Annotated in this window: 44 protein-coding genes and 1 riboswitch (2 of these 45 cut by a window edge); of the genes, 23 read left to right on the top strand and 21 right to left on the bottom strand. The window is 66.4% G+C overall.

What is annotated here, in order from left to right; all coding sequences use genetic code 11:
* From HZY97_RS16000 to HZY97_RS15990, 3 genes are all read right to left on the bottom strand, one after another.
* Positions 1–538: the 5' portion of a nucleotidyltransferase domain-containing protein gene (locus tag HZY97_RS16000; protein ID WP_180145851.1), read on the bottom strand. Its footprint begins 260 nt before the window's first position; 538 of the gene's 798 nt are visible here — the first part of the coding sequence; the start codon lies at positions 536–538; its stop codon lies off the left edge, out of view.
* Positions 539–587: 49 nt separating this feature from the next.
* Positions 588–1,814 carry an RtcB family protein gene (locus tag HZY97_RS15995; RefSeq protein ID WP_180145848.1) on the bottom strand — a complete coding sequence of 409 codons (1,227 nt, stop codon included), beginning with the start codon at positions 1,812–1,814 and terminating at the stop codon, positions 588–590.
* A 670-nt stretch (positions 1,815–2,484) separates the two neighbouring features.
* Positions 2,485–4,032: a VWA domain-containing protein gene (locus tag HZY97_RS15990; RefSeq protein ID WP_180145845.1), complete on the bottom strand. Its 1,548-nt coding sequence runs from the start codon at positions 4,030–4,032 to the stop codon at positions 2,485–2,487.
* Between the two features lie 392 nt (positions 4,033–4,424).
* Between HZY97_RS15990 and rtcR the strand changes: the two genes are divergently transcribed.
* The gene (gene rtcR, locus HZY97_RS15985) at positions 4,425–6,020 is read left to right on the top strand and encodes an RNA repair transcriptional activator RtcR (protein ID WP_180145843.1); all 1,596 of its coding nucleotides are present in this window, start codon (positions 4,425–4,427) and stop codon (positions 6,018–6,020) included.
* A 23-nt stretch (positions 6,021–6,043) separates the two neighbouring features.
* Here rtcR and HZY97_RS15980 read toward each other — a convergent pair whose 3' ends face one another.
* Positions 6,044–7,066: a LacI family DNA-binding transcriptional regulator gene (locus HZY97_RS15980; protein WP_180145840.1), complete on the bottom strand. Its 1,023-nt coding sequence runs from the start codon at positions 7,064–7,066 to the stop codon at positions 6,044–6,046.
* Positions 7,067–7,263: 197 nt separating this feature from the next.
* Here HZY97_RS15980 and HZY97_RS15975 point away from each other — a divergent pair, with 197 nt between their 5' ends.
* The 12 genes from HZY97_RS15975 to HZY97_RS15920 all read left to right on the top strand — a co-directional run bounded on the left by HZY97_RS15975 (position 7,264) and on the right by HZY97_RS15920 (position 28,628).
* A complete protein-coding gene (locus HZY97_RS15975) occupies positions 7,264–10,110 on the top strand; it encodes a TonB-dependent receptor (RefSeq protein ID WP_180145837.1) in 2,847 nt (948 codons plus the stop codon).
* Positions 10,111–10,167: 57 nt separating this feature from the next.
* A complete protein-coding gene (locus tag HZY97_RS15970; RefSeq protein WP_180145834.1) occupies positions 10,168–11,658 on the top strand; it encodes a tryptophan halogenase family protein in 1,491 nt (496 codons plus the stop codon).
* Entirely contained in the window at positions 11,655–13,427 is a 1,773-nt protein-coding gene (locus HZY97_RS15965) for an alpha-amylase family glycosyl hydrolase (RefSeq protein WP_180145831.1), read from the top strand. The genes HZY97_RS15970 and HZY97_RS15965 overlap by 4 nt, the downstream gene beginning before the upstream one ends.
* Positions 13,424–15,043, top strand: coding sequence for an alpha-glucosidase (locus tag HZY97_RS15960; RefSeq protein ID WP_180145828.1), 1,620 nt, complete (start codon positions 13,424–13,426; stop codon positions 15,041–15,043). Before HZY97_RS15965 ends, HZY97_RS15960 begins: the two co-directional genes overlap by 4 nt.
* Before the next feature lie 9 nt (positions 15,044–15,052).
* Positions 15,053–17,137: a glycoside hydrolase family 97 protein gene (locus HZY97_RS15955; protein ID WP_180145825.1), complete on the top strand. Its 2,085-nt coding sequence runs from the start codon at positions 15,053–15,055 to the stop codon at positions 17,135–17,137.
* Complete coding sequence (locus tag HZY97_RS15950) at positions 17,134–18,597, top strand: MFS transporter (protein ID WP_180145822.1); 1,464 nt, start codon at positions 17,134–17,136, stop codon at positions 18,595–18,597. The genes HZY97_RS15955 and HZY97_RS15950 overlap by 4 nt, the downstream gene beginning before the upstream one ends.
* A 55-nt stretch (positions 18,598–18,652) precedes the next feature.
* Positions 18,653–19,453: a phosphatase PAP2 family protein gene (locus HZY97_RS15945; protein ID WP_180145819.1), complete on the top strand. Its 801-nt coding sequence runs from the start codon at positions 18,653–18,655 to the stop codon at positions 19,451–19,453.
* Positions 19,454–19,601: 148 nt separating this feature from the next.
* Positions 19,602–20,078 (top strand): RNA polymerase sigma factor, encoded by a 477-nt coding sequence (locus HZY97_RS15940; RefSeq protein ID WP_180145816.1) that lies wholly within the window; start codon positions 19,602–19,604, stop codon positions 20,076–20,078.
* Positions 20,075–21,034, top strand: a complete 960-nt coding sequence (locus tag HZY97_RS15935) for a FecR family protein (protein WP_180145813.1) — start codon at positions 20,075–20,077, stop codon at positions 21,032–21,034. Before HZY97_RS15940 ends, HZY97_RS15935 begins: the two co-directional genes overlap by 4 nt.
* A gap of 111 nt (positions 21,035–21,145) precedes the next feature.
* Complete coding sequence (locus HZY97_RS15930) at positions 21,146–24,565, top strand: TonB-dependent receptor (RefSeq protein WP_180145810.1); 3,420 nt, start codon at positions 21,146–21,148, stop codon at positions 24,563–24,565.
* 71 nt (positions 24,566–24,636) lie between these two features.
* Positions 24,637–27,354, top strand: a complete 2,718-nt coding sequence (locus HZY97_RS15925) for a pitrilysin family protein (protein WP_180145807.1) — start codon at positions 24,637–24,639, stop codon at positions 27,352–27,354.
* A gap of 57 nt (positions 27,355–27,411) precedes the next feature.
* Positions 27,412–27,517: riboswitch (SAM-I-IV-variant riboswitch) on the top strand.
* Positions 27,518–27,572: 55 nt separating this feature from the next.
* A complete protein-coding gene (locus HZY97_RS15920) occupies positions 27,573–28,628 on the top strand; it encodes a low specificity L-threonine aldolase (protein ID WP_180145805.1) in 1,056 nt (351 codons plus the stop codon).
* A 38-nt stretch (positions 28,629–28,666) separates the two neighbouring features.
* On the opposite strand, the gene HZY97_RS15915 is transcribed toward HZY97_RS15920, so the two are convergent.
* The 3 genes from HZY97_RS15915 to HZY97_RS15905 form a co-directional block, all read right to left on the bottom strand.
* Entirely contained in the window at positions 28,667–29,542 is an 876-nt protein-coding gene (locus HZY97_RS15915; protein ID WP_180145802.1) for an OmpA family protein, read from the bottom strand.
* Between the two features lie 188 nt (positions 29,543–29,730).
* Positions 29,731–30,510 carry a hypothetical protein gene (locus HZY97_RS15910; RefSeq protein ID WP_180145799.1) on the bottom strand — a complete coding sequence of 260 codons (780 nt, stop codon included), beginning with the start codon at positions 30,508–30,510 and terminating at the stop codon, positions 29,731–29,733.
* A gap of 14 nt (positions 30,511–30,524) precedes the next feature.
* Positions 30,525–31,217 carry a DUF3313 family protein gene (locus HZY97_RS15905; RefSeq protein ID WP_180145796.1) on the bottom strand — a complete coding sequence of 231 codons (693 nt, stop codon included), beginning with the start codon at positions 31,215–31,217 and terminating at the stop codon, positions 30,525–30,527.
* 233 nt (positions 31,218–31,450) lie between these two features.
* On the opposite strand from HZY97_RS15905, the gene HZY97_RS15900 reads away from it, so the two are divergent.
* A complete protein-coding gene (locus HZY97_RS15900) occupies positions 31,451–32,425 on the top strand; it encodes a transporter (protein ID WP_180145793.1) in 975 nt (324 codons plus the stop codon).
* A gap of 227 nt (positions 32,426–32,652) precedes the next feature.
* Here the strand turns inward: HZY97_RS15900 and HZY97_RS15895 are convergent, their stop codons facing one another.
* Positions 32,653–33,555 (bottom strand): formylglycine-generating enzyme family protein, encoded by a 903-nt coding sequence (locus HZY97_RS15895; protein ID WP_180146006.1) that lies wholly within the window; start codon positions 33,553–33,555, stop codon positions 32,653–32,655.
* Between the two features lie 50 nt (positions 33,556–33,605).
* On the bottom strand, positions 33,606–34,247 hold the full coding sequence (locus HZY97_RS15890; RefSeq protein ID WP_180145790.1) for a YidH family protein: 642 nt from the start codon (positions 34,245–34,247) through the stop codon (positions 33,606–33,608).
* Positions 34,248–34,458: 211 nt separating this feature from the next.
* On the opposite strand from HZY97_RS15890, the gene HZY97_RS15885 reads away from it, so the two are divergent.
* From HZY97_RS15885 to HZY97_RS21015, 6 genes are all read left to right on the top strand, one after another.
* Complete coding sequence (locus tag HZY97_RS15885) at positions 34,459–35,289, top strand: transporter (protein ID WP_180145788.1); 831 nt, start codon at positions 34,459–34,461, stop codon at positions 35,287–35,289.
* A gap of 109 nt (positions 35,290–35,398) precedes the next feature.
* Positions 35,399–36,937, top strand: a complete 1,539-nt coding sequence (locus tag HZY97_RS15880) for an arylsulfatase (protein ID WP_180145785.1) — start codon at positions 35,399–35,401, stop codon at positions 36,935–36,937.
* A gap of 64 nt (positions 36,938–37,001) precedes the next feature.
* The gene (locus HZY97_RS15875; protein WP_180145782.1) at positions 37,002–37,367 is read left to right on the top strand and encodes a UrcA family protein; all 366 of its coding nucleotides are present in this window, start codon (positions 37,002–37,004) and stop codon (positions 37,365–37,367) included.
* An 11-nt stretch (positions 37,368–37,378) separates the two neighbouring features.
* Positions 37,379–38,173 carry a phosphatase PAP2 family protein gene (locus tag HZY97_RS15870; protein WP_180145780.1) on the top strand — a complete coding sequence of 265 codons (795 nt, stop codon included), beginning with the start codon at positions 37,379–37,381 and terminating at the stop codon, positions 38,171–38,173.
* A gap of 111 nt (positions 38,174–38,284) precedes the next feature.
* On the top strand, positions 38,285–39,076 hold the full coding sequence (locus tag HZY97_RS15865) for a DUF2092 domain-containing protein (protein WP_180145777.1): 792 nt from the start codon (positions 38,285–38,287) through the stop codon (positions 39,074–39,076).
* A 478-nt stretch (positions 39,077–39,554) separates the two neighbouring features.
* Positions 39,555–39,776: a hypothetical protein gene (locus HZY97_RS21015; protein WP_257215102.1), complete on the top strand. Its 222-nt coding sequence runs from the start codon at positions 39,555–39,557 to the stop codon at positions 39,774–39,776.
* A gap of 61 nt (positions 39,777–39,837) precedes the next feature.
* On the opposite strand, the gene HZY97_RS15855 is transcribed toward HZY97_RS21015, so the two are convergent.
* The 5 genes from HZY97_RS15855 to HZY97_RS15835 all read right to left on the bottom strand — a co-directional run bounded on the left by HZY97_RS15855 (position 39,838) and on the right by HZY97_RS15835 (position 43,671).
* Positions 39,838–40,293: an EF-hand domain-containing protein gene (locus HZY97_RS15855; RefSeq protein WP_180145771.1), complete on the bottom strand. Its 456-nt coding sequence runs from the start codon at positions 40,291–40,293 to the stop codon at positions 39,838–39,840.
* A gap of 335 nt (positions 40,294–40,628) precedes the next feature.
* Positions 40,629–41,798, bottom strand: a complete 1,170-nt coding sequence (locus HZY97_RS15850) for a BamA/TamA family outer membrane protein (protein WP_180145768.1) — start codon at positions 41,796–41,798, stop codon at positions 40,629–40,631.
* A gap of 110 nt (positions 41,799–41,908) precedes the next feature.
* The gene (locus HZY97_RS15845) at positions 41,909–42,418 is read right to left on the bottom strand and encodes a Rap1a/Tai family immunity protein (RefSeq protein WP_180145765.1); all 510 of its coding nucleotides are present in this window, start codon (positions 42,416–42,418) and stop codon (positions 41,909–41,911) included.
* Entirely contained in the window at positions 42,408–43,127 is a 720-nt protein-coding gene (gene aqpZ, locus HZY97_RS15840; protein ID WP_218943117.1) for an aquaporin Z, read from the bottom strand. The genes HZY97_RS15845 and aqpZ overlap by 11 nt, the downstream gene beginning before the upstream one ends.
* A 178-nt stretch (positions 43,128–43,305) precedes the next feature.
* A complete protein-coding gene (locus HZY97_RS15835; RefSeq protein WP_180145762.1) occupies positions 43,306–43,671 on the bottom strand; it encodes a DUF1622 domain-containing protein in 366 nt (121 codons plus the stop codon).
* 263 nt (positions 43,672–43,934) lie between these two features.
* Between HZY97_RS15835 and HZY97_RS15830 the strand changes: the two genes are divergently transcribed.
* Complete coding sequence (locus tag HZY97_RS15830) at positions 43,935–45,137, top strand: sensor histidine kinase (RefSeq protein WP_180145759.1); 1,203 nt, start codon at positions 43,935–43,937, stop codon at positions 45,135–45,137.
* Positions 45,138–45,176: 39 nt separating this feature from the next.
* On the opposite strand, the gene HZY97_RS15825 is transcribed toward HZY97_RS15830, so the two are convergent.
* Positions 45,177–45,821 carry a response regulator transcription factor gene (locus HZY97_RS15825; protein ID WP_180145756.1) on the bottom strand — a complete coding sequence of 215 codons (645 nt, stop codon included), beginning with the start codon at positions 45,819–45,821 and terminating at the stop codon, positions 45,177–45,179.
* A 255-nt stretch (positions 45,822–46,076) separates the two neighbouring features.
* Between HZY97_RS15825 and HZY97_RS15820 the strand changes: the two genes are divergently transcribed.
* Positions 46,077–46,631 (top strand): DUF4136 domain-containing protein, encoded by a 555-nt coding sequence (locus HZY97_RS15820; RefSeq protein ID WP_257215101.1) that lies wholly within the window; start codon positions 46,077–46,079, stop codon positions 46,629–46,631.
* A 404-nt stretch (positions 46,632–47,035) separates the two neighbouring features.
* Here HZY97_RS15820 and HZY97_RS15815 read toward each other — a convergent pair whose 3' ends face one another.
* From HZY97_RS15815 to HZY97_RS15790, 6 genes are all read right to left on the bottom strand, one after another.
* The gene (locus HZY97_RS15815) at positions 47,036–47,896 is read right to left on the bottom strand and encodes a hypothetical protein (protein WP_180145753.1); all 861 of its coding nucleotides are present in this window, start codon (positions 47,894–47,896) and stop codon (positions 47,036–47,038) included.
* A 106-nt stretch (positions 47,897–48,002) separates the two neighbouring features.
* Positions 48,003–49,130: a BamA/TamA family outer membrane protein gene (locus HZY97_RS15810; protein WP_180145750.1), complete on the bottom strand. Its 1,128-nt coding sequence runs from the start codon at positions 49,128–49,130 to the stop codon at positions 48,003–48,005.
* A gap of 104 nt (positions 49,131–49,234) precedes the next feature.
* A complete protein-coding gene (locus tag HZY97_RS15805) occupies positions 49,235–51,850 on the bottom strand; it encodes a TonB-dependent receptor (protein ID WP_180145747.1) in 2,616 nt (871 codons plus the stop codon).
* Between the two features lie 7 nt (positions 51,851–51,857).
* Entirely contained in the window at positions 51,858–52,595 is a 738-nt protein-coding gene (locus tag HZY97_RS15800; RefSeq protein WP_180145745.1) for a calcium-binding protein, read from the bottom strand.
* Positions 52,596–52,724: 129 nt separating this feature from the next.
* Positions 52,725–53,849 (bottom strand): hypothetical protein, encoded by a 1,125-nt coding sequence (locus HZY97_RS15795; RefSeq protein ID WP_180145742.1) that lies wholly within the window; start codon positions 53,847–53,849, stop codon positions 52,725–52,727.
* A gap of 157 nt (positions 53,850–54,006) precedes the next feature.
* Positions 54,007–55,581, bottom strand: a complete 1,575-nt coding sequence (locus HZY97_RS15790) for an arylsulfatase (protein WP_373684399.1) — start codon at positions 55,579–55,581, stop codon at positions 54,007–54,009.
* Positions 55,582–55,965: 384 nt separating this feature from the next.
* Between HZY97_RS15790 and HZY97_RS15785 the strand changes: the two genes are divergently transcribed.
* A protein-coding gene (locus tag HZY97_RS15785) for a TonB-dependent receptor (RefSeq protein ID WP_180145739.1) crosses the window boundary here: on the top strand, positions 55,966–57,671 show its 5' portion. Its footprint extends 1,099 nt past the window's final position; only the first 1,706 of its 2,805 coding nucleotides appear in the window; the start codon lies at positions 55,966–55,968; its stop codon lies beyond the right edge, outside the window.

Raw genomic sequence — 57,671 nt, 5'->3', positions numbered from 1 at the left:
GCAGGCGCAGGGCCCTCACCGCCAGCGCCGGGCGAAGCGCGTAGAAGTACTTCTTCACCGGCACGTCACCCGGCCGATCAAGCCAGCGGTTCGATGCCGCCCGGCCGAGATTGGCATAGTGCAGCGCCAGCGCCCGCGGATCGAGCAGGTCGTCCGCCAGCGCCGCCAGCTTGCCGATGAACGGATCGTCGGCGCGGTAGCGGATCGGCGACAGCATCCACTCGCTGACCACGGCATTCGACCTCAGCAGCAGCCCGAGCGTCTTGCGCACGTCCCAGCCGTTCAGGTCGATCTCGTCGACGATCGGATGCTCAATCACGTCACGGCCCGGCGCGAGCGACAGATACCAGTCGCGCGGCCGCACATAGACGAAGCGCACGTCGTAATCGCTGTCGGGCGAGGGGAAGCCCCAGGCCCGCGAGCCGGACTCGATTGCCATCAGCAGGCGAACGCCTTGCGTCGCCTCGACGGCATCGAGCCGCGTCTCGATCTCGCGCCGCACGGCGGGATCGATGGGGTCGTGAACTTGGGCAGTCATGGGAAATTCCAAAGAGTTTTGGCGGTGCGCGCCAAGGGCTCGACGAGAGCTATCCCTTGACGCACACCACCTGCTTCAGCGTGTGCACGATCTCGACCAGGTCCGCCTGCGCGGCCATCACGGCCTCGATCGGCTTGTACGCCTTCGGCGTTTCGTCGATCACACCTTCGTCCTTGCGGCACGCCACACCCGCGGTGTCGCGGATATGCTCGTCGAGCGTCACCAGCTTCTTCGCTGCGGTCCGGCTCATCACCCGGCCCGCGCCGTGACTGCAGCTGTCGAACGATTCCGGGTTTCCGAGACCCCGGACGATGAACGACTTTGCGCCCATCGATCCCGGGATGATCCCCATCACCCCCTTGGCTGCGCGCACGGCGCCCTTGCGGGTGACGAGGACATTCTCGCCGAAATGATTCTCGCGCTGGACGTAGTTGTGGTGGCAGTTGACTGCCTCCAGCTCCGCGTCGAACGGCTTGGCGATCTGCCCGCGCAGCGCACGGATGACATTGGTCATCATCATCCGCCGGTTGAGCGCGGCAAAGTCCTGGGCCCAGCCGACCGCCTCGACATAGTCGTCGAAATGGTCGGTCCCTTCCGGGAAATAGGCCAGGTCCTCATCGGGCAGGTTGATGTGCCATTTGCGCATGTCCTTCTTCGCCAGTTCGATGAAGAAGGTCCCGATCGCGTTGCCGACGCCGCGCGACCCCGAGTGAAGCATCACCCACACCCGCTGCTCTTCGTCGAGACACAGCTCGATGAAGTGATTGCCGGTGCCCAGCGTGCCGAGATGCACGAGGTTGTTCGTGTTCTTCAGCTTCGGATGCTTGTCGCAAATCCGCTCGAAGCGCAGCGCAAGCGTCGCCCAGGCCTCGACGATCGCCGCGGGCGGATCGCCCCACGACCCCGTGTCGCGCTTGGAACGCCCGACCGAGCGGCCGTGCGGCACCGCCTGCTCGATCGCGGAGCGGATGCCCTCCAGATTGTCGGGCAGGTCGCTCGCCACCAGCGAGGTGCGCGCGGCCATCATGCCGCAGCCGATGTCGACGCCCACCGCCGCCGGAATCACCGCGCCCCTGGTCGGGATCACGGAACCCACGGTGGCGCCGATGCCGACATGGACGTCGGGCATCGCGGCGACGTGCTTGAACACGAACGGCATCTGCGCCGCGCGCGCGAGCTGCGCCCGGGCGCCGTCTTCGACCGGAACGCCGCGGGTCCACATCTTGATCGGCACGCCGCCTTCGACGTGCTGGAAATCATACAATGCCTCGGTCATCTCGACCTCCTTCAGCTATCCTGACGCTGGCGACGAGTTTTGGCGAGACATCCCGAATTGCTCGGGGCGGAGTCGAACCGCTCGGCCTTTCGGCCTTTACCGTGTAGTCTCGCCGGCATTCGCCAGCATGAAATTCGGGTGCCGGCGACGACGGGTTGGCGAGACATTTCCCTGAGCTATCCGGTTGCCCGGAGGCGGAGTTGAACCGCCGACCTCCCGCCGTAAAAGGGCGGGTGCTCTGTCCAGTAGTCCCACCGGCATTCGCCAGCTTCGTAATTGGGTCCCGGCGACAAGCTTTGCGAAGGACAGCCCCCGAAGGGACATCATTGGCAAAGGATGTAGTCCTGCGCGGCATTCGCCGGGATCGATTTGGCCATGGCGACCAGGGTTTTGACGGACAACTCCCGCTCTCCCGCTGAGCTACGGTCCCCGAAGGGCCCGGCGGGATTCGAACCCGCGACCTGGCGATTAGAAGTCGATGTAGTCCGTCAGGCATTCGCCATGTTGTAGGTCGGGTCGTGGCGACGAGTTCGGTGAGACGCGGTCCTTAAGCTACACTCCCGAGGCGGGATTCGAACCCGCATCTCCCGGGGGATTAGCCCCGGGCGCTTTACTCGTCGGACCTTCATTTTGGGATGTAGTCCCACCAGCATTCGCCACGGCCCTTTTCCTATACCTCCACTTGCTTGATCCGCTCGACCCAGTCGCGCGTCTCGCCGGCGGCGAAGCGTGCGATCGTGTCGAACACGGCGTCGGAGAAGCCCCCGACATTGAGGATGTCCGCCCGGCTTTTGGCCTGCGTCGTCCCGTAGGGCTGGATGTCGATGCAGACGAGCTTCGCCCCGGGGTTCCGGCGCTTCAGCTGCTCCCACTCGCGCATCGTCGCCGTCGCGCCATGCCGTGTGGCATCCACCCAGGACTCATTGTCCGAGACGATGACCACGAGATCGACCTTGGCCCATCCCGCATTGAGCATCGCGAGCGGTGCCGAGACATTCGTCCCGCCTCCGCCCACCGCGGCCAGCTTCGCCGCATTGACGGCGACCCGGGCCCCGGCATCGAGCGTGAGCGGCACGACCGAATGCTCGAACGGCAGCACGCGGGCATCGCGGTTGGTCCGCAGCATCGCCGCCGCGACCAGGGCCGCGACATCGATGCAGCGCACCGCCGACGAAGCACCCTTGCGGTAGCCCGTCACCGGCGATCGCATCGACCCCGACACGTCGGGGCAGACCACGACCCGGCCCGGCACCTGCGGCACGCGGGCGAGCGACTGGTCGAGCGCATCCTCCAGCGCCGCCTGTACCTTGAGCGGCACCCCGTCGCCGGCCTGGCCCAGCGCCACCATCAACTGGTAGGGCAGGGGACGGACCTTCGCGAGGGCCTCAGGGTCGGCGAGCCGTGCGGCGACCGCTTCGGCGCACCCCTTCACGTTGAACGCGCCGTTGCGCGCCAGAGTGTTGAGGTTCATCCGCAGCGCCTGCCACCCGATCCGCCCGGCGAGCACTGCCCAGTCCTCCGCAGTGAGCGGAGAGGCCGTGAGCCACTCGAAGGGCACGGGCGGCAGCGGAAGCGACCGATCGGCCTTCCACGCCTCGAACGCAGCGATCTCGGCGGGCAGCGCGGCAACGTCGTAGGGACGCCCGATCAGCCAGCCATAGAAAGCCTTGCGCGCCGCGTCGGCGGGCTTGGGGTGAACCATGCGGACCACGTCCGCCAGGCTCGGATCCTTGCCCGTCGCCGCCGCCATCAGCTGCGGCATCGACGCCTGCTCGAGCCAACGCTGGACCAGCCGCTTCGGCCGCGAGCCAAGCGAGGTGCGCCCGACCTGCCCCGAGCGCATGATCTGCACGAAGTTGCGCAGCATCCGCGCATTGTCGATCACGCGGTTGAACACCGGGATCGCCAGATCGGGATCGGCGACCGTCAGGTACGCCGCCAGCAATGCCGGCATGTCCTTCATCGTCCCCGACGACCGCGCATAGATCGCAGCCTGCGCCACGAAATACGGGTCGACCGCCCTGGCCGCTTCGAGCACATCGGCGAGCTGCGTGTCCGCAGCGCCGTAGAAAGTGTCGGCCAGCGTGCCGGTGGCCGCAAGCTGCGCGAGCTTCGCCTCCGGCTCATAGGCATAGACCGGCGCCGCCTCGCGGTTCACGGTGTCGGCTGCCGGAAGCAACCGCGCGATCGCCGAAGCGAAAAGTCCCTTGTTGGCCATTGTCCAACTCCTTGTGAGGGTGGCACCGATGGCTGGAGTCGAACCAGCTGGCATTGGCTTTGGAGGCCAGGCCGCGCCCACGCGCTCACCGATATGCACCGCATTGCGAAGGGCGCCGGATTGCGCCCGTTTGAATTTTCCGGGGGCGGCCAGCCCATTCCGACCGCCCCGCGTTTCCGCCTGCCGGATTGGAGTGTTCGACCGCTCCGTTCCGACACCAGGGGTATCGCAGGAGGCGTGCCAGTTTCGGGGAGGCGCGAGGAGAAATCTAATAAGTTACTGATATTGCTATGGTAATCATCACGAATGCCCGACGCTTCCGACGTCGATTGTTTCGCCGGGCTGTTTGATTTCATATCGTATTCGATAGGAACTTATCCTATGGGATAAGCATGAAGCCCGTCACCGTAATCGGATTCCTCGGCTCCACGCTGGATGCCAGCAAGTTTGGCCCATCGCGCTGGAACAAGTGGCGCCCCTCGGTTGCGCTGACCATGCACGAGGATCTGCGCGTCGATCGCTTCCTGCTGCTTCACGGCTCGCTGCATCGCCGGCTGGCCGAATATGTCGCGGAGGATATCCAATCGGTCTCACCGGAGACCAAGGTCGAGCCGCGCCTGCTCGATTTCGGCGATCCGTGGGATTTCGAGCAGGTCTATGGCAAGCTGCTCGACTTCGCGCGCGGCGAGGCCTTTGATCCGGAGGCCGAGGATTATCTGATCCACATCACCACCGGCACCCACGTCGCGCAGATCTGCCTCTTCCTGCTCACCGAGGCGCGTTATTTGCCCGGCCGGTTGCTCCAGACCCAGCCCGAGCGCGGCGCGCCCAGCAATCCGGCGGGCAAGTGGAACATGATCGACCTCGATCTGTCGCGCTACGACAGCATCGCCACGCGCTTCGCCGTCGCCAGCGCGGAGAGCACGTCGTTCCTCAAGTCGGGCATCGACACGCGCAACGCCGCCTTCAACCGGATGATCGACGAGATCGAGCGGGTGTCGCTGCGCTCAAAGGCGCCGGTGCTGCTGATGGGGCCCACCGGGGCGGGCAAGAGCCTGCTCGCGCGGCGTATCTATGAGCTCAAGCGGCTGAAGCACCAGGTTGCCGGGCCGTTCGTGGAGGTGAACTGTGCGACGCTGAAGGGCGATGGTGCGATGTCCGCGCTGTTCGGGCACCGCAAGGGCGCCTTTACCGGCGCGGTCGCCGATCGGCCAGGGCTACTGCGCGCTGCCGACAAGGGGATGCTGTTCCTCGACGAGATCGGCGAGCTCGGCCTCGACGAACAGGCGATGATCCTGCGCGCGATCGAGGACAAGCGCTTCCTGCCGGTCGGGTCGGACAAGGAAGCAGCGTCCGAGTTCCAGCTGATCGCCGGCACCAATCGCGACCTGGGCGAGGCGGTGGCGGCGGGCGGCTTCCGCGACGATCTCTATGCCCGGCTCAATTTGTGGACCTTCGAACTGCCCGGCCTGGCCGAGCGCCGCGAGGATATCGAGCCCAATCTCGACTATGAGCTCGACCGCTTCGCCGAGCGTGAGGGCGACCGGGCGAGCTTCAACAAGGAAGCCCGCCAGCGCTACCTCGCCTTTGCCACGGGCCCCGATGCGCGCTGGCCGGGCAATTTCCGCGATCTCGCTGCCAGCATCACCCGGATGGCAACATTGAGTCCCAAGGGCCGCATCGACCTCGACTGCGTCGAGGCCGAGATCGCCCGGCTGAAACGGCTCTGGTCCGGGCAGAGCGATGACGGGGCGGGGATATTGGCGGAAGTGCTGGCGCCCGAGGTGCTGACCGAGATCGACCCGTTCGACCGGGTGCAGCTCGCCGAAACCGTCCGGGTGTGCCGTTCGAGCCGCTCGCTCTCCGAAGCCGGCCGGACGCTGTTCTCGGCATCGCTCGCCCGGCGCAGCAGCGCCAATGACGCGGACCGCCTGCGCAAATATCTTGCGCGCTTCGGGCTCGATTGGGCGGCGGTCTCCCGGGCCTGATCCTGGCGACGTTCGGTGTCCGCTCAGCTCGTCTTGCGGACGACCAGCCGGGGCGGCAGCAGGCGGATATCGGAGCTGTGGTTGCTGATCTCACCGATCAGCGTGTCGACCAGCGCCTCGCCCGCCGCGTTATAGTCCTGCGCGATCGTCGAGAGCGGCGGGTTGTTCAGGCTGGCGGCGGGAATGTCGTCGAAGCCGATCACCGAAATGTCCTCGGGCACGCGCTTGCCCGCCTCCTGCAACGCCCGGAGCGCGCCCATCGCGATCAGGTCCGATGCGGCGAAGATCGCGTCGAAGGGCACGCGGTTGAGCAGCAGCTCGTTCGCCGCGGCAAAGCCCGATTCCTCGATCGACAGCGCGCCGATCTGCAGCCGCGGATCGGGCTCGATCCCGGCTTCGAGCTGGGTGTCGCAGAAGCCGTGATAGCGGTCGCGGAACTCGGGATAATGGCTTGTCGCTTCGCCGATGAACGCCAGCCGTCGGCGGCCCTGGGCGAGGAGATGCTCCGCCGCGAGCCGCCCGCCGAGCATGTTGTCGCAGCCGATCGTGGTGCCGAGGCCATCGAGCTCGACCGAGCCCCAGCGCACGAAATGCGTGCCCTGGCGAACCAGGTCCTTGAGGCGGGCGCGGTAGAGCTCATAGTCGCCATAGCCGAGCAGGATCAGCCCATCGGCCTTGCGCGCGTCCTCATAATCCTTGTGCCAGTTGGACGAGAGCTGCTGGAACGAGGTGAGCAGGTCATAGCCGCGCTTGGCGCAGGTGCGCAGGATCGATCCGAGCATCGCCAGGAAGAAGGGGTTGATCGCGGTGCCGTCGGGCAGCGGATCCTCGAAGAACAGCAGGGCAAGCGTGCTGCTCTGGCCGCGGCGGAGCGACGAGGCGTTCTTGTCGACCTTGTAGCCGAGTTGCGCCGCGATCGCCTCGATCCGCTTGCGCGTGCCTTCGTTCACCGTGGGATCGCCGCGCAGCGCACGGCTCACCGTCGGCTGCGAGACGCCCGCCAGTGCCGCGATGTCGAACGATGTCGGCTTGTCCGGCGAGGCCATGCCGCTTCCGTCTCCCGTGCCGCGCAAGTTGCCGCGCTCCCCGTCAAGTAGCGTGCCCGACCCGGAATCGGAAGTCGCGGCCGAATAACGCTGAATACGTATGCGTTTGCCTTCACTTGCCGGCCGCACAGGCCGAATGGGGGGAGGTTAGAAAAACCGTCGCCATCAAAGGCGGCGAGGATATTGGGGAGGAAGACATGGCTTTGTCCAAGCACACCGCGATTCTGCGCACCCGTTCGGCGCTTTCGAAGGGCGCGAGCGCCCAGGCGATTGGCGCCGCACTGCTGCTGTTCGGCGCAACGCCGGCTTTCGCACAGGACACCACGCCCGCGCCGGCACCCGCCGACCAGACCGCCGACAATGGCGATGATGCCGCGCTGGTCGTCACCGGCATCCGCGCCTCGCTGACCTCGTCGGCGAACATCAAGCGCAACAATGTCACGATCGTCGACTCGGTCTCGTCGGAAGACATCGGCAAGCTGCCCGACGTCTCGATCGCCGACTCGCTCGCCCGCATCCCGGGCGTCACCGCGCAGCGTCTCGAGGGCCGAGACCAGCGCCTGTCGATCCGCGGCCTGGGCCCGGACTTCTCGACCACGCTGCTGAACGGCCGCGAGCAGGTCACCGTTGGCGACAATCGCGGCGTCGAATATGACCAGTATCCGTCGGAATTCTTCAAGAACGTCAACGTCTACAAGTCGGCCGACGCTTCGCTGATCGCGGCGGGCATTGCCGGCACTGTCGACCTGCGCATGCTGCGTCCGCTCGACCAGAAGAAGAACACCTTCATCGTCTCGGCCCGCGGCCAGATGAACGAGACCGACAAGCTCAATCCGGACGGCACGCGCTACGGCTACAAGGCCTCTGCCACCTATGTCGGCAAGTTCGCCAATGACACGCTGGGCATCGCGCTCGGCGTCTCGGCGCAGAGCACGCCCACCCAGATCGAGCGCTATGCAGCCTGGGGCTTCCCGAACGAGCCGCTCGCCGGCGGTAACTTGTTCCTCGGCGGCGCCAAGCCCTATGTCCAGTCGAACCTGCTGAAGCGCTATGGCGGCGTTGCTACGGTGGAATGGGCGCCGAGCGACAATTTCCACTCGACGCTCGACGTGCTCTATTCGAACTTCAAGGAAACCCAGCGGCTGCGCGGCATCGAGTTCGGCATCGCGCCGACCTGGGGCTCGAACGGCAACATCGCGCCGGGCTACAAGGTCGAGAACGGCCTGGTCACCGATGCGACGATCAGCAACCTCGTCAACGTCCAGCGCAACGACCTCAACGAGCGCAAGGCCGAGAACATCTCGATCGGCTGGAACAACGACTGGAAGCTCAGCGACACGATCCACTTCAACGTGGATGCCAGCTGGAGCCGCGCCACCCGCACCGACTTCCTGCTCGAGACCTATTCGGGCACCGGCTATAATTCGAGCGGCGTGAAGGACACGGTCCACATCACGCAGAACGACAACGGCACCTACAATATCGTGCCGACGCTCGATTATTCGAACACCAGCATCATCCGCCTGACCGACCCGCGCGGCTGGGGCTATAACGGCACCACTGCCGTGGTGCAGGCCGGCTTCCTCAACCGCCCCGACTTCACCGACGACCTCAAGTCGCTGCGCGCCAGCTTCAAGGGCGAGATCGGCGGCAGCGTGCTGAGCGGCTGGGAAGTCGGCGGCAACTATAGCCGCCGCGAAAAGCAGAGCCGCTACACCAGCTACTTCCTCTGCCCCAAGGGCGCCGGCACCAACTGCACCGTCGCCAGCGGCACGCCGACCAGCGTCGCAGTGCCAGCCGATGCGATCTTCAGCGAGAGCGTGAGCCTCGACTATCTGGGCGTGCCCAAGATGCTGACGCTCGACCCGATGAAGGTCTATGCGCTGCTCAACTCGGTCTATGACAATCGTCCGGACTCGCTGGTGCGCGACAACACCGTCACCGAGGACGTGCTGACCGGCTATGCCAAGCTGACCGTCGATGGCGATGTGGGCGGCAAGGCGCTTAAGGGCTCGCTCGGCGTGCAGGTCGTGCACACCAAGCAGAGCGGCGACGGCCAGATCGCCAGCCTGCTCAATGGCGCGGTGACGATCTCGCCGGTGGCGAACGAAACCAGCTACACCAACTTCCTGCCCTCGGCCTCGTTCAGCCTCGAGCTGCAGCCCAGCTTCTACATCAAGCTCGGTGCCGCGCAGACAATGGTGCGCCCGCGTCTCGACCAGGAGCGCGTGACCCAGGCGGTGTCGATCGACATCTCGAAGATCGGCATGGGCAGCCTGCCGCAGAACAGCCCGTTCAGCTCGAACGGTGGCAACGCCAATCTGCGCCCGTACAAGTCGACCAACATCGACATCTCGTTCGAGAAGTATCTCGGCAACAGCGGCGGCTATCTGGCGCTGACCGGCTTCTTCAAGCACCTGACCGACTTCGTCGACCCGAACAATTCGGTGCTCTACGACTTCTCGGCGCTGCTCCCGGCGCTGACGCCGGCGCAGCAGGCGGTCGTGCGGTCGCAGAATGCGCAGATCGGCCTGGTCAGCGCGCCGGCCAACACCGGGCGTGGCGACATCCTGGGTGTGGAAGCCACTGCCTCGCTGCCCTTCAGCGTGTTCAGCAGCGCGCTTGACGGGTTCGGCGTCTTCGCCAGCGGCACCTATGTCGACAGCAAGATCCGCTACGCCGCCAGCGCGACGCCGATCACGCTGCCGGGCCAGTCCAAGTGGGTCGCCACGGGCACGGCCTATTTCGAGAAGAACGGCTTCCAGGCGCGTGCGACCTATCGCTGGCGTGACAGCTTCCTGGCGGAGCTGGCCGGTCTTTCGGCGAACCCGGAATATCGCCTGGGCCGCTCGGAAGGCGTGCTCGACGCGCAGATCGGCTATGAGTTCAAGAGCGGGCCGCTGGCCGGTCTCTCGATCCTGGCGCAGGGCAAGAACCTGACCGATCAGCCCTTCATCACCACCGAGGCGACCGACAGCCGCCTCGTCCGCGAATATCAGCGTTACGGCCGCGACTATTATCTCGGCATCTCGTACAAGTTCTGATCCCCCCGGCTGTGGCCCGGCTTCCCTGCCGGGCCACCTGTTTTTCGAGGCGCTGACGTGAAGAGTGAGCAGCCGATCCGGATCGTGATCGCGGGCGGCGGCACCGCGGGCTGGATGGCCGCGGCGGCGTTCGCGCGGTTCCTTGGTCCCCGCTTCCAGATCACCCTGGTCGAGTCCGAGGAGATCGGCACGGTCGGGGTGGGCGAGGCGACGATTCCGCAGATCCGGCTGTTCAATGCCGGGCTGGGGATCGACGAGAACCAGTTCATGGCCGCCACCCAGGCGAGCTTCAAGCTGGCCATCGAGTTCGTCGGCTGGACCAAAGGCGGGCGCTACATGCACGCGTTCGGCGATGTCGGCCGCGAGAACGGCCTGCTCGCCTTCCAGCATAGCTGGCTGCGTGGAATGGCCGAGGGCGTCGCCAAGCCGCTCGCCGCCTATTCGCTCAACAATGCCGCAGCGCTGGCCAACCGGATGCAGCGCGGGCCAGCGCGAACGGCGCGGGTGTTGCCCGAAATGCCCTATGCCTTCCATTTCGACGCCGGGCTCTATGCCCGCTTCCTGCGCGGGCTTGCCGAGAGCGGCGGCGTGCAGCGGGTGGAAGGACGCATCGTCTCGGTCGAGCGGGACGGGGAGAGCGGCGATGTCACCGCGCTCAGGCTCGACGGCGAGCGCGAAGTTGCCGGCGATCTGTTCCTCGACTGCACCGGGTTCCGCGCGCTGCTGATCGGCGAGACGCTCGGCGCCGGCTATGAGGGCTGGAGCGACCTGCTCCCCTGCGACCGCGCCATGGCCGTGCCCTCCGAGCGCGCGCAGGACTTCACCCCTTATACCCGCGCCACCGCGCACGGCGCCGGCTGGCAATGGCGCATCCCGCTCCAGCATCGCACCGGCAACGGTTTGGTCTATGCGAGCGCGCATCTCTCCGACGACGAAGCGGCGGCGCGGCTGCTCGCCGGGCTTGACGAGAAGCCGCTCGGCGATCCCCGGCCGCTGCGCTTCACCGCGGGCAAGCGGGCGAGCTTCTGGAAGCACAATGTCATCGCGCTCGGGCTGGCCAGCGGCTTTCTCGAGCCGCTGGAATCGACCAGCATCCATATGATCCAGTCGGCGATCGAGCGGATCCTCAGGCTGCTGCCGGGGCGCAAGGTCAGCCAGGTCCAGCGCGACGAATATGATCGCCAGGCGCATTTCGAATATGATCGCGTTCGCGATTTCCTCGTGCTCCATTATTGGGCCAATGATCGCGACGAGCCCTTCTGGGTCGAGCGCCGCGCCTCGGCCTTGCCCGAGAGCCTCCAGCACAAGATCGCGCTGTGGCGTGCCTCCGGCCAGATCGTGCGCGAAGGGGCGGACCTGTTCGGCGAAGTCGCCTGGCTGCAGGTGCTGGCAGGGCAGGGGATTTCGGCCGAAGGCTATCATCCGGTCGCCGACCTGCCGAGCCGTGCCGAGATCGCCGAATATCTCGAGTTGATCGAACTGCTGGGCGCCCGCGAAGTCGGCCAGATGCCTGATCATGCTGCGTATGTGGCGCAGCATTGCGCATGAAGCTGGCGGTCGCCCTCCTTGCCACGATCGCCGCGATGCCCGCCGCCGCGCAGGATTATCGCGCGCGGCTGCCGCAGGACGAAGTGATCTATTTCGTCCTGCCGGACCGGTTCGCGAACGGCGACCCCGCGAATAACCGCGGCGGCCTGGCCGGCGATCGCAGCAAGACCGGCTTCGATCCCAGCGACGCACGCTATTATCACGGCGGCGACCTCAAGGGGCTGCGCGACAAGCTGCCCTACCTCCAGTCGCTCGGCATCACCGCGATCTGGGTCGCGCCGATCTTCGTCAACAAGCCCGTCCAGGGTGGGCCTGGCCAGCAGAGCGCGGGCTATCACGGCTATTGGATCACCGACTTCACCCATGTCGATCCGCATCTCGGCACCGATGCCGAGTTCAAGGCGCTGGTCGATGCCGCGCATGCTCGGGGCATGAAGCTCTATATGGACATCGTCGTGAACCACACGGCGGACGTGATCCAGTATCGCGAGTGCGGCGCGTGCGCCTATCGCAGCCGCGCGGACTATCCGTACCAACGCCGTGGCGGGGTGAACGGCGCACAGATCAATCCGGGCTTCGACGGCGATGCGACCGGGGACTTCAGCAAGCTGACCGATCCGAGCTACGCCTATACGCCGTTCGTCCCTGCCGCGGAGAAGGCGGCCAAGCACCCGGCCTGGCTCAACGACCCGATCTATTACCATAACCGGGGTGACTCGACCTTCGCCGGCGAGAGCTCGACGATGGGCGATTTCATCGGGCTCGACGATCTGATGACCGAGCATCCGCGCGTGCTCGCGGGCATGATCGACATCTTCGGCGGCTGGATCGACCGGTTCGGCGTCGACGGGTTCCGCATCGATACCGCGCGGCATGTGAACCCCGAATTCTGGCAGGCCTTCGTCCCCGCGATGCTCGAGCGCGCGCACGCCAAGGGAATCCCGAACTTCCACATCTTCGGCGAGGTCGCCGATCCCGCCGCCCAGGCCGCCCACACGATCACCGCCCGGCTGCCCTCGGTGCTCGATTTCGCGTTCCGCCAAGCGCTGCTCGACAGCGTCGCGGGGACCAAGGGCACTGATGTGTTCGAGAAGCTGTTCGACGGCGATGTGCTCTACGCGCATGGCTTCGATACTGCGATCCAGCTGCCGACCTTCAGCGGCAACCACGACAATGGCCGTTTCGCCTGGTTCGTGCGCAAGGCGTTTCCAGAGGCGAGCGAGGCCGAAGTCCTCGAGCGCGTCCTCCTCTCCAACGCGCTGCTGCTCACGCTGCGCGGCGTGCCGACCATCTATGCCGGCGACGAGCAGGGCTTTGCCGGCGGCGCGAACGATGTCGATGCGCGTGAGGACCAGTTCGGCAGCAAGGTGCCGGACTATGTAGCCCGCAAGCTGGTCGGTACCACTGCCAGCATCGCCACCCCGCGCTTCGACGAGACCAACCCGATCTTCCGCGAGATCACCAGCCTTGCCCGGTTGCGCACCGCCACCCCTGCGCTGACCCGCGGCCGCCAGTTGTTGCGCGCGCGCGAGGACAAGCCGGGACTCCTGGCCCTGTCGCGCTTCGATCCCGTCACCGGCGGCGAAGTGCTGCTCGCCTTCAATACCTCGACCACCGCGATCACCCGACAGGTGCAGGTCGAGACGCGCTCCACGCATTTCCATCCGCTCGCCGGAAGCTGCGCCCCCCAGGCGAGTGCCCCCGGTTCCCTAACCATCAGCCTGCCACCGCTCGGATATGCGGTGTGCGCGGCGGAGACCCGACCGTGAACCAGCCTGCCGCAAAAGCGGAACTCCAGAACGACCAGCCCTGGTGGCGGGGTGCCACGATCTACCAGATCTACCCGCGCAGCTTCTTCGATTCGAACGGCGACGGCATCGGCGACCTGCCGGGCATCACCGCGCGGCTCGACCATGTCGCCAGCCTCGGCGTCGATGCGATCTGGCTCTCGCCCTTCTTCAAGTCGCCCATGGCCGATTTCGGCTATGACGTGGCCGACTATCGCGACGTCGATCCGATCTTCGGTACGCTCGCCGATTTCGACGCGCTGATCGCCCGCGCGCATGCGCTGGGGCTGCGCGTGCTGATCGATCAGGTCTGGGCGCATACCTCCGACGAGCACGCCTGGTTCGTCGAGAGCCGGGCAAGCCGCGATAATCCCAAGGCCGACTGGTATGTCTGGCACGACGCCAAGCCGGAGGGTTCGCCGCCGACCAACTGGCAGTCGGTCTTTGGCGGCCCGGCCTGGACCTGGGACGCGCGGCGCGGCCAGTATTACATGCACAATTTCCTGAAGGAGCAGCCCCAGCTCAACTGCCACCATCCCGAGGTGCAGGAGGAGCTGCTCGCGATCACGCGCTTCTGGCTCGATCGCGGAGTCGACGGCTTCCGCATCGATGCGATCAACTTCTCGATGCACGACCCCGAATTCCGCGACAATCCGCCGGCGCCCGATTCCAACACGCCGCGGACGCGCCCGTTCGACTTCCAGCTCCATATCTACAACCAGAGCCACGCCGACATCCCACCGTTCCTCGAGCGGCTGCGCGGTGTGTTCGACGAATATCCCGATCGCTTCACCGTCGCCGAAGTCGGCGGGGCCGATGCCGACCGCGAGATGAAGCTGTTCACTGCCGGCAGCAACCGGCTGAACACGGCGTACGGCTTCGACTTCCTCTACGCTGCCAGCCTGACCGCAGCGGCGGTGCGCGAGGCGCTGGAGAACTGGTCGAGCGACGGCAGCTGGCCGAGCTGGGCGTTCGAGAATCACGACGCGCCGCGCGCCGTCTCGCGCTGGGCCGCGCCCGCGCAGGCCGATGCGTTCGCGCGGATGAAGATGCTGCTGCTCGCGGCGCTGCGCGGGAATATCTTCCTCTATTACGGCGAGGAGCTCGGGCTCGACCAGGTCGAGATCGCGTTCGAAGACCTCCAGGACCCCGAGGCGATCGCCAACTGGCCACGGACTCTGTCGCGCGACGGCGCCCGCACTCCGATGCCCTGGCAGGCGAATGCGCCGCAGCTCGGCTTCACCAGCGGCAAGCCCTGGCTGCCGGTCGGCCCCAACCACGCCCGGCTCGCAATCGACGTGCAGGATGCCGATCCGGGTTCGCTGCTCGCCTGGACCCGCAAAGTGCTAGCGCTGCGCAACAGCTCGCCAGCGCTGCGCACCGGTGACATCACCTTCCTCGATGCGCCGGGCGAGCTGATCGCCTTCGAGCGCGAAGGGGAGGGCGAGCGCTTGCTCTGCGTGTTCAACCTGGGCGATGCCGCGCAGCATTGGATGCCTGAGGAGGCTTCGCACTGGCGCCCGCTGCTCGCCACTTGCAGCACCGACGACTGGACCTTTGCCCCCCATGCCGGGTTGATCGCCCGCACCGAAAACTGAGGAATCGCCATGAAGCTCGCCCCCCTCGCGCTGGCCTTCGCTGCCTTCACCTTCACGGCGCCCGCGCTGGCTCAGGACGATCTGTCGCAGAAGACCGACGGCAATGTCGTCGCCCGCGCCGCCTCGCCCGACGGCAAGCTCACCGTGACGATCAGCCTCGATAATGAAGGCCGCGCCAGCTATGCCGTCCAGCGCGCCGGCAAGCCGATGCTGACCGACAGCCGGCTCGGCTTCCTGTTCACCGATGCGCCCAAGCTCGACCGCAACATGAGCCTGGTGGAGATCAAGCGCGACAAGTCGGACACCAGCTGGACCCAGCCCTTCGGCGAGTGGACGACGATCCGCGACAACCACAATGAGATGACGGTTCGTCTTCGGGAAAAGGCCGATCTCAAGCGCGAGATGGACGTCACTTTCCGCATCTTCGACGACGGTATCGGCTTCCGCTACACGCTGCCGGCCCAGGCCAACCTCAAGCACGCCAACATCGCCGACGAGCTGACCGAATTCGCATTCGCCGAGCCGGGCACCGCCTGGTGGAAGCCGGCCTATCTGTGGAACCGCGAGGAATATCTCTACAACAAGACCGCGCTCGACGCGGTCGGCACCGCGCAGACGGTGATGACGATCAAGCTCGCCAGCGGCACGCATGTCGCGGTGCACGAGGCGGCTTTGGTCGACTATGCCGCGATGAACCTGCAGCGCGCCGAGGGGAACACCTTCAAGGCCTCGCTCACCCCCGGCGCGGGCGCGCCCAAGGTGTCGCGCGATGCAGGCTTCTCCACGCCGTGGCGGACGCTCGCCATCGCCGATGACGCGGCCGGCCTCTACGCCGCCAGCCGGATGACGCTCAACCTCAACGAGCCGAACAAGCTTGGCGACGTCTCGTGGATCAAGCCGGGCAAGTTCGTCGGTGTGTGGTGGAACATGATCAAGGGCGAATGGACCTGGTCGCGCGGCCCCAAGCACGGCGCCACCACTGCGCATGTGAAGGAATATATCGACTTCGCCGCGGCCAACCATATCCCCGGCGTGCTCGTCGAGGGCTGGAATGTCGGCTGGGACGGCAACTGGTTCGGCAATGGAAACGAGATGAACTTCGACCAGCCGACCGAGGATTTCGACGCCGCCGAGCTGGCGCGCTATTCCAAGGCCAAGGGCGTCTATCTGATCGGTCATAACGAAACCGGCGGTTCGGCGAGTCACTATGACAGCCAGCTCGACCGCGCGTTCAAATATGCCCAGGACCACGGCATCCCGGTGGTGAAGACCGGCTATGTGACGGACGCCGGCCAGATCGAGCGCGTCGATCCCGACGGCTCGCAGCACCGCGAATGGCATGAGAGCCAGTGGATGGTGAACCACCATCTCCGCGTCGTGGAGACCGCTGCGAAATATCATGTCTCGATCGACAGCCACGAGCCGGTCAAGGACACAGGCCTGCGCCGCACCTTTCCGAACTGGGTGGCACGCGAGGGCGGCCGCGGCATGGAATATAACGCCTGGGAAGGCGGCAAGAACCCGCCCGAGCATGAGGCGAATATGGTCTTCACGCAGCTGCTCGGCGGGCCGATGGACTTCACTCCCGGCGTGCTCAGCCTGAGCGGCTCGAACGGCTCGGCGATCAAGTCGACCATCGCGAAGCAGCTCGCGCTCTATGTGGTGCTCTATTCGCCGGTCGTGATGGCTGCAGACACGCCCGAGAACTACGCGAAATATCCGCGCGAGATGAAGTTCATCCGCGACGTCCCGACCGACTGGAGCGACACCCGCGTGCTGAACGGTGAGGTCGGCGACTACGCCACGATCGCCCGCAAGGCCAAGGGCAGCGACGACTGGTATCTCGGTGCGGTCGGCGACGAGGAGCCGCGCAGCTCGACCGTGACGCTCGACTTCCTCGATGCCGGCAAGACTTACACCGCCGAGATCTATCGCGACGGCCCGGGCGCCGACTACCGAACCGATGCGCGTCACTCGATCACGATCGAAACCGTGACGGTGAAAAAGGGCGACACGCTCACCATCGCGCTGGCGCCGGGCGGCGGCGAGGCGATCCGCTTCGTCGCGCCTGCCAAGAAGGCACGCCGCCGGTGAGCAAGGCAGGGGGGCGGCCGCGCCAGGGTTTCGCCGGGCTGTGGAATATCAGCTTCGGCTTCCTAGGCATCCAGATCGGCTTCGCGCTGCAGAACGCGAATATGAGCCGCGTCTTCCAGTCGCTGGGCGAGAGCATCGAGAATCTCCCGCTGCTGTGGATCGCCGCTCCGCTGACCGGCCTGCTCGTCCAGCCGGTGATCGGCCATTATTCGGATCGGACCTGGGGCCGGTTCGGCCGCCGCCGCCCCTATTTCCTCGCCGGCGCGGTGCTGGCGGCGCTGGCGCTGTTCGGCATGCCCAATGCCCCGGTGCTGCTCGCCGCGGCGTTGCTGCTCTGGGTGCTCGACGCCTCGCTCAACATCTCGATGGAGCCGTTCCGCGCGTTCGTCGGCGACATGCTCGACAAGGACCAGCACACCGCCGGCTATGCGATCCAGACCGCGTTCATCGGCGCGGGCGCGGTGATCGGATCGGCGACGCCCTGGCTGCTCGACCATTTCGGCGTGTCCAACGTCGCGGCTGGCGGCGGGCTGCCTGATACGGTGCGCTGGAGCTTCTATCTTGGCGGCGGCGCGCTGCTGCTCGCGGTGCTGTGGACCGTGCTCACCACCCGCGAATATTCGCCCGAGGAGCTTGCCGCGTTCGATGGCCTGGTCGAGCCCGCTCCGGTGGCACCGCCCGCCAGGGTCGGCGCGGGTATCCCCTGGCTTGCCGGGGGCGCCGCGCTCGGCGCGCTGGTCTTCTTCGCCGGGCTCGAAAAGGAGCTCTATCTGCTCGCCGGCTTGCTCGCGGCGTTCGGGCTCGCGCGGATGATCACCGCGGTCACCAAAGCCGGCATCCTGGGCGACCTGATGGGCGATTTCTCCGGAATGCCCGCGGTGATGAAGCGCCTCGCTGTCGTCCAGTTCTTCAGCTGGTCGGCGCTGTTCATCATGTGGATCTACACCACGCCGGTGGTGGCGCAGTATGTCTTCCATGCGCCGGATACCATTGGTGCGGTTTATAACGAGGCGGGCAACTGGGTCGGGATCCTGATGGCGGCGCAGAACGCCGTGGCGACGCTTGCCGCGCTTTTCCTGCTGCGCCCGCTCGCGGGCCGGTTCGGCAAGGCCCGCACGCATGCGATCGCACTGGCGCTCGGCGCACTCGGCTATGCCAGCTTCCTGGTGATCCGTGATGCCAACGCCCTGATCGCTGCCGAGATCGGCATCGGGATCGCCTGGGCGTCGATCCTCGCCATGCCCTATGCGATCCTCGCCTCGGCGCTGCCCCAGGCCAAGCTCGGCGTCTATATGGGCCTGTTCAACGTCTTCATCGTCATTCCCCAGCTGCTGGTGGCGACGGTGATCGGCACGGTGATGCGCCATTTCTTCCCCGGCGAGCCGATCTGGACGATGGCGATCGCGGCGGCGGTAATGGGGATGGCCGCGCTGGCAACGCTCCGGGTGCGCGAAGGCTAGACCAGCTGCGCCCCCGGCCCTAGTCGATGCGAGACTATCGAGCGGGGAGTGCAGCATGATCAGCCGGAAATTCGCCTATGTCGCCGCGGCGATGCTGATCGTCGGCGGCGCGGCCGCGTTCTCCGACAAGCCCTATGGCGGCTATCTCACGCCCGGCGAGTTCGAAGTGACGAGTATCCTGCCGCCGGCACCGCAGCCAGGCGATGCGCGCTACGAATCGGATCGCGCCATTTTCCGCGGCACCCGCGCGCTGCTTGGCACGCCACGCGGCGCCCTTGCCACGTCGGACGTCGATACGTCGCCCGCCGCGCTGATGCGCGATTTCAGCTGTGCCGCAGGCGTGGCGCTCACGCCGGAGAACGCCCCGAAGCTCGCCCAGCTGGTGAAGCGCGCCGGCACGGACACCGGTGCACAGACCAACATGGCCAAGGACAGCTTCAAACGCCTGCGCCCCTTCAAGATCGACGAGGGCGAGACCTGCCAGTCAAAGGCGGAACTGGCGGACAGCTATGATTATCCCTCCGGCCATACCACGCGCGGCTGGACCTGGGCGATGATCCTCGCCGAACTTGCGCCGGATCGTGCCCAGGCGATCTTCACGCGCGGCCGCGCCTATGGCGAAAGCCGCTTTGTCTGCGGTGCGCACAACCAGAGCGCGGTGGAGGCCGGGTTCATTTCGGCCAGCACCACGATGGCGCTGGTCCGCACCAAGCCCGCCTTCAAGGCCGATCTCGAGGAAGCGCGTGGCGAGCTGGTCGCGCTCCGTGCCGATCCGTCCGCGCCGAAGCCTCAGGGCTGCGAGGCGGAGGCAGGGCTGATCGCGATGCCGGTAGTGATCCCGCCCGCGGGCCATTGATCGGCGGAGGATCGAAGCCTCCGCAATTCGCTTGGCATTCCCGGTTCTTATGTTCACAAAATGGGAAATGCTCCGTTCCCGTTCTATTTGCGGCTCTTCGTGTCGGGTTTCGCCCGCCCGCCCGTCTAGGTAGGCGACGCGGCGGAGTATGGCCGGCCTGGTTGATATGCTTGCCAAGGCAAAGCGCGCGGTCATGCGGCGAGGTGTCGCCGAACAGGATGCGGACGAGCTGGTGCAAGAGGCCTTCCTCAAGATCGAGCGCTACGAGCGCGACCAGACCGCCCGCTCGCGCGAAGCGTTGCTGGTCACGGCTGCCGTAAATCTCTCGATCGATCGCCGCCGCCGCGAGGCGCGTGCGCCCTTCGCCGATATCGGCGACCTGCATGATATCGCCGACTCGACACCCGATCCCTCGCAGATCATAGAGCAGCAAAGGCGCCTCGAGCACGCCAAGGCCGGTCTGGAAACACTGCCGGAACGTACCCGCCGTATCTTGCTGCGGCGGCGGCTCGAAGGATCCAGTTACGCCGAAATAGCGGCGGACGAGGGGATGAGTGTGGCGGCGGTGGAAAAGCAGGTGGCGCGCGCGACGCTCCAGCTGATGCAGTGGATGGACGGGTGGTGAGCCGCTCGCAGTCCCGCGCTTCGGCCGAAGCCGCCGCCTGGCTCGCCCGCTTGCAGGGCGATGCCCGCACGCCCGCGCGCGAAGCGGCGTTCAAGGACTGGCTGGCCGCCGATCCCGCGCATCAGAATGCGTTCGAGCGCGCGACTGATATCTGGGCTGCGCTGCCCGGCGCCGCGCAGTTGCTCGACGAGCCGGTTGCGCGGCCCAAGGTAGTGCCGATACGGCGGACATGGCAGCGCCTGCCGGTCGCACAGCTCGCGCTTGCCGCCTCGCTGGTGCTGGCCGTTGGGGTTGGCATATTTCTGATGCTGGCGCGGCCCGCGGCCTATTCTACTGCGATCGGCGAGCAGAAAGTGGCGACGCTGGAGGACGGCAGCCGGATCGCGCTCAACACCGACAGCAGCGTCGAGGTGCGCTACGACGCCAAGGAGCGGCTGGTCGAGCTCGACCGCGGCGAGGCGATGTTCGAAGTCGCGCACAACAGCGCGCGGCCCTTCCTGGTGCGGGCCGGCGACAAGCAGGTTCGCGCGGTCGGCACCAGCTTCGTGGTGCGGCGCGAGGGCGGCACGGTGATCGTGACGTTGCTTCAGGGCAAGGTGTCGGTGACCGATATCCGGCCCGCCGCGACCAAGCCGCTGCCGACATATCTCAATCCCGGCGATCGCCTCCGCGCGCCGCTGGAAGGCCCCGCGCAGATCGATGCGCAGCCCGCTGATATCGCCACAGCCTGGCGCCGCGGCCAGGCGATGTTCTCCGATACCCCGCTCGCGGACGCAGTCATCGAGTTGAACCGCTATGGCGGCCCGCGCCTGATCGTCGACGATCCGCGTCTTGCCGGGCTCCGCATCTCCGGCGTCTTCGCCACCAACGATACCGGGGAGTTCGCCCGCGCCGTCGCCGCCCTGCATGGGCTGCGTGTCGAGCAGGTCGGCCAGACTATGCACATCGTGCGCTGAGCTTGGACCGGGTGACATTTTTGTTTCTTCCCCATGTCGGTTTCGCAACGCAGCATCGTCTAGCTCCATGAGGGAGTAAGCGAAGGGGTCGCCGCTCCCGGGGGGAAAGCAATGCCGACCAGACTCACGCTCGCCACGCTAGCAGCCACCACCTGCCTCTTCGTCGTACCGGTCGCGCAGGCGCAAACGCGCTACAGCTTCGACATGGCCGCGCAGCCGCTCGAGGCCGCGCTCCGCTCGGTCGCCACGCGCACCTCGACCAACATCATCTTCGACGGCCCGGCCCTGCGCGGGCGCGCGGCGCCGCCGCTGCACGGCGAGTTCACTGCGCAGGCGGCGTTCCACGCGCTGCTCCAGGGATCGGGGCTTACGCTCAACGTCACTCAGGGCGGCTCGTACATCGTCGTGGCGCCCCCCGGGCAGAGCAATGTCAGCGGCGAGAACGGATCGATCACAGGCCATCTGACGCGCGACGAGGGTGGTCGCGCCCTGGCCGGCGCGCTGGTCCGCATCGTTGAGACCGGCCAGACCACTACCGCCGATGAGAATGGCGACTTTCGGTTCCCGAGCGTTACGCCGGGCCAGTACACGATGGAGATCGCGTTTCTCGGCTTCGAGACCCGTACCCAGCCGATCGTGGTGGGATCGGGAAACGCTTCGGCCATCGATCTGGCGTTGAACGAAGGGGCTGAGGAAGGCGTACCGATCGTCGTCTACGGCACCCGCAGCGCCCGCGCCAATGCGCTCAACCTGCAGCGCGCGGCCGAGAACAACACCGAAGTCGTCTCCGCAGACGATCTCGGCAACTTCACCGGCACCACCTTCGCCGATGCGCTGCGCCGCACCTCGGGCGTCTCGTTCCAGCGCGACACGGTGACCGGCGACGGCACCAACGTGATCGTGCGCGGGCTCGATCCCGACATGAACAACGTCAAGCTCAACGGCCTGCAGCTACCCGTGGGCAATGGCACCGGCCGGTCGGCGGACCTGAGCAACCTGCTCGCGGATTCGGTGAGCAAGATCACGATCAGCAAGAGCCTGATGCCCAGCCAGGACAGCGCGGGCACCGGCGGCCTGATCGAGATCGAGACGATGTCGCCGCTCAACCGGCCGCACCGCTATGCCAGCCTCCAGGTCGAAGGTGGCCTGAGCGGGCATGACTTCAGCAAGGATTTCCTGGTCTCCGGCACCATCGCCGGCCGCTTCGGCGCGCAGGACAATTTCGGCCTCAGCGCTTCGGTCCAGTATCGCCGCAACTCGGTGCGCAACATCGGCTACAACACAGTGACCAAGTTCGGCGCGTTCCTGCCGAACGCCGCGAACGGCACGCCGACGCTGACCGCGGGGGATGCGCTCAGCCCGAATGCCACCTTTCCCTTCGTGCCCGGCGATGACGGCGCCTATGTCACTCAGCTCTTCACCAACTTCAACCATGTGAAGCAGTCGACGCTGGCGGCGACGGTTTCGGCCGAATGGAATATCGGCGGCCACACCAATCTGAAGTTCGACTTCCAGCATGCCCAGGCCAATCGAACCGGCTATTCGCTGAGCGACAGCTTCACCGCGCTGAGCAAATATTCGGACGTGCCCGGCGGCGATGCGGTCTCGGCACTCCATCTGAGCCTGGCGCCCGGCAACCTCGCGATCCAGCGCGAGCAGGCGTACAGCTATGATCCTGATGCCAAGACGATTACCGATACCTACAGCTTCTCGGGCAAGAGCACCGCGGGCAAGCTGACCTTCAACTATCTCGCCGGCTATGCCCATGGCAGCGAGGATCATGACCGCAACTCGACGCTTGACCTGCGCATCCCGGACAGCGATGCCACCGCGGCGCTGTTCCAGCCCGGCGCGACCGATCCCAATCTCGGCTACATCATTACCCCCTTCGGCCGACGCAGCGGCGCCGGGATCCCGATCCCGCTGCTCAGCACCGCCGGCTGGGCGCTGATCAACAATCCGGCTGCCTATACGATCACCAACGGTACCGGCGGCATCGACACCACCACCGGCAGCAACAACCGCTACACCGGCGAGGTCAGCCTGCGCTGGGACATGGACTGGGGCTTCCTGAAGTATGTCCAGGTCGGTGCGCGCTATGAGCGCACCGAGTTCAAGCACGACCTCCGGCGCACCCAGTTCGCCGGCAACGCCTCGATCGCATCGCTCGGCCTGCCATTCTCGCCCACCGATCTTTCGCGCGTGGGCGTCTCCGGCGCCAACTTCACGGCGATGAGCGAAGGCACCGTGATCGGCTTCTTCGATCATATCGATGATTATCTCGCCAAGAATCCGCAGTTCACTCTGGCCCCGATCGCCCCCGCACTCGGCCAGGACAAGCAGGCGACGCGCGAGGACAATTACGCCGCCTATGTTCAGAGCCGGCTGCAGTTCGGCAAGCTCGAAGTGATCGGCGGCGTCCGCTACAACCGTACCGACCTGCAGGCGACCAACCTGGTATTCCCCACCTATATCGGCCCGATCCTGCCGGCGAACGGCGGCGGCTTCGGTAGCGACATCGTTTTCCAGAACCAGTTCAGCAAACTGGTGACCGAGACGGCAAAGTCGGAGGATTTCCTCCCGCGCGTGCTGTTCAACTTCCGCCAGAGCGACAATCTGATCTTCCGCGGCGGCTATTTCCTCTCGGTTGCGCGGCCGCAGATCAACGATCTGTCGCAGCAGACCCGGATCAGCTTCATCAACATCCCGATCCCGGGGCCCAACGGCGTGCTGCCGATCCTGCAGCTCAATTCGGGCAACCCGAATTTGAAGCAGGCGACCACGCATAACTTCGACCTGAGCGCCGAATATTATCACAAGATCGGCATCATCAAGCTGGGCGGCTTCTACAAGCGGATCAACAATCTGCTCCAGGCCAACCAGACCAACGGCCCGGCCCAGCTCGCCAATGTCACGCTGCCCAACAGCCCCTATTTCCAGGGCGCGCCCTATTTCGATCCGGCGCATCCGGAGCTCTATTTCATCAACGGTGGCTCACCGATCAACAGCAAGCACCCGGCGACGATCTGGGGTGTGGAGGGCCGGTTCGAGCGGCAGTTCGATTTCCTGCCGGGCGCGCTTGGCGGCCTGGGCATCATCGCCAATTACACCTTCACCAAGAGCAGCCGCTACCAGCAATATAGCTGGGCCTATGCCCCGGCCGGCCAGAGCAGCATTTATGAATTCTCGGGCCTGCCGTTCAACCAGCAGCCCAAGCATTCCGGCACGCTCGCGCTGACCTACAACAAATACGGGTTCGACGGCACGCTGGCCTATAGCTTCCAGTCCAAAACGCTGGACAATTTCTATCCGCGTGGCCTGTCGGTCTATAATCAGGACGTCCAGACGCTCGACCTGCGCGGCGAATATTACATCGATCGCGGCCGGAAATACCGGATCTATGTCGAGGCGGCAGATCTGCTCAAGGGCAGCGAGACGCCCGACGTCCAGCAGCTCATCGCCGGTTATTACACCCGCGCGACCTATCTCGGCGGCCGCAAGTTCAAGATCGGCGCCGCCGCAATCTTCTGAAGCCCTGCACGACCCTGGCCGGCTCCCCGTGCGCGGGAGCCGGCGCCTTTTCTTTACCGAGGATAGTCCCGATGAAGCCCACCAAGTTGCTCCTTGCAGCGGCGACGATCGCCATCGCCGCCGCGCTGCCTGCCCGGGCGCAGGAGCTGGTTCCGTACAAGCAGTTCACGCTTTCCAACGGCCTGCGTGTCGTGGTGCATGAGGACCACAAGACCCCCAAGGTGGCGGTTGCGGTCTGGTATCACGTCGGCTCGATGAACGAGCCGGACGGCAAGTCGGGCTTCGCCCATCTGTTCGAGCATCTGATGTTCAACGGCTCGGAGCATCACGACAAGGAATATATGCCGCCGCTCCAGGAGATCGGCGTGTCGGGCGTCAACGGCGCGACCTCGCTCGACCAGACCTATTATTACGAGATCGTGCCCACCGGCGGCCTCGAGCGGGTTCTCTGGCTGGAATCGGATCGCATGGGCTATCTCGCCGGCGCGATCAGCCAGGCCAAGCTCGATGAGCAGCGCAAGGTCGTCCAGAACGAGAAGCGCACGCGCGAGAACACACCCTATGCGCTGATGGACCAGCGTGAGGCCGCCGCGCTGTTTCCGATCGGCCACCCCTATCATCACCCCACCATTGGCTCGATGGAGGACCTCAACGTCGCCTCGCTCGACGATGTGAAGGGCTGGTTCGCCCAATATTACGGCGCCACCAACGCGGTGGTCACGCTCTCGGGCGACGTCACGATCGATCAGGCCAAGGCGCTGATGGAGAAGTATTTCGGCAGCGTCCCCACCGGTTCGCCGGTCAGCCGCTCCACCGCCTGGGTGCCGACGCTCGATCGCGACAAGAGCGAGGTGATGCAGGACGATGTGCCGCAGCTCGCCATCGCCTGGAACTGGGCGGTGCCCGGCAACCGCGCGCCCGAGGCGCAGGCACTCCAGCTCGCCGCGCAGGCGCTCGGCCGCGGCAAGACTTCGCGGCTCTACCAGGTGCTGGTCCAGGAGAAGCAGCTCGCGACCTATGCCTCGGCGAGCTACGCTGGCTATGCAGTCGCCGGCATCTTCTCGGTCGATGTGCGCCTCAAGCCCGGCGTCGATCGTGCCGAGGCCGAAGCGGCGGTGAAGCAGGTGCTGGCCGAGTTCCTCGCCAAGGGGCCTGCGCCGACCGAGCTGGCCCGCGTCAAGGCAAGCGGATCGGCGGACAATGCCCGCGCGATGGAATCGATCTATGTGAAGGCGATGGCGCTCTCCAGCGGCGCGATGTTCGCCGACAATCCGGGCCAGTACGCGGTGGACGACAAGGCCTTCCAGGCGCTGACCGCTGCCGAGGTGCGCACCACCGCGAGCACCTGGCTGACCAAGCCCAACTACAAGCTCACCGTGCTGCCCTTCGGCAGCCACAAGGTGATCGCCGACGGCGCCGACCGCACCAAGCTGCCGCCGCTCGGGCCGTCGCCCGCGCTCAAGCTGCCGCCGGTGCAGGAAGCGAAGCTCTCCAACGGCATCCGTGTCGTACTCGCCGAGCGGCCGGGCACGCCCACCGTCGACATGACGATGGTGTTCGACGCCGGCCAGGCTGCCGAACAGCATATGAAGCGCGGCGTCGGCGGCTTCACGCTCGGGCTGATGGACGAAGGCACGGTGACGCTCACCGGCCAGCAATTCGCCGAGCGCCAGGCGCTGCTCGGCGCGCGCATCTATGCCACCAGCGACGTCGACACGACCGACTTCATGGCCTCGGCGATGGCCAAGGCACTGCCCGAGACGGTGGCGCTCTGGGCCGACTATATCCGCAATCCCGGCTTCCGTGCCGCCGATCTCGAGCGCGATCGCCAGCAGCACCTCTCGGGCCTGTCGCAGTCGCTGGTCGATTCCGACCAGATCGCCCAGCGCACCTTCACCAGCCTGCTGTACGGCTCCGGCCATGCTTACGGCGTGCCGCTTTCCGGCCGCGCGGACACGCTCAAGTCGATCACCCGCGAGGACCTGGTCAAGTTCCACGACAGCTGGATCCGGCCCGACAACGCCGTGATCTATGTGGCGGGCGACACCAATATCGCCGCGCTCACCGCCGTGCTCGAGAAGAGCTTCGGCGACTGGAAGGCGCCGGCGATTGCGAAGGGCACCAAGACCCTCGACCCGGTGGCGGAGGCGACCGCGCCGCGCATCGTGCTGGTCGACAAGCCCGGTGCGATCCAGTCGGTCATCCGCGTCGGCCAGATCCTGCCCGATGGCGGCGACCCGCGCTATTTCGAGATCGGCGCGATGAACGACGTGCTCGGCGGCAACTTCACGGCGCGCCTGAACATGAACCTGCGCGAGGACAAGGGCTGGACCTATGGCGCCAGCTCCTATGTCGCCGAGGCGCGCGGCCCCCAGGCATTCGGCGTGGCGACCGGCGTCCAGACCGACAAGACCGCCGAAGCGCTCACCGAGATCGACAAGGAAATCCGCGGCATCCACGGCGCCAAGCCGGCGACGCAGGCGGAGCTCGACCTGCTGAGCAAGGGCGAGGTGCTGTCGCTGCCCGGCCGCTTCGAGACCAACAACGCGCTGGTCGGCTATCTCCAATACGTCAACCGCTTCGGGCGGCCCTATGACTGGATCACCACGCTGCCCGGCGCCTATGCCGCGCTCAAGCCTGATACGATCACGACCAGCGCGCAGCTGCTCCACCCCGACGCGATGACCTGGGTGGTGGTCGGCGATCTCTCGAAGATCGAGTCCAAGGTGCGCGCGCTGAAGCTCGGCGCTGTCGAGGTGTGGGACGCCGAAGGCCACAAGCTGCGGTGAGCATCATGGGGGTCGGCTCGAACATCTTGCATCTGTTGCGCAAGATTATTACAGCCGGCCCCGCATCAAGAGTCGGGCCGACGCCCGGCACCAACCTGCTCCCGAGCAAGGTGGTGCCCTCGCAAGAGGGGATGTGGCCGGACCGGCAACAAACGGGATCCACTGCCGCATTTCACGTCGACCTGATTCCCGGTGCCAGCACTGACAAGGGATCGAGTATGACGCTTACGCCGCAACAGTTCGCCAGCGATAATTATGCCGGTATCTGCCCCGAAGCCTTTGCCGCGATGGAGGTCGCGAACCAGGGTTCCGCGGTCGCCTACGGCGATGACGAATGGACGCAGCAGGCGGCGGATGCCTTTCGCAAGCTGTTCGATGCGGACGCGGAAGTGTTCTTCGTGTTCAATGGCACCGCGGCCAATTCGCTGGCGCTCGCCTCGCTCGGCCAGTCCTATCACAGCGTGATCTGCGCGGCCTCCGCGCATGTCGAGACCGACGAGTGCGGCGCGCCGGAATTCTTCTCCAACGGCGCCAAGCTGCTCGTCGCGCATACGCCCGACGGCAAGCTGAACCCGGAGGCGATCCGCGCGCTGGCGACCAGCCGCTCGGACATCCATTTCCCCAAGCCCCGCGTCGTCACCATCACCCAGCCGACCGAGACCGGGCAGGTCTATGCGATTGACGAGATCAAGGCGATCTCTGCGGTCTGCCGCGAACTGGGGCTCAAGCTGCACATGGACGGCGCGCGCTTCCCGCACGCCTGCGCCACGCTCGGCTGCACACCCGCCGAGATGACCTGGCAGGCGGGCGTCGACGTGCTTTGCTTCGGCGGTACCAAGAACGGCATGGCGGTGGGGGAGGCGATCCTGTTCTTCGATCGCGCCCTCGCCGAGGACTTCGACTATCGCTGCAAACAGGCGGGGCAGCTCGCCTCGAAGATGCGCTTCCTGTCGGCGCCGTGGATCGGCCTGCTCGAAAGCGGCGCGTGGCTGCGCAATGCCGAGCACGGCAATGCCTGCGCGCATTTGCTCGCCGCGCAGGTCGAGGAGCTGCCGGGGCTACGGCTGATGTTCCCCGTGCAGGCGAACGCCGTCTTCCTCGAAGCCGCTCCGCAAGTGCTCGACCGGCTGCGCGCGCGCGGCTGGCGTTTCTACACCTTCATCGGCGGCGGCGCCCGCTTCATGTTCGCCTGGGACGCGCAGCTCGACCGGGTGGCCGAGCTGGCGCACGACCTGCGCGACGCCGTCGTCGGCAGCGCGTCGCTCGCGGCATGATCGCCTGTGGGGCCGGCGCGGAGCCAGCCCCACGCAACTTACAAGCCGTCGACGCTCTTGCTGACCAGCACATTCACCGCAACGCGGCGGTTCTGCGCCTTGCCTTCGGGCGTATCGTTGCTCGCCAGCGGGTCGGCCTTGGCCATGCCCGTCGGGGTCAGCATGCGATACGGCTTCCAGCCACAGGCCTGCTGGAGATAGTTGATGACGCGCGCGGCGCGCTTCTCGCTGAGCTCCTGGTTGAGGTCTTCGCCGCCGGTCGAATCGGTATAGCCGACCACCAGCATCAGCGCATTCTCGGTGCCCTGCGCCTCGGTTGCCGTGCCGCAAAGCTGCGCTTTGTCCTGCTCGGAAAGGTTCGACTTGCCGACATCGAAGTGCACGTTCGTCGTGCTCTTGATGTTGTACTTGTCGATATCGGCCATGCGGCCACGCAGCGCCTCGGTCGCCGCGGTCTGCTCGTCGAAGCGCTGGGACGTTCCGCTCTGGATCATCGTCGCGGTGCGCAGATCATTCTTCTTGAGGGTGATCTGGCTCGCATAGAGCTGACCACCTGCCTGGGCATCACGCGGCTGCAGCGTCTTGACGGTGACCGGCAGCCCGTTGAGCAGCGAGTCTGCGGCGAGCTTCTGGCTGCCGAGCAGGCCGCCGCCGGCCTTGACCCGCGTCGTATCGCTGATGGTGATGATCGTGCTCTGCCCGTCGGCGGTCGCGACCTTCACGCGGTCGCCATTGCGTGCGACGATGACGCCCTTGACCTCAGGCCCTGCGACCATTTCGGACGGGGCCGGACCATTCACGACGATATTGGAATCGGGCGAGCTCTGCTGCTGCGCAAACGCGCTGCTCGAGGCAGACACGGCGAGCATGGCGGCCAGGAAGCGAACCCCCGACCTTTTGGAAATGACACGCATTGAGGCAACCTCCTCTAAACTGCCCCCACCGGCTGGCCTTGCGTGTTCAGGTCAACCTGTCTCGCAGATGAACAGCCCCGGCAGGGCGGTTGATTGCGGGGTTGGTTCGACCGCGCCGCGCGACGAACCGATGGCGATGGCACCCGCCGACCCCGGCCTGCACACGCCCGCAAGCGGGTAATTCGCGGCTAGAAGCGCAGGCCGATCCGCGCCTCTACCTTCCACTGATAGGGCGCCGCATTACCCTCGATCAGGCCGACCCCGCCCTCCAGCGAGGTGACGAGCCTTCCCCATTTCTTGCCCACTTCCAGGTTGAGCGGCAGGAAGAACGACTTGGTCTTGAAGTCATAGCGGATATCGGTGCTCGGGAAGATCGAGAAATAGGCCTTGCCGGGCAGGCCGATCTCCAGGTTGGGCGAGAATTGCAGCTCGCTCGCAGTGGCGCGGCCGCTGCCGTCCGCCAGGCTGAAGCGGTAGCGGGTGAGGATCTGGAAGAAGCTCTCCTTCGAGATGCCATGCGCGGGCCAGCGATAGCCGGCGGTGGGCAGGAGTTGCCACTGGGTGCTGCCGAACCGGCTGTCGCTCGCCGAGGGGAGCTTGACCTGGGTGCCGAAGCCGAAGCCCTGATCCTCGCCCAGCTCGCGGATGAAGATCGCCTGGAACAGGACATTGCTCAGCCCGATCGTGGTGCCGGTGTCGGCTTCCTCCTCGGCATCGACGATCTTCACCGGCAAGTCGACGCGCAGGTTGACGCGCCAGCCGCCGCCCAGATCGACGGGGTGATCGTGGCGCAGCGTGACCGTCAGCTTGTCCTGGTCATCCTCCCGCGCGACCTCGGTGCGCAGGTCCAGCGTCAGGACCGGGCGGGTGATGTCGCGGCCGCTTGGCGACGCCTCTTCCTCCTGCTCCTGGGCATGGGCGAGGGCGGGCAGGGCGAGCGCCGCCAGGGCGAACAGGCGCACATACATGGTGCAAGCTCTCGCTACTTCTTCATGCCGGCAGTATTGATCGGCGACTGCTCCTTGAGCTCGGCAAGCGCCTTCACGCTGATCTTCGCCCATTCGTCGAACAGCTGCTCGAACGCACCGGCGTTGGTCGCGCGGTTGCGGATATAGGGGCCGAAGTCGCTGGTTTCCTGCCCATCCACGGCGCGCCCGAGCAGCTGGTTGCTCAGCGAATCCCGCGCCTCGAGCACGAAGATCGCGCCGCCAGCCTCATGCGTATAGGTGCGGGTGATGCCGGGACTCATCGTGTCCGGCGCCTCGACGTCGAGATCGACGAGCCCGGGAGTGAGGCGCAGCACATCGGCGCCCGGGGCGGTCACCACCTGATAGCCGGCCTTCTGATAGGCCTCGGCGAGGATCTTGTTGAAGCCCTTCTGGGCTTCGTCGAGGATGCGGCGGGCGTCGTCGTCGGTGACGCGCGTTCCGGCGGTCATGTCGTTGCTGTCGCGCTGCCAGTTCTTGCGGAACGACACCTGGGTGGGGTCGATCATCACCTTGGTATAGCCGCGGAAATCCGCGTTCGGCAGCAGATAGGCGAGGTCGACGCGCTTGGCCTTGACCTTGACCATCCCGTCCCAGTTCTCCGGCGCCGCCTTTTTCTGCGCGAGGGCGGGGTTGGCAAAGCTCAGCAGCGCCGCTGCCGACAGGACTGCGATGAGTTTCCGGGCCATGGCCGTCTCCTGGGAAAGGGAGCGGCGAACATGTGGCGAAGCGCCGGGGCTCGCCATCGGGGCAAACCCGCGTCCGGGCGGGGGAGCTTCCATGGCCCAGCCTCGGGGCGCCGGTTGCGACGGGCCGAGCGGCGCCGGGGGATCGTCCGGGCGGGCGGCGGGGGTTTTCCCCGATTCAGGGGCGTGCGGGCGGTTGCTACGCCCGGAGGCAATTCCAAGCAGGAGCGCCTCCGATGACCAGAAAGCTCTCTATCCTGTTGGCGGCCACCGCCTTTTCGGTGACGGCAGGCGGCGCGGCACGGGCCGACGAGAATGGCTCGAGCGTCTATCTGCTGGGCAGCGGCGGTCCCGCCACGGCGGTCCAGCCCCCGCTCACCGGCATCTATATCGACAATACCATCTTCGTTTACACCGGCGGCACCAACTCGCAGCGCGACTTCAAGATCGGCGGCAGCTTGGTCACCGATGTCGATGCGACGATCGCGGCGAACTTCACTACGCTGGTCGCCGTGCCGAGCACCAACTTCCTGGGCGGCACGCTGGCGATCGGCGGCGTGCTGCCGGTCGGCGCGCCGATGATCGACGCTTCCGCCGTGATCACCGGGCCGCTCGGCCGCCAGATCGACATTCGCCGGCACGACGCGAATGTGATGGTGGGCGACCCGATCGGCATGGTCTCGCTCGGCTGGAAGAGCGGCAAGTTCCACGCCCAGCTGAGCGGGCTGGTGAACATCCCCGTCGGCTATTACCGCGCCGACGCGCTCGCCAACCTCTCCTTCCATCGCTGGGCCGAGGATGTCTCCGGGGCGATGAGCTTCCATGACGAAGCATCCGGCTGGGATGTCAGCAGCAAGGTCGGCATCACCTTCAACGGCAATAACAAGGACACCGACTATGATTCGGGGAACGACTTCCATGCCGAATTGTCGGTCGAGAAGGCGCTGTCGAAGAAATTCTCGATCGGCGTGCTCGGCTATCATTTCGAGCAGCTGACCGGCGACACCGGCGGCGGTGCCACGCAGGGCCCCTATAAGGGCCGGGTGAGCGGCGTGGGCGGCACCATGGCCTTCAACACCGTGCTCGGCCGCAGCCCGGCGAGCTTCCGGATCAAGGTGCTGCAGGAGTTCGGCGAGAAGAACCGCACAAAGGGCACCGCCTTCATGCTCGACCTGTCGCTGCCGCTGCACATGAACATGCCGAAGCAATAGCCCGGCTTTCCTACAGCGCCGGCGGCGGCGACTCGCCAAAGGGCATGAAGGACGCGCCAAGCGCGTGTTTTCTCGCCGCTTAGGTTGACACAGTTCGGCGTAACGGCGCGCATCTCGCAAGATCCTTGCGCGAGCGTGATCCTATCTTTCCAACAGAGCAAAGAGCGGCCGGGCAGCAAGCCTGGCGCAAAGAGGGAAACAGACGAAATCCTACATTGCAAGACCGGTCAGGGCCGCAGCACGCAGCGAAAGCCGATATGCGATGTCGAGGTGTCGATCGGGTGGGCATGGCGCGCCGCCGGGCGGTAGCGCCGGCAGTAATTGGGCGCGCAGAGATGCGATCCGCCCTTTAGCACGCGGCGCGGGATCGGGAGCGGGCCGCCAGGCTCGACGCTGTCCTCGCGGCTGGGTGTGCGCGGCTCGACGCTGCAGCAATGGCGGCTCTGCACCACCGGCGTCGACCACCAGTCGCTGGTCCATTCCCAGACATTGCCGATCATGTCGGCCAGGCCGAAGCCATTGGCCGGGAAGCTGCCCACCGGCGAGGTGCGCAGCCAGCCATCCTCGAGCGTGTTGGCGTAAGGGAAGGCACCCTGCCAGGTGTTGGCCATGTGTGCGCCGTCGACCAGGAAGCTGTCGCCCCAGGCATATTCGACGCCCGTCAGCCCGCCGCGCGCGGCAAACTCCCATTCGGCTTCGGTCGCGAGGTCGGCGCCGGCCCATTCGGCATAGGCCTCGACATCGGCGAGCGCGACATGGACTACCGGGTGATCCTCCAGCCCCTCGATGCTGCTCTCCGGCCCGGTCGGGTGGCGCCAGTCCGCGCCCGGTACCATCGCCCACCACTGCGTCACCGGCCCGTTCGGATCGACCGGGCGGGCCGGCGGGGTGAACACCACCGACGCAGCGACCAGCATCTCGGGCAAAGCCCCGGGATAGTCCTCGGGATCGGGCGGGGTCTCGGCGACGGTACGGTGTCCCGTCGCCTCGACGAAGCGCGCGAAGTCGCGGTTGGTGACTGGCGTACGGTCGATCCAGAAGCCCTTTACCTGGGCGGGGCGTAGCGGGCGCTCCTCGGGATAGTGATCCTCGGACCCCATGGTGAAGCTGCCCCCGGGGATCCAGACCATGTCGCGCTCGGGCGGGCCGTCCAGGCGCGGGCGCATCAGGTGCATTTCCATCAGCCGAAAATCCCCAGGCCCCAGACGATGTTGACTGCCGCTGCCACGCCGATGGCGAGCAGCAGGATCGCCGTGATCAGCGTGAGCGAGATCGGATATTTCATCTCGCCGTGCAGCAGTCCCTCGCGGACCATCGAGCCGCGCAGGTTGCGCAGCTCGATCGCGAACTGGAGGTGGCGCACGATGCCGCCGATCAGCAGCAGCACGCCGAGCAGGATCAGCATCAGCCCGAAGTTGCGCGGCGCGGCGGCGTGGGTGATCGTGCCCGCATCGCGCAGCTTGCTGAAGAACTGGGCGAGGGTGAAGCCGAAGCCGATCAGCGAGAGCGAGGTGCGGATCACCGACATCAAGGTGCGGTCGGCGCTCATCCGGGTGCGCTGCACCGACATGCCGCTGCGGCGCATCGAAAGCTCGGTGCGCTCGGTCGACAGGTCGGTCCGGTGCGTCGAGAGGTCGGTGCGATATTCGGACAGGTCGGTGCGGTGCTCGGACAAGCCCGTGCGGTGCCGCGAAAGCCCGGTGCGGAAATGCGAATAGGTGGTCGGGATTTCCTCGCCACTCAGCTGGCTGGTGTCGGGAATGTCGGGCACGGGAGCGGGATTGAAGCGGTCCGGCCGCTTCGGCCCCGGAAGATCGCTCATCGGGAGATTCCTTTCAGCTGCGGCGCCATCATCCCGAAGCGCGGGCGCGCCGCCCATCGGGGAAAGCCCCGGCTTCGTCGCCGTCGAGACCCTGAGAGCGCCCCGGCCGCGCGCTCGGGGAATGCCCGGCGCTCGGCTGGGGGTTGCGCCCGATGGGCGGGGCGCGCCCGTGTCGCGACAGTGCGGTTTTCGTTTTGCGAAGGAACCGCCCATGCTCAGGCCCGCGCTGCTGCTCTTTGCCCTTGCCGCGAGCTTGCCCGCCCGGGCGCAGGATGACCGCGTTCCCGAGGCGCCAGCGCCCGACACGCCGCCCGCCGCGGCGGACTCAGCGGATCTGGCCGCGAAGATCGCCAACCCAATCTCCGACCTGATCAGCGTGCCCTTCCAGCAGAATCTCGATTGCTGCTTCGGGCCCGAGGGCGCGGTGCGCTACACGCTAAATGTCCAGCCGGTGATCCCGATGCATCTGGGCGGCGACCTCGACCTGATCGTGCGCACGATCGTGCCGTTCATCTCGCAGGGCCGCAGCGCGCCGGACAATCTGGGCGGCACCGGCCTGGGGGATACTACCCAGAGCTTCTTCCTGAAGCCGAAGACCGGCGGCGGGTTGACGATCGGCCTGGGGCCGGTGTTCGTCTACCCCACCGGCAATTCGGATTTCGGCTCGCATCGATGGGGAGCGGGGCCGACCGGGCTGATACTCAAGCAGACGCCGAGCGGCTATACGATCGGCATGCTGGCGAACCATGTCTGGTCGGTCGCCGGCAAGGATGACCGGCCGGAAGTGAGCAGCACCTTCCTCCAGCCGTTCCTCTCGAAGAACTTCAAGGACACCACCAGCATCGGGATCAACACCGAGACGGTCTATGACTGGAAGCACAAGCTGTGGACGGTACCGATCAACCTGACGCTGGGACGCGTGGCAAAGATCGGCAAGCAGCCGATCCAGATCGCCGCGACCGGCAAATATTACGCCGTGAGTCCGACGGGCGGCCCCGAATGGGGCGCCCGGCTGGCGATCACCTTGCTGTTTCCGCAGTGACGCCGCGCTGACCGGGAAATTCCGGCCGGCAAGACGGGGTTAGTGCCGATGTGCGCCCCGGCGCGCCCGAGTCAGGCTCAGCGTCGAACCTGTCCAAAGGAGACTCGGCGTGCCCAATGGAAAGCCCAACATCCTCGTCATCTGGGGCGACGATATCGGGATCAGCAACCTCAGTTGCTACAGCCGCGGCCTGATGGGGTATGAGACCCCGAATATCGACCGCATCGCCCGCGAGGGCATGATGTTCACCGACAGCTATGGCGAGCAGAGCTGCACCGCCGGGCGCTCGTCGTTCATCACCGGGCAGAGCGTCTATCGCACGGGCCTGTCCAAGGTCGGCCGCCCGGGCGGGCGCGAAGGGCTGCAGGCCGAGACGGTGACCACCGCCGAACTGCTCAAGAACCATGGCTATGCCACCGGCCAGTTCGGCAAGAACCATCTCGGCGACCGCAACGAATATCTGCCGACCGCGCACGGCTTCGACGAATTCTACGGCAATCTCTATCACCTGAATGCCGAGGAAGAGCCGGAGATGGCCGACTATTTCCCCGAGAAGGACTTCCCCAACATCAAGAAGCAGATCGGCCCGCGCGGCGTGATGCACTGCTGGGCGACGGACAAGGACGATCCCACCGAGGAGCCGCGCTGGGGCCGGGTCGGCAAGCAGAAGATCGAGGATACCGGCCCGCTGACCAAGAAGCGGATGGAGACCTGCGACGATGACTTCGTCGAGAAGGCCACGGCCTTTATTAAGAAGGCGCAGGCGGACGGCGTGCCCTTCTTCGTGTGGCTCAACACCACGCACATGCACATGTTCACGCACACCAAGCCCGAGAGCAGGGGGCAGGCCGGGCGCTGGCAGTCCGAATATCACGACACGATGATCGATCATGACCGCAATGTCGGCCAGATGCTCGATCTGCTCGACGAGCTCGGCATCACCGATGACACCTTCGTGATGTATTCGACCGACAACGGTCCGCACCGCAACTCCTGGCCGGATGCCGGCACCACGCCGTTCCGCAGCGAGAAGGACACCAATTGGGAAGGCGCCTTCCGCATCCCGCTGCTGGTGCGCTGGCCGGGCAAGGTGGCGCCGGGATCGGTCTCCAACGGCATCGTCCAGCATCACGACTGGCTGCCGACCTTCCTCGAAATGGCAGGCGAGCCCGATGTGAGCGAGAAGCTCAAAAAAGGGCATCAGGCCAACGGCAAGACCTTCAAGAACCATATCGACGGGTTCAGCATGGTCGGCCACATCACCGGCAAGGAGAAGGAGAGCCCGCGCAAGCTGTTCTTCTACTTCAGCGACGACGGCGATGTGCTCGCGCTGCGCTATGACAATTGGAAGGTCGTGTTCATGGAACAGCGCGTGCAGGGCACGATGAAGATCTGGGGCGAGCCGTTCGTGACGCTGCGGCTGCCCAAGCTCTTCAACCTGCGTACCGACCCCTATGAATATGCCGACATCACGTCGAACAGCTATTACGAGTGGTTCCTCTACCACGACTATATCCTGTTCGGCGCCTTCGGCCTGGCCGACAAGTTCGTCGCGAGCCTCGCGGAATTCCCGCGCGTGCAGAAGCCGGGAAGTTTCACGATCAGCGATGCGCTCGAGAAGCTGGCGCTCCAGCAGGCTGCGGATTGAGCTCCCCCTGGGGCGGCGCTTCCGGGCGCCGCCCATTTCCCATCGCCTGTTCGAGGAGGCCGAGATGTTCGTACAGCGTATCGTCGCCCTTTGCGCCGCGGGCGCGCTCCTGCTGCCCTTCGCCGCTGCCACCGCGCAGGATCAGGACAATGGCAGCATCACCGTCACTGCGCCGCGCGTGGGCAAATGGTCGCCCGACGGCACCGCGACCGAGACGGTGGCGCATTCGATCCGGGTCAACATCTCCGACCTAGACCTCAGGACGCCCGCCGGCCTCTCCACCGCCGAGGCGCGGATCCGCCAAGCGGCAAAGCGCTCGTGCGACTGGCTCGACGCCAATTATCCCGCGGTCGACAGCGCGAAGGATTGCGAACGCAACTCGGTCGACGCCGCGATGACGCGGGCGCGCGCCATCGGCCAGCAGCCGTGAAGGGCGGGGCGATGCGCCAGCTGCTTGCGCCCGCAACGGCGGGTTCGCTGCTCCTGCTGCTGTCGGGCGGCGCCGCTTCGCAGGACGCGACGCCCAAGCTGCCGCCGGGCACACCGCAGGGCTATCTGACGGCGGCGGACTATCCCGACAGCCTGGCATTGCTGCCGCCACCGCCCGCGCCGGACTCGCCGGCCTTTGCGCGCGACGAGGCGGTGAGCAAGGCAATGGCGCGCGCACCCGGCAGTCCGCGCTTCGTCCAGGCGGCGAGCGATGCCGATCTCGGTCTCGCCCATGCCACGCAGACCTTCACCTGCGCCTCGGGCATCGCGCCCGATCCGAAGACGACGCCGGTGCTCTACAAGCTGCTGCTCAAGTCGATGATCGATGTGGGGCTTTCGACCTACAAGGCGAAGAACCATTATCAGCGCACGCGGCCGTTCGTGGCGCACGGCAACGCCACCTGCTTCCCCAAGGACGAGGCGGCGCTGCGCAAGGATGGCTCCTATCCGTCGGGGCATAGCGCGGTCGGCTGGGGCTGGGCGCTGATCCTCACCGAGATCGTGTCGCACCACGCCGATGCGATCCTGGCGCGCGGGCGTGATTTCGGCGAGAGCCGGCTGGTCTGCAATGCGCATTGGGCGAGCGACGTTGATGCGGGCCGGGTGATCGCCGCCGCCACCGTCGCGCGGCTCCACGCCGTTCCCGATTTCCGCAGCGACCTGCTCAAGGCCAAGGCCGAGGCGATGCGCGCACCGCTGGTCCCTGACGGCAAGTGCACCGCCGACGCCGCGGCGCTGCGCGGCTGAGCACCCGGCGGGCTCGGGCAAAGTCCCGAGGGATTCAGCGGGTTTAACCTGATTGGAGCGGCTCCGGGGCGGCGCGATCCTTTCCCGGCAACACGAGCTTGGAGAAGCGCGATGGATCGACGGAATCGTTTCAAGACAGGGCTGGCGGCGATCGCGCTGATCGGTGCGCCGGCGTTCGCGCAGGACGCGCCGCAAACCGCCCCGGCCAACCCGACCACGGCAGCCGCGACGGTCGATCCGCTCGCGGTGCAGGCGCTGGTCACGATGGGCAATTACATGAAGACGCTCAAGAGCTTCGAGCTGCACAGCAAGGCGACGATCCAGACCAGCATGGACGAAACCGATCTCAAGGTGACGCTCGGCCTCGAGAACACCTATCGCGTCCAGCGGCCCGACGCCTTCTTCATCGAGATCCGCTCGGACCGGCAGTTCCGCCAGTTCTTCTACAACGGCAAGACCTTCACCGTCAGCGTGCCGCGCCAGGGCTTCTACGCGGTGGTCGATGCGCCGGCGACGATCCGCCAAGTGGTCGACGGCATCTATGACGAATATGGGATCAGCCTGCCGCTGTCGGACATCTTCTACTGGGCCGATGCCGGCGCGCCGACCGACGGCATCCGCTCGGCGGTGCGCGTCGGCTTCGCCAAGATCGGCGGGGTCGATACCGACCAGTTCGCCTTTCGCGGCGATACGCTCGACTTCCAGGTCTGGATCGCGCGCGGGGCGAAGCCGCTGCCGATGAAGATCGCGATCACCGATCGCAGCGACCCGGTCCACCCGTCCTACGAAGCGGAGCTGAGCTGGGACACCGCGTCTAGGTTCACCCCCGCGACCTTCGCCTTCAAACCCCCGAGCGGCGCCAGCAAGATCCAGATGGCCAAGCTCGACAGCGTGGAGAAATAGGATGCGCCATTCGGCTCTTTTTCTCGGCGCCAGCGCGTTCGCGGCGCTGATCGCCACCACTGCCGGTGCCAGCGCCCAGCGCTTCGGCGGCGGCGGTTTCCATGCGCGCGGCGGCAGCATGCATGCCGGCGTGCCGAGCAACTTCCACGGGCCTGGCAGCGGCGGGGGTGGCATCCACCATCCCGACATCACGCCGCAGCGCCCCGGCGGGGGCGGAGGAGGCCGCCCTCCCGGGCCTGGTCCCGGCCCTGGCCCTGGCCCTGGACCTGGACCTGGACCTGGACCTGGGCCGGGACCCGGACCTGGCCCACATCCCGGCCCCGGGCCTGGCCCGGGACCCGGGCCACATCCGCCCGGACCGCCTCCGGGACCGGGGCCGCATCCGGGGCCATACCCCTATCCGCCGCCACCGCCTCCGGGATGGGGCTGGGGTTGGGGCTGGGACGATGATCCCTTCTGGGATGTCGCCGCCGGCGCGGTGATCGCCGGGACGACGGCGGCGGTGGTCTCCGCGGCGTCGCAGCCCGACGTCATCGTCATCGATACCGCGACCACGCCGGGCAGCATCGTCTACGCGCTGCCGCCCAATTGCCCGAAGGTGATCCGCGGCGATGTCACCTATTTTAGCTGCAACAACCTCTGGTACCGCCCGCAATATCTCTCCTCGGGCGTCTCCTATGTGATCGTCGCCCAACCCTGAGCCGCGATCACGAAAAAGGGCCCGCGCTTCGGCACGGGCCCTTTCTTTTTGCGCGGGAGGCTCAGCCCTTGGCGCGGGCAGCCGTCGCGGCGGCGCGGGCGGCATCGAGCTCCGCCTTGGTGACCACCCCGTCCTTGTTGGTGTCGACCCGGTCGAAGCCCGGGGCGGGTGCCTTGGCGAGCTCGGCCTTGGTGACCTTGCCATCCTTGTTGGCGTCCGCCTCGCTTATCATCGCGTCGAGCTTGGCGGCCATCTGCGGATTGGCGGCGGCGCGGGGGAAGTCGGCCTTGCTCACCACGCCGTCCTTGTTCTTGTCGAGGTCGCCGAACCGGGCGGTGCGCGCGGCGACATATTCGGCGCGCGTCACCTTGCCGTCCTTGTTGGCATCGGTGCGGTCGAACACCGCGCCGGGATCGGCGTGCGCGGGGCGGGCCTGGCGCGATGCCTCGGACGGCATGGCGAGCGCGAGCGCGGCGGACGAGGCGGTGACGAGCGTCAGGATCACGGTGCGGTGCATGGGAGCCTCCGAAAACTTGCGGGAATGCGCGGCGATGATGCGGGGGATTGCCGGGCGCGGGCATCGGGGGTCTCCCCGGGGGCGGGGGCGGAAGTCCCGCAGGGCCGCGGTAATTTTGGCGCGCCAGACCCGGGTATATCCCGATTGGCGGGGACGCGCGGGCGGCCGACAACGGACGCCTCCGACGGCGGCGATTCCCCTTGGCCCTGGTGTCGAGCATGGGACGCGAGGATCAGGCGCCGCCGCCGGGGGACCGAAAAGGGGAAGCTGGGCTGGTCCGGCGGCGTATCGGCCGGACCGGCCCTAAGCTTTTTCAGGACCGGCGGCCCTCGCTTTTAGAAAGCCTCGGAGATCCCGAAGTAAAAGGCCGGGCCGTTGAGCCCCACTGCGATATCGGCGCGCAGGTTCACGTCATTGCCGCGGAAGGGCTTGTAGCGCACGCCCAGGCCCATGCTGGGCAGGACGTTGCCGTCGTCGACGATGCCGAGGAGCGACGGCGCAATCCCGCCCACGCCGGCGAACACCACGCCGCCGATCCGCTTGTTGAACTGGTGGCGCAACTCGCCCTGCACCGCCCAGTTGACTCGGTCGCGGTAGCGGCCCGCTTCATAGCCGCGCAGGTCGGCGCCCTGGCCATAGTTGCACAGGTCGTAGAACGGCACGGTGCCGATGACGCCGCACAGCGATCCGCGCAGCGCCAGCGTGGTGCGGTCGCCGGTGGGCAGATAGAAGTTGCTCGCGACCTGGACCTTGCTGTGCTGGTAGCTGTTGCCGAGCGGCTTGATCCCCAGCATCCAGCTGCCCGACAGGAACATGCCGTGGCGCGGCAGCGTGGCGCTGTCCCGCGTGTCATAGGACACGAACGGCCCGAGCATCGACAGCGAGCTGTTCAGCTGGTCGTCGGGCGGCAGGCTGGTGCCCGGCGGCAGCGTGTCGGGCGGCTGGGCATCGTAATGCGAATATTTGTAGCGCAGCCCGACAAAGCCGTGGGGAAAGGCGCGGATCTGCGCCTGCGCCTGGACCGAGATGTTCTTGTTCTTCAGGTCGAAGTCGTTGCCCGCATCGCCGGCGGCGGCGCCGGTGCCGTAATATTTGAGCGGGCCATCGGTATAGACCGCGATCACGCGGAACCGGTATTTGTCCTGGCCGAGCGACATCGAATGGAACAGGCCGATGCCCTTGGTGCTGCGATCGGTGTAGAGAACGCCGGCGCCCGACACCCATTGCTGGGGCTCGTTATAGGGATTGTAAAAGGCCACGCCGCCCACAGCCAGCCCGGTGCCCGAGCTGGGGTTGGAGATCGGCACCGGCACGATCAGCAGGTCGCGCTTTTTCTTCTTCTTTGGCGCGTCGGTCTCCTGCTTCGCATCGGGCTTGCCCATCAGCTTCGCCTCGGCGGCGGCCGCATCCTGGGCGGTCTTGCCGGCATCCGGCACTTCCTGCGCGGCAGCGTGCGGCGCGGCGGCGAGCAGCGCGGCGATGCAGACATGGAGGTGGCGGCCCATCGGCAATGTCCCGTCGGAGGAGGCGATACCGGGAGGATAGGGGGGTGGCGGGCGCCAGCCATCGGGCAAAGCCACTAGGGGTGGCGGCGGAATATGCTGGTGGCCGCGGGCTAGCGAAGCATGTGCGCGATCGGCCTGGTGCTGCGATGCACCGTGCGCTGCAAGGTCGCGCCGCCAGTCGCCCGGCCCGGCCGGCGATGGGCCGAGGCCGTGTCGACATAGGGCACAATGTCTTCGTCATCGTCGCACGGATAGGCATCCTGCAGCGAATCGAGCAGCGAGACGCTGGCATATTCGGTGCGGCGATCGGGCTCGGACAGCATCAGCGTGAGGAACGCCTCGCGGACCTGGGAGAGCGTGACGCCCTGGTCGGGCAGGCAGAAGCTCATGTCGCCGCCATCGGTCATGCTAGCCTGGCCGATCATCAGCCCCTCGAACGATCCGCGGATATAGGCGGCGCAGGACTGGGCCGGTTGCCCGCCCGGGCCCCGGCACAGGTCCTCGAGCGCGCCGCCCAGCATCGGGCCGCCGGCGCCGCGTTCGCTGGCGGCGAGGTCCTGGGCATGGGCGGGCGCGGCGCAGCCCAGCGCCAGCGCGAAGAGCCAGGGTTCAAACCGCATCACTGCCTTCTCCCGGGATTGCGGCGGCCTCGGCGGTCAGGCCGCGATAGAGTGCGCCGGCGATCAGCGCGCCGGCGATGGGCGCCACCCAGAACAGCCAGAGCTGCTGGAGCGCGAGCCCGCCGACCAGCAGCGCCGGCCCGGTGCTGCGCGCCGGATTGACCGAGGTATTGGTCACCGGGATGCTGATCAGGTGGACAAGGGTCAGCGCCAGGCCGATCGCCAGCGGGGCGAGCAGCGGCGAGCCGCCCTTGCCGGTCACCGCCAGGATGACGAGCACGAAGCCCGCCGTGAGCACGGTCTCGGAAATCAGCGCCGAAGTCAGCGAGAAGCCGGCGGGCGAGCCCGCGCCATAGCCGTTGGTCGCCAGCCCGTTGATGGCCAGGTCGAAGCCGGGCATTCCGATAGCGATTGCCAGCACGGTGACTGCGCCGAGCAGCCCGCCGACCAGCTGCGCGGCGACATAAGCGGGAACGTCGCTCGCGGGAAAGCGGCCCGCGGCCCAGAAGCCCGCCGTCACTGCCGGGTTGAGGTGGCAGCCCGAAATCGATCCGAGCGCCGCGGCCATGGTGAAGACGGTAAGCCCGAAGGCGAAGGCCACGCCGACCAGGCCGATGCCCGCGCCCTGCGTGGCCAGCACCGCGCTGCCGCAGCCGCCCAGCACCAGCCAATAGGTGCCCACGGCCTCCACCGCCGCGCGTCGGGCCATCGGGATCGGCATGGCTGCCGCGTCGAGCCGATTGCCCGCGATCTTGGACTTGGTCTCCCGCCAGGACTGCACGTTCATTGCCGCCTCCCGCAAATTGGTGGCCGAGTATCGGCGCTGTGCCTGGCTCCGCCATCGGGGTGGCTGCCGATTTCCGGCGGGCATAATCCCCTAGCGCGCCCTAGGCCGGTTCGCTGCCCTGGGCCGGCTCGGCCGGCTTGCTGAACGTGTCGATGTCCTTCTCGAGGAAGAAGCCGAGCACGGTGCGGATCGTCGCGATTGCGGCAAGCTGGCCGATATCGGTCCAGGTCGGGGCGATCGCCGTGCGGATCAGGTCTGCGCCGAGCGCGAATTCGAGCGAGAGTACCAGCCAGCGTGCGAAGCCCAGCCACACGCCGCGGCGCAAATCGGAACCATCCCTAGGGTGTGTCAGGTAGCGGACGGCACCGATGACCGCATCCACTGCGCCGATGCAGACCGTGAGAATCACCATGGCTTCAAGCACGGTGGCCGTGTGGTGGGCGATCGGGGCAAGAAGTTCTTCCATGAGGGTCCTCCTCCTGATCTTCTCATAAAAATACGGGCAGAGACCTATCGGGGATTATGGGGATTTCGGCAGAGAAGAGTTCTGACTCGAAGGTTAACTCTAAAGTAACCAATCTTAGCGAAAACATATTGTAGATCGGTACTTTAACCGATTGAAATACTCGGGACATATAATATTATCGCTGCGGGAATGTCTCCTTGGTCCTTTAGGGATTAGGAGCACGGTAAGTTCCCGTGTTTCGAACTTGTGGATCGGGGCTACACATGTCGTATCTTTCGGGAGAACCCGAGGACGTTGGTGTTTCCGGCGCTAAGGGCGAAGCCAGTGTCTCGGGGTGGGCCGCCAGGGCCGAACCCATCATCGCGGTGCGCGGCGACGCGCGAAACCAGGTCCGTGCGGTCCCTGCCCAGGTGGCGGTGGTCGATGGCTGGTGGAATATCCTCACCGTCAACAGCGCCTGGTCCGAACGCGCGCTGCGCAGCGGCCGGGGCGACCGGCTCAAGGTCGGCGCCAATCTGAAGCAATATATCCACGATACGGATGATCTCGGCGCCGAGACCGCTGCGGCGATGCTCGAGGGCATGCACACGATCGAGACGCGCGCGCAGAACCAGTTCGCGCTCAACTATCGTGGCTTCGACGACGAGACGCATTACCAGTTCACCATCGATTGCTTCGAAGTCGGCGGGCGGCGCTACGCCACTGTCGCGCGCGTCAACGTGACCGAGCTCTACGATCTCAGGGCGCAGACGATAAAGCTGAGCTCGAACCTGATGCAGGCCCAGGCCAGCCTGGTGCGCGCGCAGGAAGACGAGCGCCGCCGCGTTGCCGCGGCGCTGCACGATACTGCCGCGCAGCACCTGGTCGGCGTCAATCTGGGCCTCGCCCGGTTGCGTGAGATCAGCAAGGACCCGACGGTGCTGGCGATGGCCGCGGAACTGAGCGGGCTGCTCGACGAATTCCACCGCGAGATCCGCGGCGTCACCTATGTGATGCATCCGCCCGAGATCCGCCGCAATGGCCTGCACGAAGCGGTGCGACTGCTCTGCGGCGGTTTCGCCCGCCGCACGGGGCTGGACATCGCGCTGCGCATCTATGGCGAGGACCGCCGGCGCGGCACGGCAGTGGAGGCCGCGGTCTTCCGGCTGCTGCAGGAAGCGCTGACCAATATCCAGAAGCATGCCGGCGCCAAATCGGTGCGTATCCGGCTGGGCAGCCGGGCCAATGCCTTCGTCATCGTGATCCATGATGACGGCGTCGGTCTGCCCAAGGATTGGGGACAGATGCTGGTGGGGATCGGCCTGCCGGCGATGAAGCGGCGGATCGAGGATCTGGGCGGTTGCCTGCACCTTGAATCCCGCCACAGCCGGACCGGCACGACCGTCGCCGCGATGATCCCGCGCCACAGCGCCGGCCTCGATTATCTGCCGGGCTCCGCACACGACCAGCCGGCCGCCGCTGCCTGAGCGGCGGCGGTCTGACCGCCGGTGCCGGCGGGGGTCTCTTTACGCCTGAATGATGTTGTTGCGCACCGCGAAGCGGACGAGCTCCGCCGTGGTGCGCAGTTTCAGCTTGTGCATGCACGAGGCGCGGTGCGTCTCGACCGTCTTCACGCTGATGCCCAGGATATGGCTGATCTCCTTGTTGATCTTGCCCTCGGCGATCAACTGGACGACTTCGCGCTCGCGGTGGGTGAGCGTGGCGTGCGCGGAGGGCGAGGATTCGAGGAAGCGCTCGAGCAGCGTTTCCGAGATCACGCCGGAGAAATAGGGCCGGTGGATCGACAGGGCGTCGACCGCGGCGAGCAGATGCTTCTCCGTGTCGGATTTGAGCACATAGCCCCGCGCGCCGGCGCGCAGCACGTCGAGCACCAGATTCTCGCGATCGTGCATCGTGTAGACGAGCACTTCGACCCGCGGGTTTTCGCGCTTCAGCGCCGCAGTGAGATCGAGCCCGTTCAGTTCAGGCAGCGAATAGTCGATGATCGCGATGTCGGGCTTGGACGATCGGGCCTCCTCGAGTGCGGCGCGGCCGTTCGAGGCCTCGCCCACGATGACCAGGTTGGGCCGCGTCTCGAGCAGCGTGCGGACGCCCCGCCGCACGACGTCGTGATCGTCCGCGATCAGCACGCGCCGGGTTGCGCTGCTCATTTCGGTGCCTCGATGGGCGGGAGTGGATCTGTCATTGCCGTGCCCCTGTTTGTTGCACATTCTTGTCCGATTCCCGGCCCCTGCATATCATGAAAAACCCTGATAAGCTGCGGGCTGTGGATAACTTCGCGGGATGTAACCGTGGGTGCTCGGCTATATCGGTACTGATACCGAGCCCGGATCGGGGCCTCCCCCAATATTGGTGCGCGCGGATTTCGATCATTTTCTGTCGGTCGTATCGAAGGAGACCGACCGATGAACGCCTATGACTTTGCACGAAGGACCGGCAGCGCGCTTATTGTCGGTCTTGGCCTCATGACGGCGAGTTGCACCGACGCGCCCGACATCAAGACCGACTATGACCAGACGGTCGATTACGCCAAATATCATCAGTATAGCTGGGTCTATACCGGCGTGCCCCAGGGCATGAACCCGCTGATGTTCGACCGCGTGCGCGGATCGATCGACCGCTCGCTCGCGGCGCGCGGCTATCAGCAGGTCGAGAAGGGCGATTTCGCCGTCGCCTTCACGCTCGGCCGGCGCGACCGGGTCGAGGTGACCGATTTCGGCCCCTATGGCCCCTATTATCGCGGCTGGGGATGGGGCGGTGCCGCCTATCGCAACGTCGATGTGCGCAACGTGACCGACGGCACCTTGGTGATCGACCTCTATGACGTCGCCACCAAGAAGCCGATCTGGCATGGCGTCGCCACCCAGGAGATCGATCCCAGCAAGGTCGACCAAGCGAAGATCGATGCCGCGATCGATGCGGTGATCGCCAAGTTCCCGCCCCAGCCGGGCACCAAGTAACCGCGCAAGCGCGACCGCGCGGCGAATGGGGCGGACGGGTAACTCCCGTCCGCCCTTTTTTCGTGCGTGGCGCGCGGACGGCAAAAGGGGCCGCGGTGTGAACGCGGCCCCTTCGAGCCTCCGGGACTCAGGGGAGGAGAGGCGCCGGAGAGAGTGAGCGCCCTTCCGCTGAGCTCGAGAGCGCCTTGCGGGATGACGGCGGAGCTGCCCAGTTCCGCCGCCTTCCCGTGGCCCGGATGAACGCGGCGGTCCGGGGGGGTGGGACCGCGCTCATTCGTACCGTTGCGCTGCGCGCCTGTTGAGAGCGGGTTCGCCCGCAGCGCCAAGCCATTATCTGCCTCGATGGGGCTGCGAACAATCGGGCGGAACCCTTATATCGACAGGGAATTACCCCGAAATTCACTCTATTGCGGCGCCTCGGCGGGCGCCTGCTTCTTGAGCCAGGCCAGATAGATCGCGACGACGATCACGCTGACGATCAGGAACAGCAGGATCGCGGCGAGCGCCGCGGGTTCCGCGCCGCTGGCATGGGCGATGGCAAAGGCCATGCCCGGGTGGCGCGTCGCCGCGGCAACCGCCAGCGCGCCCCGGTTCTCTGGGTCGGTGGCCAGAAAATGCCCGCCGATCACTGCCGCGGCGGAGGTCAGCGCGAAGGCGAAGATCGTGCCGCCGCCGATCATGCCGAGATAGATGCGGCCCTGCATCCACAGCACCAGGAGCACGAAGAGCCCGAGCACCACCACCGCGATCAGCGTCATCACCGGCGCGGCGCGCGCAGCAAGGCTCGGGGCCAGGCCGGCGAACGCCAGTCCGAGGATGATCGGCAGCAGGCCCGAGATGAAGGCCACCTTGGCGATCACCGCGGCGGGCGCGATCGCCTCGACGCCGAAGATCCGGTCGACCACCGCCATCGACAGCGGCACGATCGGGATGGCGAGCGTGATCAGCAGCAGATAGGTCGCCACGACATTGGCACGGTCGGCGCCGGTCTTGGTCGCCTTGCCCGGCACCAGCGGCGCGAGTGGGGAGACCGCCATCAGGATCAGCCCCGCGGCAATCGGCCGGGGCAGGTCCAGCGCGAGGGTAAGCAGCACCGCGACCACCGGCACGACCACATTCACTGCGATCAGCGCACGCAGCAGGAAGCGGGGATGCCGCACCTGCTCGACCACGTCGCGCCACGCGCATTGCATGGCCACCGCCATGATCAACAGGAACATGCTGGCCTGGACGAGCAGGCCCACCAGCTGCTTGGCATTCTCCATCGTGCGGCTCCCGGTTGCGAGCGCCGAGCCTAGGGGAAACGGCGGGCATCCGGGCTCGGGGGAAATGCGCAGGAACGGGTGGGGCTTTTGCGGATGGCCCGGCGGATCAGAAGGCCTCGCCCAGGCTGAAATAGACCGCATGCCCGTCATTGCCGAAGGCCAGGTCGAGCCGCAGGTTGATGTTGTTGCTCTTCGACGCCTGGTAGCGGATCCCCGCGCCGACCGAGGGCAGGAGGTCGCTCTTCCCCAGTTCCTCATAGCTCGAGCCGACGCCGCCCACGCCGCCAAACACCACCGCGCCGAAGCGGCCGAACAGATGCTGGCGCACTTCACCCTGCGCCGCCCAGGTCACGCGGTCACGGTAGCGCCCCGTCTCATATCCGCGCAGGTCGCCGCCCGAGCCGTACATGCACAGATCATAGAAGGGCGCGGTGCGCGAGACGCTGCAGGTGGCGGCGCGGAAGGCGACGATCGTCTTCTTCGCGAGCGGCGCGTAGAAATTGGCGCCGACCTGGAGCTTGTTGTGCTCGAAGTCGCTGCCGAGGAACCTGGCGCCGAACATCCAGGTCGCCGTGACATAGGTGCCGCCGGTCGGATTGAGCGAGCTGTTGCGGCTGTCATAGGTCAGCGAGGGGCCGAGCGTCGCCAGCGTGCTCTTCAGCTCGATCGGCGGCAGCGCGAGATCGGGAAAATTCGGATGCGGGATCTCCGCGTTGGAATCCATGCCGATATATTGGAAGCGCACTCCGGCGTAGATGTGCTTCGCCATCCGGTATTGCGCCTGGGCGAGGCCGAGGAACGTCTTGTCCTCGAGGTCGACATGCACGCCGCGATCACCCGCCGCGCTGCCGATGCCGTAGAATTTGAGCTTGGCGTCGCCATAGCCGCCGAACGCCATGAAGCGGAAGGCGTCGTGCCCCAGCGACATGCTGTGGAACGCGCCGATCGCCTTGGTGCCGGTGCTCGTCGCAGTGACGCCGATGCCACTGATCCAGGGCGAGGGGGCGTGATTGGGGTTGTAGAACAGCACGGCGGCAACCGTCGCGCCGGTGCCGAGCGCCGGGTTGGAGAGCGGGATCGGCACGATCAGCAGATCGGGTTTCGACTTCTTCGCCTCGGCGCCGGGGGTGGTGAGCGTCTCGCTCTGGTCGCGCACCTGCTCCTGCGGGTGTTCCTGCGCGGCAGCGGGCAAAGCGATGAGGAGGCATGCAGCCCCGGTGATCGTGCATCGCATCGCTCCAGCCTCCCACGCTCGGTGGATATACCGAGCGCAGGATAGTCAGGGGCGACCTGCTACCTATCGGGAGATACCCGCAGCCCCGCGACGGACAAACCCGGCTAGAAGATCCGCCGGATCGAGAGCAGCAGCGTCCGCCCGTCGGGATCGAGATAGGCACCCTGATAGGCGAGCGGCGTCGCCCCCGCTGCGTCGGTCACCTTCTGCCGCTCGCCCAGCAGATTGGCGATCGACAGGCTCACCCGCGTGCCGCGCGCCCAGTCCTGCCCGCGGAAGCGGTTGGCGAGATTGGCGAAGACGCGCAGCTCCAGGGTGGCGAGCGCACCGAAATGCAAGTCTCCGGCCGGTGACGTGCCGTCGACATCGGCCGCGCTCTTCCAGTTGCCCGACAAGCGGACGCCCAGGCCATTGTCGATCACGCCGGTGCTCAGCTGTACGCTGTGGCGCGAACGCGGAGTGCCGCCCAGCGAGCCGCCGTCCATCAGGTCGATCGGCGCCATGCCGTCGCGCAGGGTGACTTCGTCGCGCAGGATCACGCTGTGATAGAGCGAGAACTGGAAGCGCGCGCCATTGTCGCTGCCGCCGCCGCCGGGGCCGCCGGGCCCCCCGCGGAAGCCACCAGGGGGAAGGCCGAACCCGCCGGGGCCACCCGGGCCACCGCCGGGCGGCGGTCCAAAGCCTTCGGGGGGCGGGCCTCCGGGTGGCGGACCGAAGCCATCGGGCGGACCGTCGAACCCGCCGGGGCGGCCGGGCCCCGAGGGATCGCGCATCTCGCGGCCATTGACCACGATCTCGCCGTCCTCGCCCTGCGGCGGCGGCCCGCGCTCGACATCCGAGCCTTCGGGCGGCCGGCCGGAGCGGGCTTCCCCGTTCGGCCGGTCGCCCTCGGGCCTGTCGCGCATCCAGGGCGGCCGGAAGCCCGGCGGGGGCGTCGGTCGCCTGGGCGCGCGCAGAACCTGAGTGAAGTTGATCCCCCAGCGCAGCTGCTCGCGATCCTCGCGGGCGATGTTCACTGCGCGGGTATCGATGCTGATAAGCTGCCCGGCCGCATCGCGCTCGAACCGGTCGGGGAAAGCATCCTCGAGCGCGGCCGAGCCGTCCGCGATGCTGACGATCGCATTCTCGGTGCGGCTGTTGTTGTAATTGGCGGTGAAGCTCAGATTGAGCTTGCTCCACGGCTTGGCGGTCAGCCCCAGCTTCACCACGTGCCGGTCATCGGCCTTGAGCAGCGGATTGCCGCCGGAGATCCGGCTGACCGTCACCGTCTCACCGGTCGCGGGGTCATAGGCGCGGACATTGTCGGTTATCACCACCGCGTCGCCGCGCTGGGCGAGCGTGGGCGCCACCCGGTCCTCATTGACCGCGGCGATCAGGCTGACCCCGGTCAGCGGCGTCCAGTTGAGCCCGTAGCCGAAGGTGCCGAGCGTGCCGTAATCCGAAACGCGGGTGACTGCGGCGTTGATATTGGCGGTGAGCTTGCCGAGGAAGGGCAGCGCGCCCTTGGCGCGGCTGGCGATCGGCAGGTCGAGGCTGATCTGGCCGCTGGCATTGGTGCGATCCGAACTGCCCGACGACTGCAGGTTCTCCAGCATGCTGGTGGTGCTGAGCGAACTGAAATCGGCACCGACGCGGAGACTCACCGAGGCGTCGCCGGCGGGCAGGGGCAGCAGCTTGCCGTTGACGAGCAGGCTGGCATTGCCGCTATCGGTCAGCGAGGTGGCGCGGTCGGTGCCGATCAGGCCGGCATTGTCGTCGCGGTCCGTGTCGCGCCGGGTGTCGCTATGGCTGTAGCCGGCCACTGCCGACAGCCGCCAGCGCTTCGAGAGATCGCTGTTGAGCGTGACCCCCGTGCTCAGGCTCGCGGTGCGGCTGTTCTGGCGCAGCGGGTCGTCCGAGAGGAAGCTCGTGCCGCCGAGCGGAAGGCCGTTCAGCCCGTCGCTGGTCGCATAGTCGCCGCGCAGGTTCACCGAGAGGTTGGTCTGGGTGCTGAGCTGGTGGGCGATCGTGGCGTTGACGCCATAGCTGCGCGTCGCCGGCTTGAGCGTGCGGTAGGCGCGGTCGTCCGAGCCGTCCGAAGCCATGGTCGCCGGCACCAGGTCACGCTCGCTTTCGAGCAGCGAGGCGGTGGACTTGGCGCGCGCGGCGATGTTGACCCGGTCATTGTCGCGGATGCGGGTATAAGTGAAGTCGCCGGCCTCGTTCTCGCCCTGACCCTCGGTCGCCATGCCGCCGTTCAGATTGGCGACGCGGCCCTCGAAACGGCGGCGCAGGATGATGTTCACCACCTTGCGCTGTGCGTCATAGCCATATTTGAGCGCGACTTCCTCCGGGAGGATGTCGATGCGGACGATCGACTCGGTCGGCAGGTCCGAGACTTCGTTGACGCCCGAGATACGCTTGCCGTTGACCAGCACCACCGGGCCTTCGTCGTCGCGGCCCTGCGCGCTCGAAGTCTGTTCGGCGATCGCATCAAGCAGCTCGCTGACCGTGCCGACGCCGTATGCGTCGATATCGGCACGGCCGAGCTGGTTCTCGGGCGGGATGTCACCGATCACCGATCCCGGCGGCGCCTTGCCGGTGACGATGATCTCGTCTTCCTGCTGCTTCGGCTGCGGGGCATCCTGCTTGGGCGGCGGGGCCTGGGTCTGGGCGTGCGCCGCCGGGGCGAGCGCGACCAATGCCGCGCCCGCGAGCAGCTTCATCCTGATTGTCGTCATGACGGGCTCAGTCTTCTCCGCGCGGCGGGCGCCCCATCGGGCCGCCGGGTCCGCCCGGCCCGCCCGGACCGTCACGATCGCGCGGTTCGGCGGCGCGCAGCTCTTCCATCGTCAGGCTGCCGTCATGATCGCTATCGGCGGCGTCGAACTTCCTGCGCTCATAGGCGAGCAGCTCGTCGAGCGAGACGCCATTGTCGTAATTGGTGTTGGCGTTGACGATCACCATCGCAGTGAGCGGCTCGATCAGCCGGCGCAGCGCCATGTCGTCCACGTCCAGGTCGGGCGCGATGCTCTCGGAGATCGGCCCGCCCATCTCGGCGACCGGCTGGTGCTCGGCCGAGGCGACCGATCCCATGTCGTGCTGCCAGGCGAAGAATTCGGCGGCGCTCAGCGCTCCATTGTGATCGGTGTCGATCCGCTCGAACCGCGCCTTGATCCGCGCGTCGCGCCGCGCCTCGATCACGGCCTTGAGTTCCTCGAAGGTGACCAGGCCGTCGCTATTCTTGTCGGCGGTGCGGAACATGCCGGTCACGGCCTTGTCGAGCTTCTCGCGCTTGACCGGCTTCATCATCCTGGGGCGTTCGCCGCCGCCCGGGCCGCCACCCGGTGGGCCACCACGGCCACGTCCGCCGCCACCGCTGCCGGGGCCACCGCCGCCCGGACCCATTTGGGCCAGTGCAGGCATCGCCAGTGTCAGCGCTGCGCCCAGCAGGAGGGCGCCTGCGCCCTGCTTCAAACCTCGCATAAATCCCCCGTGAAAACTTTGCCGAAGCCGGTTTCGGCCGGGCGGCGCGCAGGGGAATTTCGGTTTGTTGCAACGGGGAAAAACGAAAAGGTTGGGCGGAGGGCAGGGCAACCCTCCGCCCGGGGAAGCCTATTTCTGGAGCGCCTTATAGTCGTCGATCCAGGCATAGTTGTACGCCGAGCTGCCATCAGCATTGGGCTTGACGGTGCGGCCGGCGAACACGCTGTTGAGCAGCCATGGCACCGAATCCGGGCCGAAATTATTGACCATCGACTGGCCCTGCTTGAAGCCATAGGTCGCCACCGCCAGCTTGCCGGTGTCGCGGAAGATCTTCATCTGGTTCTTGAGGTAATGCTTGCGGCCCTCGAACCACGGGCTCTGCGCCAGGAACTCGTCCCATTGCGGCTTGGAGAAGGGCGTCTCCAGCGCGGCCTTGATGATCTGCCAGGTCTGGGCATTGGCCGGCGCGCCATATTTGGCGGCGAAGGCGGCGGGGATCGGGTCCTTGAGGTGCGACTTCCACCACCAGACCAGCGAGAATTCGAGCACCAGGAACTTCTGGTCCGAGCGCATCCGCGGCAGGATATAGTCGAGGAACGCCTTGGACTCCTCGATCATCGTGATGTGCGGGTGGATGTCGAGGCCGCGAAGCTCGGGCGTCTGCTTGATGAATTCCATCCAGCGATCGGTGGTCTTGTTGCGCCAGACCGGGTTCTGGGTCTGGTTGAGCGCGCCCATGTAGAGCTGCGTCTTGCAGGCGTCGCCGCCGCAATGCTCGGCGCGATACTGGATCGCCGCCTTGGCGAGTTGTTCGTAATAGGCGTTGAAGTTGGCGTTCCAGTCCTGCTGGCGGCTCTCGATGAAAGGCTCGTTGCCGATCACCAATATGTCCACCTTGCCCATCACTTCGGGCAGCACTGCCTCGAGCCGGGCGAGGTCCTTCTTGAAGGTATCGCTGTCCGCCTTGGGGAAGGCGACCTTGTTGTACGGGAACTTCAGCGTCAGGACCGTCTTGTAGCCGTGCTTGGACACGTCAAGGATCGTCTTGACCGCGCCATGTTCGGCGGCCGGGCCCCGATCGAGCTGGAACATCGGCAGGAAGATGCGCACCCACTGCGTGTCGCTCTTCTGGAGGTCGCGATAATCGACGTCCTCGAAATGCTCATTGTAATTGGCGCCGAGCGCGCCCTGGGCCAGCGCCGCACCGGGCAGGCTCAGCAGCGCCGCCGCGCCGATTGCCAGAAGCTTCCGCATCAAATCTCTCTCCCTGGTTGAAAGCGCTCGAAGGGCGCGGCCGGTTCGAGCCCCCGCTCTGCCGATCTGATTCGTATAAATCATATAATATGCTGATTAACGCAAGGGGGATGCGCCTTCCGGCGCAACCTTTGCCATTGTCGGTGACCGGAAGGATTTAGGGCCGGCTGCGTCCGTCGCGCTCGATCTTGTCGAGCCAAGCGGCCATCTGCCGGGTGCGCGCCGGGTTCTGCTCGGCCAGATTGACCTTCTCCCCGGGATCGCGCGCGACATTGTAGAGCTGATGGACGGGCAGGGTGCCGATCGCATTGCCGTGGAACTCGTGCGGCTCCACACTGGCGCGGATCAGCTTCCAGTCGCCCGCCCGGATCGCGAAGATGCGCGCGCCACTGCCCGCCACCTTGGTGCCGGTGGTGACCATCAGCTTGGTATCCTCGATCACATAGTCGCGCCCGCGATCGGTCTGGCCGAGGAGTGGCGCCAGCATGTCGAAGCTGTCGACCGCTGCATCCTGCGGGAAGCTTCCGCCGACCAGCTTTGCCAGCGAGGCGAGCAGATCGACATGGTCGATGATCGCAGTCGAGACCTTGCCCGCCGCCACATGGCCCGGCCAGGAGGCGATCATCGGCACGCGCGTGCCGCCCTCATAGATGCTGTACTTGCCGCTGCTGAACGGCCCCGCCGGGCGGTGCTTGCCGGCAAGCTCGACCGCCTTGTCCTGATAGCCGTCGAACAGGATCGGGCCGTTGTCGCTGCTGAACACGACCAGCGTGTCCTTCGCGATGCCCAGCTTCTCGAGCTGGCGCATCAGCTCGCCCACCGTCCAGTCGAGCTGCAGGATCGCGTCGCCGCGCGGGCCCATGCCCGACTTGCCGACGAAGCGCGGATGGGGCGCGCGCGGTACATGGGGTTCGTTGACCGCATAATAGAGGAAGAACGGCTTGCCCTTCTGCCCGGCGATGAAGTCCACCGCCTTGCCGAGCAGCACGTCGCTCAGCTCCTCGTCGGTCCAGCGCGCCTTCTTGCCGCCGGTCATATAGCCGATGCGGCTGATGCCGTTGACGATCGTGTTCGAATGCTCGCCATCGGCGCCGAACTTGAGCATCTCGGGATGGTCGAAACCGGTGGGCTCGTCGCCGATCTTGTCGTGATAATCGACGCGGATCGGGTCGGCCGGGTCGAGGTTCAGCACGCGGCGGTTCTCGATCAGCACGGTCGGCACGCGGTCAAGCGTCGCCGGCATGAACAGGCCATAGTCGAAGCCGATGTCGAGCGGCCCGGGCGCGATGTCACCGTTCCAGTCGACCTTGCCGTCGCCGAGACCCAGATGCCATTTGCCGACCAGCCCGGTGGTGTAGCCGGCGTTGCGCAGCATCGTCGGCAAAGTGAACTTGCCCGGGCGGATCAGCGCGGGCGCGTCGCCCGGCAGGATCTGCACGCCCGAGGCACGCCAGGCATAGTCACCGGTCAGCAGCGCATAGCGCGAGGGGGTGCAGGTCGCGGAAGGCGAGTGGCCGTTGACGAATCGCGTGCCGCGCGCGGCGAGCCGATCGATGTTCGGCGTGTGGATCGTCCTCGACCCGTAGCAGCTCAGATCGCCATAGCCGAGGTCGTCGGCATAGAGGATGATGATGTTGGGCTTGCGCGCCGGCGCGGCAAAAGTGGCCCCCGGGACGGCCAGCGCCGCGGCGCTCGCGAGCAACATTCCGCGGCGTGTCATCGCTGCCTTCACGAGTCTCTCCTTCAGTTTCTGGCCGCCTTGTGGCGTGGAATACTATTTATCGTATCACAAGCAAAGCTTGTTTGGGCACCGCTGAGCAGACGGGCAGAACTGGGCTTCCATGCTCCCGAGCGTGGAGTATCTCGATCCCATGCCTGCGGGGGCATGGGAGCTCAGGCTCCGGGTTTTATCGGCCTGGATCAATGGCCTCGTCCTTACACGAGGCGCCTGGTAGCGATGGGGATGTCGCCTGTTCAGGGTGACGCCGGCCAGCCAACGCAACCTCTCTGAAAGCACGTCCGGATGATCCATCCGGATCGGACCATCTTGTCAGGAATGATTTAGTATGATAATTACGATAGATAAGTTCCAAAGAATGGGAATGGGGGAGGTTAAGTGACTAAGCGCAATTGTTATTTCCTGCTCGCGACCAGCTCGGCTGTGGCTCTCGCGATGATTCCGGCTGCGGCGATGGCGCAGGATACCGCTCCGGATAACGCGCCGGACACCACCGAAGTCGGCGTGCAGGAGCAGGAAGCACCGGACGGCGCCAACGCGATCGTGGTCAGTGGCATCCGTCGCAGCCTTGAATCGGCGCAGTCGGTCAAGCAGGATTCCGACCAGATCATCGACTCGATCGTCGCGGAAGACATCGGCAAGCTGCCCGACGTCACCGCCTCCGAGTCGCTTGCCCGCATCACCGGCGTCACCGTGACGCGCGATGCCGGCGTGGCGCAGGGCGTCCGCATCCGCGGCCTGCCGGACCTCACCACCACCTATAACGGCCGCGAAGTTTTCACCGCGGAAGGCCGCTTCGTCCAGCTGCAGGACTTCCCGTCGAACAGCATCGCGCGCATCGACGTCTACAAGTCGGCCAGCGCCGATCTGCTCGAGGCCGGCCTGGCGGGCCTGGTCGACGTGAAGTCGCGCAAGCCGTTCGACTTCAAGGGCACGCGCATCACCGGCTATATGGGCGGCGTGCACTGGTATCAGTCGCAGCGCCTCGGCCTCGAGGCGAATGGCCTGTTCAGCACGCGCTGGAAGACCGGCATCGGCGAGATGGGCTTCCTGGTCGAGGGCTCCTATGCCGACACCCGGTACATCGATTCCTCGCGCGCGGTGGCGCAGGATATCCGCAACCGCACGACCGGCACGCCTTATGCCCAGCTGCGCTACCCGAATTTCGTCAACACCGACTATGGCTCGGCCACGCGCTGGCGCCCGAATGTCGATGCGGCGTTCCAGTGGCGCCCCAGCTCGACGCTCGAAATCTACCTCGACGGCCTGTTCCAGGGCTATCGCGCCGAGGGCGACGGCCATAATCTCCAGGTCGTCTCGGGCGATCTCGCCACGCTGAGCAACATCACGCTCATCCCGGGCACCAACCAGGCGGCGAGCTTCGACGCGGCAGCGGCAACGGGCGCGGCCCCGACCGGCGCGCAGCAGATCAACGACCAGTCGACCGATACCTATCAGGCCGGCGGCGGCTTCATCTGGAAGAACGGCCGCCTGAAGATCACCGGTGACGCTGCCTACACCGAATCGACCTTCATCAACCGCAACGTGGCGTTCAACTACACGCTGACCTCCACGCCGGCGCGCCACTTCGAATTCGATACGGCGCAGGGCGTGGGCGGCGGCACCGTCACGCTGACCAACTATGACCTGTTCAATCCGGCGAACTATCGCTGGACCGGCCTGACCCAGAGCGGCAACCGCGGGCATGGCGCGAGCTGGCAGGGTCGCCTCGACCTCGACTACAAGCTCGACAGCTTCGGCATATCGAACCTGCAGGCTGGCCTGCGCTTCTCGAGCCGCGATGCGGATTCGTACAGCTATGCCCAGTCGACCTACGCCGCACCAGCGGGGCAGACCTATGCGGTGCTGGCGTCGATGCTGGATATCCAGACCGCGGCGAGCGGCTTCCGCAACGATGACGCCACGTCGATCCGCACCTGGCTGTCGCCGACCCGCGAAAGCCTGGTCGCCAACCTCGATACGCTGCGTTCGCTGACCACGCTCACCGTCAACGGCGTCACCACGACGCTCGCCAAGGGTGATCCGACCTGGGGCTCCCCGGTCTATACGAGCAACGAGAAGCT

Origin of the sequence: Sphingomonas sp. R-74633 (genome assembly GCF_013416555.1) — a bacterium.
Classification (GTDB): Bacteria; Pseudomonadota; Alphaproteobacteria; order Sphingomonadales; family Sphingomonadaceae; genus Sphingomonas.
The sequence above is the reverse complement of the archived record's forward strand: the minus strand, read 5'-3'. Positions and strand labels throughout refer to the sequence as shown.

Bases quoted from the DNA above. Each gene is read 5' to 3' on its own strand.
- HZY97_RS15995 (WP_180145848.1), bottom strand. From the start codon at position 1,814: ATGACCGAGGCATTGTATGATTTCCAGCACGTCGAAGGCGGCGTGCCG.
- HZY97_RS15990 (WP_180145845.1), bottom strand. From the start codon at position 4,032: ATGGCCAACAAGGGACTTTTCGCTTCGGCGATCGCGCGGTTGCTTCCG.
- rtcR (WP_180145843.1), top strand. From the start codon at position 4,425: ATGAAGCCCGTCACCGTAATCGGATTCCTCGGCTCCACGCTGGATGCC.
- HZY97_RS15980 (WP_180145840.1), bottom strand. From the start codon at position 7,066: ATGGCCTCGCCGGACAAGCCGACATCGTTCGACATCGCGGCACTGGCG.
- HZY97_RS15975 (WP_180145837.1), top strand. From the start codon at position 7,264: ATGGCTTTGTCCAAGCACACCGCGATTCTGCGCACCCGTTCGGCGCTT.
- HZY97_RS15965 (WP_180145831.1), top strand. From the start codon at position 11,655: ATGAAGCTGGCGGTCGCCCTCCTTGCCACGATCGCCGCGATGCCCGCC.
- HZY97_RS15955 (WP_180145825.1), top strand. From the start codon at position 15,053: ATGAAGCTCGCCCCCCTCGCGCTGGCCTTCGCTGCCTTCACCTTCACG.
- HZY97_RS15945 (WP_180145819.1), top strand. From the start codon at position 18,653: ATGATCAGCCGGAAATTCGCCTATGTCGCCGCGGCGATGCTGATCGTC.
- HZY97_RS15940 (WP_180145816.1), top strand. From the start codon at position 19,602: ATGGCCGGCCTGGTTGATATGCTTGCCAAGGCAAAGCGCGCGGTCATG.
- HZY97_RS15930 (WP_180145810.1), top strand. From the start codon at position 21,146: ATGCCGACCAGACTCACGCTCGCCACGCTAGCAGCCACCACCTGCCTC.
- HZY97_RS15925 (WP_180145807.1), top strand. From the start codon at position 24,637: ATGAAGCCCACCAAGTTGCTCCTTGCAGCGGCGACGATCGCCATCGCC.
- HZY97_RS15920 (WP_180145805.1), top strand. From the start codon at position 27,573: ATGACGCTTACGCCGCAACAGTTCGCCAGCGATAATTATGCCGGTATC.
- HZY97_RS15915 (WP_180145802.1), bottom strand. From the start codon at position 29,542: ATGCGTGTCATTTCCAAAAGGTCGGGGGTTCGCTTCCTGGCCGCCATG.
- HZY97_RS15910 (WP_180145799.1), bottom strand. From the start codon at position 30,510: ATGTATGTGCGCCTGTTCGCCCTGGCGGCGCTCGCCCTGCCCGCCCTC.
- HZY97_RS15905 (WP_180145796.1), bottom strand. From the start codon at position 31,217: ATGGCCCGGAAACTCATCGCAGTCCTGTCGGCAGCGGCGCTGCTGAGC.
- HZY97_RS15900 (WP_180145793.1), top strand. From the start codon at position 31,451: ATGACCAGAAAGCTCTCTATCCTGTTGGCGGCCACCGCCTTTTCGGTG.
- HZY97_RS15895 (WP_180146006.1), bottom strand. From the start codon at position 33,555: ATGGTCTGGATCCCCGGGGGCAGCTTCACCATGGGGTCCGAGGATCAC.
- HZY97_RS15890 (WP_180145790.1), bottom strand. From the start codon at position 34,247: ATGAGCGATCTTCCGGGGCCGAAGCGGCCGGACCGCTTCAATCCCGCT.
- HZY97_RS15885 (WP_180145788.1), top strand. From the start codon at position 34,459: ATGCTCAGGCCCGCGCTGCTGCTCTTTGCCCTTGCCGCGAGCTTGCCC.
- HZY97_RS15875 (WP_180145782.1), top strand. From the start codon at position 37,002: ATGTTCGTACAGCGTATCGTCGCCCTTTGCGCCGCGGGCGCGCTCCTG.
- HZY97_RS15870 (WP_180145780.1), top strand. From the start codon at position 37,379: ATGCGCCAGCTGCTTGCGCCCGCAACGGCGGGTTCGCTGCTCCTGCTG.
- HZY97_RS15865 (WP_180145777.1), top strand. From the start codon at position 38,285: ATGGATCGACGGAATCGTTTCAAGACAGGGCTGGCGGCGATCGCGCTG.
- HZY97_RS15855 (WP_180145771.1), bottom strand. From the start codon at position 40,293: ATGCACCGCACCGTGATCCTGACGCTCGTCACCGCCTCGTCCGCCGCG.
- HZY97_RS15850 (WP_180145768.1), bottom strand. From the start codon at position 41,798: ATGGGCCGCCACCTCCATGTCTGCATCGCCGCGCTGCTCGCCGCCGCG.
- HZY97_RS15845 (WP_180145765.1), bottom strand. From the start codon at position 42,418: ATGCGGTTTGAACCCTGGCTCTTCGCGCTGGCGCTGGGCTGCGCCGCG.
- aqpZ (WP_218943117.1), bottom strand. From the start codon at position 43,127: ATGGCCCGACGCGCGGCGGTGGAGGCCGTGGGCACCTATTGGCTGGTG.
- HZY97_RS15835 (WP_180145762.1), bottom strand. From the start codon at position 43,671: ATGGAAGAACTTCTTGCCCCGATCGCCCACCACACGGCCACCGTGCTT.
- HZY97_RS15830 (WP_180145759.1), top strand. From the start codon at position 43,935: ATGTCGTATCTTTCGGGAGAACCCGAGGACGTTGGTGTTTCCGGCGCT.
- HZY97_RS15825 (WP_180145756.1), bottom strand. From the start codon at position 45,821: ATGAGCAGCGCAACCCGGCGCGTGCTGATCGCGGACGATCACGACGTC.
- HZY97_RS15820 (WP_257215101.1), top strand. From the start codon at position 46,077: ATGAACGCCTATGACTTTGCACGAAGGACCGGCAGCGCGCTTATTGTC.
- HZY97_RS15815 (WP_180145753.1), bottom strand. From the start codon at position 47,896: ATGGAGAATGCCAAGCAGCTGGTGGGCCTGCTCGTCCAGGCCAGCATG.
- HZY97_RS15810 (WP_180145750.1), bottom strand. From the start codon at position 49,130: ATGCGATGCACGATCACCGGGGCTGCATGCCTCCTCATCGCTTTGCCC.
- HZY97_RS15805 (WP_180145747.1), bottom strand. From the start codon at position 51,850: ATGACGACAATCAGGATGAAGCTGCTCGCGGGCGCGGCATTGGTCGCG.
- HZY97_RS15800 (WP_180145745.1), bottom strand. From the start codon at position 52,595: ATGCGAGGTTTGAAGCAGGGCGCAGGCGCCCTCCTGCTGGGCGCAGCG.
- HZY97_RS15795 (WP_180145742.1), bottom strand. From the start codon at position 53,849: ATGCGGAAGCTTCTGGCAATCGGCGCGGCGGCGCTGCTGAGCCTGCCC.